This is a genomic window from Stenotrophomonas sp. YJH_SMC_106-19, assembly GCF_059368375.1.
Genome location: NZ_JCAFRQ010000007.1, coordinates 1 through 57,671, shown reverse-complemented (window position 1 = coordinate 57,671; position 57,671 = coordinate 1). Strand labels below are relative to the sequence as shown.

Annotated in this window: 49 protein-coding genes and 1 riboswitch (1 of these 50 running past the window's edge); of the genes, 10 read left to right on the top strand and 39 right to left on the bottom strand. The window is 68.2% G+C overall.

The features are described 5' to 3' along the window. From AC5P5M_RS16920 to AC5P5M_RS16910, 3 genes are all read left to right on the top strand, one after another. Nucleotides 1-991: the 3' portion of a penicillin-binding protein activator gene (locus tag AC5P5M_RS16920; protein WP_128989130.1), read on the top strand. It extends 731 nt beyond the left edge of the window; 991 of the gene's 1,722 nt are visible here — the last part of the coding sequence; its start codon lies beyond the left edge, outside the window; it ends in the stop codon at nt 989-991. Beyond that, entirely contained in the window at nt 981-1,349 is a 369-nt protein-coding gene (locus AC5P5M_RS16915; protein WP_065182806.1) for a YraN family protein, read from the top strand. Before AC5P5M_RS16920 ends, AC5P5M_RS16915 begins: the two co-directional genes overlap by 11 nt. A 97-nt stretch (nt 1,350-1,446) precedes the next feature. Continuing rightward, nucleotides 1,447-2,832 (top strand): FAD-binding oxidoreductase, encoded by a 1,386-nt coding sequence (locus AC5P5M_RS16910; protein ID WP_263177332.1) that lies wholly within the window; start codon nt 1,447-1,449, stop codon nt 2,830-2,832. 72 nt (nt 2,833-2,904) lie between these two features. On the opposite strand, the gene thiL is transcribed toward AC5P5M_RS16910, so the two are convergent. The 5 genes from thiL to AC5P5M_RS16885 all read right to left on the bottom strand — a co-directional run bounded on the left by thiL (nt 2,905) and on the right by AC5P5M_RS16885 (nt 6,792). After that, entirely contained in the window at nt 2,905-3,867 is a 963-nt protein-coding gene (thiL, locus tag AC5P5M_RS16905; protein ID WP_053516470.1) for a thiamine-phosphate kinase, read from the bottom strand. 126 nt (nt 3,868-3,993) lie between these two features. Continuing rightward, entirely contained in the window at nt 3,994-4,473 is a 480-nt protein-coding gene (nusB, locus tag AC5P5M_RS16900) for a transcription antitermination factor NusB (protein WP_128989124.1), read from the bottom strand. Beyond that, nucleotides 4,470-4,937, bottom strand: a complete 468-nt coding sequence (gene ribH, locus AC5P5M_RS16895; RefSeq protein ID WP_010481977.1) for a 6,7-dimethyl-8-ribityllumazine synthase — start codon at nt 4,935-4,937, stop codon at nt 4,470-4,472. The genes nusB and ribH overlap by 4 nt, the downstream gene beginning before the upstream one ends. Nucleotides 4,938-5,083: 146 nt before the next feature. Then, a complete protein-coding gene (gene ribB / locus AC5P5M_RS16890; RefSeq protein WP_053516472.1) occupies nt 5,084-6,184 on the bottom strand; it encodes a 3,4-dihydroxy-2-butanone-4-phosphate synthase in 1,101 nt (366 codons plus the stop codon). Next, a complete protein-coding gene (locus tag AC5P5M_RS16885; protein WP_495206175.1) occupies nt 6,181-6,792 on the bottom strand; it encodes a riboflavin synthase in 612 nt (203 codons plus the stop codon). The genes ribB and AC5P5M_RS16885 overlap by 4 nt, the downstream gene beginning before the upstream one ends. 74 nt (nt 6,793-6,866) lie before the next feature. After that, nucleotides 6,867-7,012: riboswitch (FMN riboswitch) on the bottom strand. Between the two features lie 237 nt (nt 7,013-7,249). Between AC5P5M_RS16885 and AC5P5M_RS16880 the strand changes: the two genes are divergently transcribed. The 4 genes from AC5P5M_RS16880 (at nt 7,250) to AC5P5M_RS16865 (ending at nt 10,713) form a co-directional block, all read left to right on the top strand. Next, entirely contained in the window at nt 7,250-7,873 is a 624-nt protein-coding gene (locus AC5P5M_RS16880; RefSeq protein WP_053518907.1) for a hypothetical protein, read from the top strand. A gap of 127 nt (nt 7,874-8,000) precedes the next feature. After that, nucleotides 8,001-8,870 carry a hypothetical protein gene (locus AC5P5M_RS16875; RefSeq protein ID WP_495206174.1) on the top strand — a complete coding sequence of 290 codons (870 nt, stop codon included), beginning with the start codon at nt 8,001-8,003 and terminating at the stop codon, nt 8,868-8,870. A 140-nt stretch (nt 8,871-9,010) separates the two neighbouring features. Continuing rightward, nucleotides 9,011-9,895 (top strand): hypothetical protein, encoded by an 885-nt coding sequence (locus tag AC5P5M_RS16870; protein WP_263177322.1) that lies wholly within the window; start codon nt 9,011-9,013, stop codon nt 9,893-9,895. A 167-nt stretch (nt 9,896-10,062) separates the two neighbouring features. Then, a complete protein-coding gene (locus tag AC5P5M_RS16865) occupies nt 10,063-10,713 on the top strand; it encodes a hypothetical protein (protein WP_476342547.1) in 651 nt (216 codons plus the stop codon). A gap of 45 nt (nt 10,714-10,758) precedes the next feature. On the opposite strand, the gene ribD is transcribed toward AC5P5M_RS16865, so the two are convergent. From ribD to AC5P5M_RS16840, 5 genes are all read right to left on the bottom strand, one after another. After that, nucleotides 10,759-11,844 (bottom strand): bifunctional diaminohydroxyphosphoribosylaminopyrimidine deaminase/5-amino-6-(5-phosphoribosylamino)uracil reductase RibD, encoded by a 1,086-nt coding sequence (gene ribD, locus AC5P5M_RS16860; RefSeq protein ID WP_065182811.1) that lies wholly within the window; start codon nt 11,842-11,844, stop codon nt 10,759-10,761. A 161-nt stretch (nt 11,845-12,005) separates the two neighbouring features. Next, the gene (nrdR, locus tag AC5P5M_RS16855) at nt 12,006-12,527 is read right to left on the bottom strand and encodes a transcriptional regulator NrdR (RefSeq protein WP_053518899.1); all 522 of its coding nucleotides are present in this window, start codon (nt 12,525-12,527) and stop codon (nt 12,006-12,008) included. Nucleotides 12,528-12,564: 37 nt separating this feature from the next. Further along, complete coding sequence (locus AC5P5M_RS16850) at nt 12,565-13,191, bottom strand: hypothetical protein (protein ID WP_495206173.1); 627 nt, start codon at nt 13,189-13,191, stop codon at nt 12,565-12,567. Between the two features lie 70 nt (nt 13,192-13,261). Beyond that, complete coding sequence (gene glyA / locus AC5P5M_RS16845; RefSeq protein WP_065175825.1) at nt 13,262-14,515, bottom strand: serine hydroxymethyltransferase; 1,254 nt, start codon at nt 14,513-14,515, stop codon at nt 13,262-13,264. 146 nt (nt 14,516-14,661) lie between these two features. Then, nucleotides 14,662-15,141 carry an RcnB family protein gene (locus AC5P5M_RS16840; RefSeq protein WP_065175826.1) on the bottom strand — a complete coding sequence of 160 codons (480 nt, stop codon included), beginning with the start codon at nt 15,139-15,141 and terminating at the stop codon, nt 14,662-14,664. Nucleotides 15,142-15,392: 251 nt separating this feature from the next. Here AC5P5M_RS16840 and ettA point away from each other — a divergent pair, with 251 nt between their 5' ends. Beyond that, complete coding sequence (gene ettA / locus AC5P5M_RS16835) at nt 15,393-17,057, top strand: energy-dependent translational throttle protein EttA (protein WP_005415249.1); 1,665 nt, start codon at nt 15,393-15,395, stop codon at nt 17,055-17,057. A gap of 84 nt (nt 17,058-17,141) precedes the next feature. Continuing rightward, nucleotides 17,142-18,458 (top strand): NCS2 family permease, encoded by a 1,317-nt coding sequence (locus tag AC5P5M_RS16830; RefSeq protein ID WP_053518892.1) that lies wholly within the window; start codon nt 17,142-17,144, stop codon nt 18,456-18,458. Nucleotides 18,459-18,499: 41 nt separating this feature from the next. On the opposite strand, the gene bcsZ is transcribed toward AC5P5M_RS16830, so the two are convergent. The 13 genes from bcsZ to AC5P5M_RS16765 all read right to left on the bottom strand — a co-directional run bounded on the left by bcsZ (nt 18,500) and on the right by AC5P5M_RS16765 (nt 37,720). Next, the gene (gene bcsZ, locus AC5P5M_RS16825; RefSeq protein ID WP_111186320.1) at nt 18,500-19,636 is read right to left on the bottom strand and encodes a cellulose synthase complex periplasmic endoglucanase BcsZ; all 1,137 of its coding nucleotides are present in this window, start codon (nt 19,634-19,636) and stop codon (nt 18,500-18,502) included. After that, on the bottom strand, nt 19,620-23,201 hold the full coding sequence (bcsC, locus tag AC5P5M_RS16820) for a cellulose synthase complex outer membrane protein BcsC (protein ID WP_495206172.1): 3,582 nt from the start codon (nt 23,199-23,201) through the stop codon (nt 19,620-19,622). The genes bcsZ and bcsC overlap by 17 nt, the downstream gene beginning before the upstream one ends. Continuing rightward, a complete protein-coding gene (gene bcsB, locus AC5P5M_RS16815; protein ID WP_081279777.1) occupies nt 23,198-25,573 on the bottom strand; it encodes a cellulose biosynthesis cyclic di-GMP-binding regulatory protein BcsB in 2,376 nt (791 codons plus the stop codon). The genes bcsC and bcsB overlap by 4 nt, the downstream gene beginning before the upstream one ends. Beyond that, entirely contained in the window at nt 25,570-28,197 is a 2,628-nt protein-coding gene (gene bcsA, locus AC5P5M_RS16810; protein WP_262217913.1) for a UDP-forming cellulose synthase catalytic subunit, read from the bottom strand. Before bcsA ends, bcsB begins: the two co-directional genes overlap by 4 nt. Next, nucleotides 28,194-28,949, bottom strand: coding sequence for a cellulose biosynthesis protein BcsQ (gene bcsQ, locus AC5P5M_RS16805; protein ID WP_053518884.1), 756 nt, complete (start codon nt 28,947-28,949; stop codon nt 28,194-28,196). Before bcsQ ends, bcsA begins: the two co-directional genes overlap by 4 nt. After that, nucleotides 28,946-29,122, bottom strand: coding sequence for a cellulose biosynthesis protein BcsR (gene bcsR, locus AC5P5M_RS16800; protein WP_080375313.1), 177 nt, complete (start codon nt 29,120-29,122; stop codon nt 28,946-28,948). The genes bcsQ and bcsR overlap by 4 nt, the downstream gene beginning before the upstream one ends. Continuing rightward, nucleotides 29,122-30,759, bottom strand: a complete 1,638-nt coding sequence (bcsG, locus tag AC5P5M_RS16795; protein ID WP_053518883.1) for a cellulose biosynthesis protein BcsG — start codon at nt 30,757-30,759, stop codon at nt 29,122-29,124. The genes bcsR and bcsG overlap by 1 nt, the downstream gene beginning before the upstream one ends. After that, nucleotides 30,756-30,935 carry a cellulose biosynthesis protein BcsF gene (gene bcsF / locus AC5P5M_RS16790; protein WP_053518880.1) on the bottom strand — a complete coding sequence of 60 codons (180 nt, stop codon included), beginning with the start codon at nt 30,933-30,935 and terminating at the stop codon, nt 30,756-30,758. Before bcsF ends, bcsG begins: the two co-directional genes overlap by 4 nt. Beyond that, entirely contained in the window at nt 30,932-32,470 is a 1,539-nt protein-coding gene (locus AC5P5M_RS16785; protein ID WP_164151704.1) for a BcsE family c-di-GMP-binding protein, read from the bottom strand. The genes bcsF and AC5P5M_RS16785 overlap by 4 nt, the downstream gene beginning before the upstream one ends. Nucleotides 32,471-32,685: 215 nt before the next feature. Further along, nucleotides 32,686-33,720: a fimbrial protein gene (locus AC5P5M_RS16780; RefSeq protein WP_053518876.1), complete on the bottom strand. Its 1,035-nt coding sequence runs from the start codon at nt 33,718-33,720 to the stop codon at nt 32,686-32,688. Next, nucleotides 33,711-36,275 (bottom strand): fimbria/pilus outer membrane usher protein, encoded by a 2,565-nt coding sequence (locus AC5P5M_RS16775; protein ID WP_111186327.1) that lies wholly within the window; start codon nt 36,273-36,275, stop codon nt 33,711-33,713. The genes AC5P5M_RS16780 and AC5P5M_RS16775 overlap by 10 nt, the downstream gene beginning before the upstream one ends. Before the next feature lie 91 nt (nt 36,276-36,366). Further along, nucleotides 36,367-37,095 carry a fimbrial biogenesis chaperone gene (locus tag AC5P5M_RS16770; protein WP_053518872.1) on the bottom strand — a complete coding sequence of 243 codons (729 nt, stop codon included), beginning with the start codon at nt 37,093-37,095 and terminating at the stop codon, nt 36,367-36,369. Between the two features lie 85 nt (nt 37,096-37,180). Continuing rightward, nucleotides 37,181-37,720, bottom strand: coding sequence for a fimbrial protein (locus AC5P5M_RS16765; RefSeq protein WP_053518870.1), 540 nt, complete (start codon nt 37,718-37,720; stop codon nt 37,181-37,183). Nucleotides 37,721-38,175: 455 nt separating this feature from the next. Between AC5P5M_RS16765 and AC5P5M_RS16760 the strand changes: the two genes are divergently transcribed. Further along, the gene (locus AC5P5M_RS16760) at nt 38,176-38,541 is read left to right on the top strand and encodes a hypothetical protein (RefSeq protein WP_053518868.1); all 366 of its coding nucleotides are present in this window, start codon (nt 38,176-38,178) and stop codon (nt 38,539-38,541) included. Here AC5P5M_RS16760 and pncB read toward each other — a convergent pair. From pncB to AC5P5M_RS16680, 16 genes are all read right to left on the bottom strand, one after another. After that, nucleotides 38,538-39,719 carry a nicotinate phosphoribosyltransferase gene (gene pncB, locus AC5P5M_RS16755; RefSeq protein ID WP_495206171.1) on the bottom strand — a complete coding sequence of 394 codons (1,182 nt, stop codon included), beginning with the start codon at nt 39,717-39,719 and terminating at the stop codon, nt 38,538-38,540. The genes AC5P5M_RS16760 and pncB overlap by 4 nt on opposite strands. A 73-nt stretch (nt 39,720-39,792) precedes the next feature. Next, on the bottom strand, nt 39,793-40,632 hold the full coding sequence (locus AC5P5M_RS16750) for a glycosyltransferase family 2 protein (RefSeq protein ID WP_111186328.1): 840 nt from the start codon (nt 40,630-40,632) through the stop codon (nt 39,793-39,795). Continuing rightward, complete coding sequence (locus AC5P5M_RS16745; RefSeq protein WP_495206170.1) at nt 40,629-41,480, bottom strand: glycosyltransferase family 2 protein; 852 nt, start codon at nt 41,478-41,480, stop codon at nt 40,629-40,631. The genes AC5P5M_RS16750 and AC5P5M_RS16745 overlap by 4 nt, the downstream gene beginning before the upstream one ends. Before the next feature lie 132 nt (nt 41,481-41,612). After that, nucleotides 41,613-43,817, bottom strand: a complete 2,205-nt coding sequence (gspD, locus tag AC5P5M_RS16740; RefSeq protein ID WP_495206169.1) for a type II secretion system secretin GspD — start codon at nt 43,815-43,817, stop codon at nt 41,613-41,615. Nucleotides 43,818-43,826: 9 nt separating this feature from the next. After that, nucleotides 43,827-44,621 carry a type II secretion system protein, XpsN-like gene (locus AC5P5M_RS16735; RefSeq protein ID WP_263177281.1) on the bottom strand — a complete coding sequence of 265 codons (795 nt, stop codon included), beginning with the start codon at nt 44,619-44,621 and terminating at the stop codon, nt 43,827-43,829. Next, nucleotides 44,611-45,309 carry a type II secretion system protein GspM gene (gene gspM, locus AC5P5M_RS16730; protein WP_164151713.1) on the bottom strand — a complete coding sequence of 233 codons (699 nt, stop codon included), beginning with the start codon at nt 45,307-45,309 and terminating at the stop codon, nt 44,611-44,613. Before gspM ends, AC5P5M_RS16735 begins: the two co-directional genes overlap by 11 nt. Beyond that, on the bottom strand, nt 45,290-46,447 hold the full coding sequence (locus AC5P5M_RS16725) for a PilN domain-containing protein (protein WP_164151715.1): 1,158 nt from the start codon (nt 46,445-46,447) through the stop codon (nt 45,290-45,292). Before AC5P5M_RS16725 ends, gspM begins: the two co-directional genes overlap by 20 nt. After that, complete coding sequence (locus AC5P5M_RS16720; protein ID WP_164151717.1) at nt 46,444-47,307, bottom strand: type II secretion system minor pseudopilin; 864 nt, start codon at nt 47,305-47,307, stop codon at nt 46,444-46,446. The genes AC5P5M_RS16725 and AC5P5M_RS16720 overlap by 4 nt, the downstream gene beginning before the upstream one ends. Then, a complete protein-coding gene (locus AC5P5M_RS16715) occupies nt 47,304-47,936 on the bottom strand; it encodes a type II secretion system protein J (protein WP_128989080.1) in 633 nt (210 codons plus the stop codon). Before AC5P5M_RS16715 ends, AC5P5M_RS16720 begins: the two co-directional genes overlap by 4 nt. Continuing rightward, a complete protein-coding gene (gene xpsI / locus AC5P5M_RS16710) occupies nt 47,933-48,349 on the bottom strand; it encodes a type II secretion system protein XpsI (protein ID WP_495206205.1) in 417 nt (138 codons plus the stop codon). Before xpsI ends, AC5P5M_RS16715 begins: the two co-directional genes overlap by 4 nt. Continuing rightward, nucleotides 48,349-48,843: a type II secretion system protein XpsH gene (gene xpsH / locus AC5P5M_RS16705; RefSeq protein WP_053520018.1), complete on the bottom strand. Its 495-nt coding sequence runs from the start codon at nt 48,841-48,843 to the stop codon at nt 48,349-48,351. Before xpsH ends, xpsI begins: the two co-directional genes overlap by 1 nt. Before the next feature lie 6 nt (nt 48,844-48,849). Beyond that, nucleotides 48,850-49,293 carry a type II secretion system major pseudopilin GspG gene (gene gspG / locus AC5P5M_RS16700; protein ID WP_053520019.1) on the bottom strand — a complete coding sequence of 148 codons (444 nt, stop codon included), beginning with the start codon at nt 49,291-49,293 and terminating at the stop codon, nt 48,850-48,852. Nucleotides 49,294-49,341: 48 nt separating this feature from the next. After that, nucleotides 49,342-50,562 carry a type II secretion system protein XpsF gene (gene xpsF / locus AC5P5M_RS16695; protein WP_065175845.1) on the bottom strand — a complete coding sequence of 407 codons (1,221 nt, stop codon included), beginning with the start codon at nt 50,560-50,562 and terminating at the stop codon, nt 49,342-49,344. Between the two features lie 24 nt (nt 50,563-50,586). Next, nucleotides 50,587-52,308 carry a type II secretion system ATPase GspE gene (gspE, locus tag AC5P5M_RS16690; protein WP_053520021.1) on the bottom strand — a complete coding sequence of 574 codons (1,722 nt, stop codon included), beginning with the start codon at nt 52,306-52,308 and terminating at the stop codon, nt 50,587-50,589. Between the two features lie 140 nt (nt 52,309-52,448). Continuing rightward, a complete protein-coding gene (locus AC5P5M_RS16685) occupies nt 52,449-54,302 on the bottom strand; it encodes a S8 family peptidase (protein WP_495206204.1) in 1,854 nt (617 codons plus the stop codon). A gap of 158 nt (nt 54,303-54,460) precedes the next feature. Then, nucleotides 54,461-57,671: YadA-like family protein (locus AC5P5M_RS16680; protein WP_495206168.1), on the bottom strand; the 3,211-nt coding region annotated here is incomplete at its 5' end.

The window sequence follows — 57,671 nt, the reverse complement described above, 5'->3', positions numbered from 1 at the left end:
CGATGGCTACCGCCCGCCGGCGAAGCTGGCCGTGCTGCTGCCACTCAGTGGCCGCCTTGCCACCGCGGCACAGCCGGTGCGCGATGGCCTGCTCGCCGCCTATTACGGCGAATCGCGCCGCCGCCCGGACATCAATTTCTTCGATACCGCCGGCACGCCGGCCGGTGCATTGGCTGCTTACGACAAGGCAGTGGCCTCCGGTGCCGACTTCGTCGTCGGCCCGCTGGGCCGCGATGAAGTGGATGCGGTATACGGCCGCCAGCCGCTGCAGGTGCCGGTGCTGGCGCTGAACCGTGGCAAGGATTCACCGCCGGCCGGCAGCGCCGGCTTCTCGCTCGCCCCGGAAGACGACGGCATCGTCGCCGCCGAATACCTGCGCGGCCGTGAGCGCAATCGCGCCCTGGTCATCAGCAGCAGCGACGATACCGGCCGCCGCGCCGCCGCGGCCTTCTCCCAGCGTTTCACCCAGCGCGGTGGCCAGGTGGCCGCCACGGTATCGGTCCCTGAAGCGGTGGGCGATGTCGGCGCCCAGGTGCGCAATGCCGGCCAGGTCGACGCTGTGTTTCTCGCCGTGCGCGCTCCGCAGGCGCGGCTGCTCGCGCCGCAGCTGGCGCTGGCCGGTGTCGGCGGCGCCACCCGCGTCGGCACGTCCCAGCTGACCATCGGCAGCGGCAAGGTGGAGGAAGACGTGGCACTGGACGGCATCGTCTACCCGAATGAAGCCTGGAACGTGCGCAGTGTCTCCGGCCTGCCGTCGGCCAGCCAGGTCGCTAGCACGCTGCCCAGCGCGCGCGGTGCCGCCGGCCGCCTGTTCGCCTTCGGCGCCGACGCGTGGAAGATCAGCAGCTATCTGGACAAGCTGGCCAACGAAGGCGGCCTGGAAGGCGCCACCGGCACCCTGTTCCTCGATGGCAATGGCAACATCCTGCGCCAGCCGGCGTGGTCGACCTTCAGCGGCGGCCGGCCGATGCCGATCGTCGGTGGTCGCTGAGCGCACGCAGCGGGGCTCGGCGGTGGAAACCGCCGCCGAGCTGCACCTGCAACAGGCCGGGCTGCAGCCACGCGCGCGCAATGTCCGTTATCGAAGCGGTGAACTGGACCTGGTGATGGACGACGCCGGTACCGTGGTTTTCGTGGAGGTGCGGTACCGCGCGCGCAGCGACTTCGGCGGCGCTGCCGCCTCGGTCGACCCCCGCAAATGCCGGCGCCTGGTACAGGCCGCACAGTTGTACCTGCAGGCGCATCCTGCACTGGCCGATGCGCCCTGCCGCTTCGACGTGGTCGAGGCCAGCGGCGAACCGCCACAACTGCACTGGCTGCGCGACGCATTCCGGCTGGACGACTGCTGATGCCCTCGATCATCACCCACGCTGCCGTGCCGATGCCCGGCGCAGAGGCCGCCTGTAAGGCCATCCACTCCGTACCGGTTGTTCCACGAGATCCAACATGAGCCCTGCCCTGCCCGCTGCCCTGGTTGCCGAACTGTCCGCCCTGCTGGGTACGGAGGGCTGGCGCATGGATGACACCGCGCTGGAGGCGAATGCGCAGGACAACTCATGGCGCCGGCAACGCCCCGCCGCCGTCGCGCTGCCGGCCGACACCGAACAGGTGCAGGCGCTGGTCCGCGCCTGCCGTGTGCACGGCGTGGCCCTGGTCGCGCGTGGCGCGGGCACCGGTACCACCGGGGCGGCGGTGCCCCTGCCGGGCAGCATCGTGCTGTCGTTCACCCGCATGGATCGCATCGTCGAGATCCGTGCCGGTGATCGCTGCGCGGTGGTGCAGCCTGGCGTGCTCAACGGCGCCCTGCAGCAGGCGCTGACACCGCATGGGCTGTTCTGGGCGCCGGACCCGTCCAGCGCGGAGATCTGCAGCGTCGGCGGCAATCTCGCCTGCAATGCCGGTGGCCCACGCGCGGTGAAGTACGGCACCAGCCGAGACAACGTACTGGGGCTGGTCGCGGTCACCGGCACCGGCGAGGTGATCCGCTGCGGTGGTGCCTATACCAAGGATGCCACCGGCTACGACCTGACCCACCTGCTGGTGGGTAGCGAGGGCACCCTGGCGCTGATCGTGGAAGCTACCTTGAAGCTGACGCCGCTGCCGGTCGCGCAGGCCGGACTGCGCGTGCTGTACCGCGATGCCGATGCCGCCGCCGCCGCGGTATCGCGGCTGATGTCGCAGCCAGTGGTACCGACCCGCCTGGAGTTCATGGACGCGCGCAGCCTGGAGCTGCTGCGCCTCAATGGCGCCGACGTACCGGAGGCCGGCGCGATGCTGCTGGTCGAGGCCGATGGCGACCACGACACCCTGCCCTACCTGCTGCAGGCGCTGGCCAGCGCTGCCGAAGGCGACGGCATGATGGAACTGGACGTAGCGATGGAGGGCCGCGCACGCGACCAGCTGTGGGCGGCGCGCAAGGCACTGTCGCCCGCGCTGCGCAGCGTTGCACCCGGCAAGATCAACGAAGACGTGGTGGTGCCGGTATCGCGCATTCCCGACCTGGTTGCCGGGGTACAGGCGCTGGCAGGCGAGTACAGCCTGACCATCGTCACCTTCGGCCATGCCGGCAACGGCAACCTGCATGTCAACATCCTGTACCACCCGGACGATGCCGATGAGAGCGCGCGAGCGCATGCGGCGCTGCCGAAGATCTTCGCGCTGACGCTGGCGCTGGGCGGCACACTGTCCGGTGAACATGGCATTGGCCTGGCCAAGCGCGATTTCATGGCGCAGGCGTTCACTCCCGCCACGCTGGCGACCATGCGCGCGATCAAGGCCACGCTGGACCCGGATGGCATCCTCAACCCGGGCAAGGTGCTGCCTCCTGCATGAGGCGCCGCCCTGTGCATGAACGCCGTCCGTGTCAGGACGGTAGCGCCGGGCCATGCCCGGCGTTCTCATTCGTCAGGCGAAGTGCTGATAACCACCGTCGGCCACTTCGCCATCCACGTGCACGCCCTGCCCTTCGGCGATGCGGCCAATGCGGGTGAGCGGCAGGTCCAGCGATTCGGCGAGGTAATGCAGTGCGTCGCGCTGATCGGCGGCCGCGGTGAAGCACAACTCGTAGTCGTCTCCGCCACGCAATGCACAGTCGCGCGCGCCATCGCGGCCGAGCAGCTCACGCAGCGCGTGCGAGATCGGCAACGCATCGGTATCGACATGCGCTGCCACGTCACTGCGGCGGGCGATGTGGCCCAGATCGGCCAGCAGTCCGTCGGACACATCCACTGCCGCATGCGCGAAGGCACGCAGGCGCAGGCCGAGGGTCACGCGTGGCGTCGGCCGCAGCAGGCGCAGGCGGAGGCTTTCGTAATCGGCCAGCAACGTGGCCGTGGCCACGTTCAGCGCCCCCTGTTGCCACAGGCGCAGCGCACCTGCCGCATCCCCCAGCGTGCCACTGACCCAGATGTCATCGCCGGCCTGTGCACGGTCGCGGCGCAGGGCCTGACCACGGCCCACCTGGCCCATCGCGGTGACAGACAACGACAGCGGTCCGCGCGTGGTGTCACCCCCGATCAGCGCGACGTCATGCTGGTCGGCCAATGCGAAGAAGCCATCGGCGAATGCCTCGATCCAGTCTTCGGACGTTTCCGGCAATGACAGCGCCAGGGTGCACCAGGCCGGTCGCGCGCCCATCGACGCAAGATCGGACAGATTGACCGCCAGCGTCTTCCAGCCGATATCGAAGGCCGGCGTCTCCACCGGGAAGTGCACGCCACTGTTGAGTGTATCGGCGGTCACCACCAGCTGTTCATTCGCGCGCGGCTGCAGCAGCGCGGCATCGTCACCGATGCCGAGCAGCACGTCATCGCGCTCGGCGGTGCGGGCGCGGATACGGTCGATGAGGGCGAATTCGGCCAGGGACATGGGGCGTTCTGCTCTTATGTAGCAGCCGGGCCATGCGCGGCTGCAGTTCGATCACGCGCCACACTACCGGACGCAACCCTGCCCTGCGCGGCAAGCCAGGCAGGGCACGGCTCTACAGCGATCGGGTCAGTGGCCCGATTCGACCTTGCGCCATTCCACGGCGGCGCGGTCCAGCACACCGTTGACGTAGGTGTGGCCGTGTTCGGAGCCGAAGCGCTTGGCCGATTCGATGGCCTCGTTGATCACCACGCGGTACGGCACGTCCAGGCGGTAGCGCAGCTCGTACGCCGCCAGGCGCAGCACAGCGCGTTCGATGGCATCGACTTCCTCGATGCCACGGTCCAGATACGGGGCCAGCGCTTCGTCGATGTCGGTGCGGTTGTCGAGCACGCCGTGCATCAGCGCCTCGAAGTACGCCAGATCGGCGATCTCGCGGGCCTGCTCATGCGCGAACTGGGCGATCAGCGACTGTGCGTTGCCGCCGGAGATCTGCCACGCATAGACGGCCTGCACGGCACGACGGCGCGCGCGCGAGCGCAGCACCGGATCAATGCCATCGCGGCGGACGGGTTTACCGGAGGGCTTGCCCTGGGTGTTCTTGTTCATGGCAGCTGCTCCAGAAGATTGACCATTTCCAATGCGGCGAGTGCGACTTCCTCGCCCTTGTTGCCATGGCTGCCGCCGGCGCGGGCCTCGGCATCTTCCACGCGTTCCACCGCCAGCACGCCGTTCAGTACCGGCACGCCGAAATCCAGCTGCACGCGCATCAGGCCTTCGGCGCAGCGGTCGGCCACGTGTTCGTAATGACGGGTGTCGCCGCGGATCACACAGCCGAGGGTGAGGATGGCGGCGTGTTCATGGGCGGCGGCCAGGCGTGCGGCGACCAGCGGCAGTTCCCAGGCGCCCGGCACCCGGATCACGTCGATGTTGGCTTCGGTGATGCCGTTGCCGGCCAGGCTCTGGCGTGCGCCGGCCACCAGCGTATCGGTGATGCGGGCGTTCCAGCGGCTGGCCAGGATGGCAAAGCGCGCCGACTCGGGAGTGCGAAGATCGCCTTCGTAGTGGCTCATATGCGGCTTGGGGGACTCGATAAGGGGTAATTCTAGCGTGGATGGGCCCCGGCCGTGGTTGGCGGGGGCCTGGCATCCGCCGGGCATGGCCCGGCGCTACCGGGGTCGGATCCCGCACCGCGGCCTCCGACCCCACGGGGCGACCGTTACAGGGCCACCGTCTCCACCACTTCCAGGCCATAGCCGGCCAGGCCGATCTGCCGGCGCGGCGTGCCCAGCACGCGCAGCTTGCCCAGACCCAGATCGGACAGGATCTGCGCACCGGCGCCATTGCGGCGCCACTGGCCCACATCCTTGTCCTTGCCCGGCACCACCGGTGCGGGCTGCTGGCGCAGGCGCGCGAGCAGCGCCTCGCCATCGCGCGGCGCCGACAGCACCACCATCACGCCGGCACCTTCGGCGGCGATCGCACGCAGCGCGTCGGTGGCGGCCACGCCGAAATCGTCACGACGCCAGTGCAGCAGGTCGGCCAGCGGATTCTCCACCTGCACGCGCACCAGCGTAGGCGTGCCAGCGTCGGGAGTGCCGCGGACCAGGGCGAAGTGCAGGTCGTGGGCGATGCGGTCGCGGTAGGTCACCAGCCTGAACGGGCCGAACTCGGTATCGATGTCGCGCTCATCAACGCGCTCGACCGTCTTCTCGGTGGCCAGGCGGTAGGCGATCAGGTCGGCGATGGAGCCCATCTTCAGGCCGTGCTCGCGGGCGAACACTTCCAGCTCCGGGCGACGCGCCATGCTGCCGTCCGGGTTGAGGATCTCCACCAGCACGCCGGCCGGTTCCAGCCCAGCCAGCATGGCCAGGTCCACGCCCGCCTCGGTGTGGCCGGCGCGGGTCAGCACGCCGCCCGGCTGGGCGATCAGCGGGAAGATGTGGCCGGGCTGGTGCAGGTCCGACGGCCGCGCGTTGGGCTTCACCGCGGTGCGGATGGTATGCGCGCGGTCATGGGCGGAGATGCCGGTGGTCACGCCCTCGGCCGCTTCGATGCTGACGGTGAAATTGGTCTGGAACTGCGCGGTGTTGGCCTGCACCATCGGCGCCAGGCCCAGGTCGGCGGCGCGGGTGCGGGTCAACGGCAGGCACACCAGGCCACGGCCGTGGGTGACCATGAAGTTGATGTCGCTGGCCTTGACCAGCTCGGCAGCCATGATCAGGTCGCCTTCGTTCTCGCGGTCCTCGTCATCGACGATGACGACCATGCGGCCCTGGCGGATGTCTTCCAGGATCTCAGGGATCGGCGCGAAGTTCATGCTGCGCCTCCCTGCAGGTGCCCGCCAACAAGACGTTCGACATAACGGGCGACCAGGTCGATTTCCAGGTTCACCGCACTGCCCACGCCGGAGGCGGAGAAGGCGGTGTTGGCCACGGTATGCGGGATCAGCGCGACCTCGAAGCCTTCCTCGTCCACTTCGTTGACGGTGAGGCTGACGCCGTCCACGCAGATCGAGCCTTTCTTGGCGATGTAGCGCAGCAGCGAGGCCGGCGCGGCGAAGCGCCAGCGCTGGGCGCGCGCGTCATCGTGGATGGACAGCACCTGGCCCAGGCCATCAACGTGGCCGCTGACCAGATGCCCACCCAGACGATCGGTCGGGCGCATGGCACGCTCGAGGTTGATGACCGCGCCCTGCTCGAGTTGGCCCAGCGTGGTCAGGCCCAGCGTCTCGGTGGAGGCATCGGCCTGGAAGCTGTTGGGGTCGAATGCGATGACCGTCAGGCAGACACCGTTGATGGCGATGCTTTCGCCCATCTGCACGTGATCGAACGGCAGGTTGCCGACATTGAAGGTGAAGCGGACATCGCCGCCGATGGACTCGCGTGCGGCCAGACGGCCGACGCCTTCGATGATTCCAGTAAACAAGTAACGTTCTCCGCAGGATGTGAGCGAAAAACGCCGCAAGGCAAACAGGCACGCGCAGGGCATGAGCCCTGTGGCACCGTCTTCTTTCATCCGGACTATGACCGTCGGCTCCGGCCTTGAACCGGATCTGCTGACCCCCGGCCGTGGGCCGGGGCGCTCGCGGGCTCGTGCTTGCGCACCTACCGCCGGTGGGGAGTTGCACCCCGCCCTGAAGACGTTTGTATACCGGCGAACCGGCGTGGCCAGTGTACCAGCCCGGGCTGAACGGGGTGGGATGCCCGGGGCCGCAGCCGTTTCCCGGCGGGAAACGGATCTGACCCCAAGCCTGCCCAGCCTGTGACGGCTGTCTCTCGCATTTTGTAAAACTTTCATTAAAATTCGCCGCGGACGACATGAGGTCGCCACGGGCTGCGTCTCCGGCGCGCCCGCCAATGGACTGCAATTCACAGGAATTCCCATGCGCAAGCTCCTGATCATCGCCAGCCTGCTGGCCGTCGCTCCGCTGGCCTCGGCCGCCGAAGGGCTGAGCTACACCTACGTCGAAGGTGGCTGGACCCAGGTCAAGACCGACGACAGCGATTTCAACGACCCGAAGCTTGACGGCGGCTACGTGCGCGGTTCGTTCGCGCTGGCCGAGCAGGTGCACGTGTTCGGCAGCTGGTCGCGTACCAGCAAGAGCTACCACTTCACCGGTGCGTCGGCCAAGTTCGAACTGGACCAGCCTGAGCTGGGCATCGGCTACCACATGCCGTGGACGGACCGCCTGGACTACACCGCCGACATCGCCTGGGTGCGCCAGAACGCCGAGCTGACCGTGAAATCGGATCTGTTCGGCCGCGAACACCTGAAGGATCACACCAACCTGGCCCGCGCCACCATGGGCGTGCGTGGCAAGCCTTCGCCGAAGACCGAAGCGTGGGCCAAGGCCGGCTACATGGATGGCGGCAACGACTTCAAGGGCACCTGGGTCGGCACCGTCGGTGGCCAGATCAATTTCACCCCGACCTGGGGCCTGGTGGGAGAAGTCTCCGGCCAGCGCGATGTCACCCAGTTCTCGGCCGGCGTCCGCGCCAGCTTCTGATTGCCCGATCCTCGTCGTGCGATCGAACGGGCCCCGCAAGGGGCCCGTTTTTTTTCGGACAGGTTGCATGGATTGCCGGGCCGGCACGCCCGATCCTCTGGACCCCTCACGCGTTCCTGTCCATGCCGTGCTGAAACCTGTCCTTGCCCTGTTGCTGTCCGTACCGTTTGCCACGCGCGCAGCAGAACCCGCCGCGCTTTCACTGGAAGCAACGTTTGATGCGTATATCCAGGTCATTGCCCACAATGATGGTCGAGCCCGGGACATCCTCAGGCGCAGCCTGGAGACGGCGGACGCTGACCACCACCATCACATCGCATCCAGCACGTACCGGCTGTATGCCTTTGGAGGTCTGGACAAAGTGTTCAGTGCGGCGGCAACCGAGGCAATACATGCACGCATCCAGCGCATCCGTTGCGAGATCACTGGGATCGAGGCCGTGAAACGCGACACATCAGATCATCACGAGGTACGCTATCAATGCCTGCTCCCGGACGTATCGGCGGCCTTTGACGTTTACCGCGAGAACCGCAGGTATTTCCATCCGGACAAGGATGAAGAGCGATTCGCGGCCTTCCTCGATCAATACGCTGCGATTGTCAGCGACGCACCCGACCGCATCCACCAGGCGGAAGCCGCGTTCTACCGTCTCGGCAGTCCTGGACCATGGATGGGCGGCACCTTGGACGATCTTGCCCCCGCGCTGTTTGAGCGATTGCTCCCCTTCAAGGAGTGGGACGAACGGATCGATGCTGAGTCCGTCGTTGTATTCTCCGGCATTCCAGCGTGTGATCTCATGCTGGACGCACAGATGAAATTCGCAGCACGCCACTATCCGGACGACCCACGCCAGCGGGGCGCAGCGCTTCATCAAAGCATGGCGGAGCTTCTGAACATGCTGGGTCGGGAATCTTCAATGAGATACTGCAGGGCGATCCATGACGCCTACCGTGATCAGTGGTCAGCCACGTTCGACAACACGCTGCCACGACGATGACCACGTGGTCACCCGCCTGAAGCGCGTTCCCCGATCCTCGTCGTACGGTCGAACGCCCCGGCAAGTGGCCCGTTTTTCTGCCTGCGGCAACGGCGGAAAATGCGCTAGGCTTGCCCGCCTCTGGACCCGGAATCACTGTCATGAAGACCCCCCTGCGCTCCCTGCTGGCCACTGCACTGTTGTGCGCTCCCCTGTTCGCCAGCGCCGCCTCGACGCAGCTGAGCCCCGAACAGACGTTCGATCTCTATTCCCGGGTACTGCTGGAAGACGACGCGACCGCCACGCGCACGCTCAACGACGCGCTGAAGCCGGCGTTCGAGGGCCAGGACGCCGTGACTCCGAACCCGGGCGCGCTGGCCAAGGCATTGGCCGAACCCTGGCAGACGGTACTGGCCAGCACCGGCGCTTCGATCGACGCTGCGGCCACCGAAGCGCTGTACGCCAAGGCGCTGCGTGATTCGAAGTGCCGCGCAACCCAGAGCGTGATCGAAGACAACGAATACGTTGAAGACCAGAAGCTGGCGCGGATCACCTACACCTGCCAGGTGCCCGACCTGGGCAAGGTCCGCCCGCTGTTCGCCGCCAGCCTGGCCGACCATGCCAGCCCGGCCTCGCGCAAGCAGTTCACCGACGCCTACACCCAGGCGCTTCAGAGTGGTGCACGCGTGCCGGTCAGCGGCACCTTCACCCTCTACCCGGCCAAGGACAACGGCTACTGGTACAGCGGCAACTTCGATGATCTGGTGGGCACCGTGGCCGGTGCGCTGGCTCCGTTCGAGGACTGGATGCAGGACGCGCAGGCAGCCAACGCGCCGAAAGTGACCGGCATACCCGGCTGCGACCTGCTGCTGCAGCAGCACCGCAGCTGCGTGGCGAAGATCGCGCCCGACCAGATCAGCGGCGTGGACGCGATGGCCGAAGAGCTGAAGGCCAAAGCGCAGGTGCAGTCGGTCGAGGAGATGACGCAGGAGTGCAAGGCACTGCGCCCGCTGGCCGAGATGATGTGGACCGACGAATGCACCTGAGCCGCTAAGTGGTAGCGCCGGGCCACGCCCGACGACACTCGAATGCACCTGATCGCGTGATGATGGCATCGCAGCGGGGACATGCGCTGCATGACCCCGTTTGCAACTTGTTGCATTGCTTCACAGGATGCCGGGGCCGATCCTGCAGCACCTTCCCGGCCCCATACATGCGCCTGCTCGCCGCTCTGTCCTGTCTGTTCACCGGCGTGTGCATTGCCGCGCCACACACGCCGGAACAGGAGTACACGCTGCGGGCGCGTGTTGTCCTCCAGCACGATCCGGCTGCGCGCGACCAGCTGGCCCTGTGGGACGCTGCCGCTGTTCCTCGCAACGGAATCGATTGGCAGCGCAGCCTCGATGATCTGCCCACCTGGCTGCGGCAGCAGCAGATCGTGCCGCCCTCGGCGTCGGTGATGCAGGATGTCACCGATGCACTGCTGGCGCGACTGTCGACGGCCACCTGCGCCGAGGCGTTCCTGCCGCTGGGCAGTCCCGAGATTGGTCGATTCATGCTCGCCTGCGCGTTGCCCGACCCGGCGCCCACGTTCGCGCTTTACCGGGCATTGCGCCAGGCCGGGCCCGGCGGGCAGGCGCAGCACAGCGATGTGTTCTTCAGCGCCTACGCCGTCCACCTTCGCAGTGCGCCGGCGGCATTGCATCGCACCCATGTGGTGGGGTGGTCCTCCTATCGCCATGGCGACCTGCATGAGGCACGTTCAGACCAGCTGCACCAGGCCATTCTGCTGACATTGCTGCCGTTCGAGGCATGGGACATGCGTATCGCGGGGGATGTTCCCCCAATCCTGCTCCACGACTGACCACCCCGGCTACCGCGCGTCCGTCTCGTCCGCCGCCTGCCAATGCTACGGCCGCAGCAGCAGGCGCAGGTCCTCACCCACCTGGCATTGCTCGACCACGCGCAGCCGGCGTTGCTGCTGCATCGCTTCGATGCCCAGCCCGGCCAGCAGCGGGCGGGCCCGGTCACCCAGCAGGGTGGGCGCCTGGTACAGCAGCAGCTCATCCACCCAGCCGCCGCGCAGCAGCGCACCGGCCAGCGTAGCGCCGGCTTCGGTATGCACTTCGTTGATGCCGCGCCCGGCCAGCAGGGTCAGCATCGCGCCAAGATCGAGACGGCCGTCGGCACTGGGCACGCAGGCGAACTCGGCATCGGCGGCATCCGGTGCGCTGACCGCCGCATCGTGCAGGTACAACGTGGGTGCCCCACCCTCGCGCACGCGGCTGCATTCCAGCGAACGCAGGCGCGAATCGAGCACGACGCGCAGTGGCGGCATCACCTCGGCATCGGCCAGGCGCACGGTCAGCATCGGATCGTCGGCCAGCACGGTATCGGCACCGGTCAGGATCGCGCCGGCGCGTGCACGCCAGTGCTGCACGTCTTCGCGCGCCGCTGCTCCGGTGATCCATTTGGACGTGCCGTCGGCCATCGCCGTACGCCCGTCCAGGCTGGCGGCCAGCTTCACCCGCAGCCACGGGCGATTGCGCTCCACGCGTGACAGAAAGCCCTTGTTGAGCTCGCGTGCCTGCGCCGCCATCAGCCCTTCGGCGACCTCGATGCCGGCGCCGCGCAGCAGGTCGAATCCGCCGCCATCGACCTGCGGGAAGGGATCACGCAGCGCAGCGACCACACGCGATACACCGGCCTCGATCAGTGCCAGCGCGCACGGTGGTGTGCGCCCGTAATGCGCGCAGGGCTCAAGGGTGACGTAGGCAGTGGCACCGCGCGCCTCACCACCGGCCTCGCGCAACGCGAACACTTCGGCATGCGGGCCACCGGCACGCTGGTGCCAGCCCTGCCCGACCACACGTTCACCATGGGCGATCACGCAGCCGACCATCGGATTGGGGCGGGTGGTGTAGGCGGCGCGCTCGGCCAGACGCAGCGCGCTGGCCATGTGCAGATGGTCGAGTACGGAGAATGGGGTGGTCATCTGGCCATGGTAACGCTGCCGGTGTTGATCCATGCCATCGATGCCAACCAAGGTTGGCACCCACCAGTGAATGCAGCTATCGGTGCCAACCAAGGTTGGCACCCACCCGTGGATGCGCCATCAGTGCCAACCGAGGTTGGCACAGGCCACCGCAGAGGCGGTCAGCCCTTCTTCTTCTTGGCCAGGGCGATCACATCGCCCAACAGCTGCAGCTGTTCGGTGCTGGCCGGCAGCTCGCGTTCGAGTTTTTCGATTTCCTCGCGGAAATCGGCCACATCCTCGAAGCTGCGGTAGACCGAAGCGAATCGCACGTACCCCACGTGATCGAGCTTGCGCAGCTCGTTCATCACGAACTCGCCCACCTTGATCGAAGGCACTTCACGCTCGCCACTGAGGCGCAACTGATGGACCACCGCACGCACCGCCGCTTCAATCTTGTCTTCCGGCACGGCACGCTTCTGCAGCGCGCGATCAAAGCCGGCGCGTACCTTGCGCTGGTCGAAGGCCTCGCGGGTGCCATCGCTCTTGACGATGGCCGGCAGCTTCAGTTCGACGGTTTCCAGGGTGCTGAAGCGCTCGTTGCAGGCCTCGCACTCACGCCGACGGCGGATCGTCGCGCCGTCTTCAGAGACGCGCGAGTCGATGACCCGGGTATCGGCATGTTGGCAGAAGGGGCAATACATTGAACGCCTGGCTCAGGGGACAACCTACATGCCACGGTCATGGCAGCGTCGCAAAGGTACCTGAGAAGGGGCTTTCCGGCAAATTCCATGTGCTGTACGGCCCCTCGTCAAGGGCAACCCTGCAGCCGTCCCAGATGCACCCCAATACTCGGAAACACCCTGATGCGTGAGGCTGGACAGGCGATCCCTGCACCACCATGCGACCTGCCTGAAAAGTCAGGCGCCCGGGAGGTGAGCAGGCCGCCAGCGCAGCCAGGCCAGATGCGCCGCGGGCAGCAACAGCGGCGGGCCGAACAGCAACAGGCTGAAGCCCTCCATGCGTTCGGTCAGGCCGACCCACCAGCCCGAGCACGACGGCGGGCACTGCTGCCAGCGCGCCCAGCGCCAGCAACGCCCACCACACCCGGCCCACTGCCTGCAGGCCAGACCGGCCCTGCAGCAGGAAACCGGCGCCGATGTACAACCAGGCAACAATGCCCAGCGCCCCGGCGGTGCCCCAGCACACCAGCAGCAGCCGGCTCGGCAGGCGGGTTTCCTGCGTCAGGCCGGAGTACACGCCCACCAAGGCCACGGTGCCTCCCAGCAGCACGCCTGGCAGCCCGAACAGCAGGGCCTGCACGAGGTGCAGGCGCTTGTGCAGACGTTCATCCATACGCTCATCCATGTGCGTTGCTCTCCCTGGGCCGGGGTCGGAGCCCTTCCCCTGCGGGACGGGATCCGACCCCATCAGCCGATCAACCGTAGACCGGGTACTTGCGGCACTGCGCGCTGACGGCATCGCGCACGCGGGCGATCACGGCGTCATCGTTCGGCGCATCGAGGACATCGGCGATCCAGTTGGCCAGATCCACGCAGTCCTGCTCGGTGTAGCCACGGGTGGTCACCGCCGGCGTACCCAGGCGCAGGCCCGAGGTCACGAACGGCGAACGCGGGTCGTTCGGCACCGAGTTCTTGTTGACGGTGATGTGCGCCTTGCCCAGTGCCGCTTCCGCGTCCTTGCCGGACACGTCCTTGCCGATCATGTCCACCAGCATCAGGTGGTTCTGGGTGCCGCCGGAGACGATCTTGTAGCCGCGCGCGATGAGCGTGCTGGCCATCGCCTGGGCGTTCTTCACCACTTGCTGCTGATAGGTCTTGAAGGCCGGTTCCAGCGCTTCCTTGAAGGCCACCGCCTTGCCAGCGATGACGTGCATCAGCGGACCGCCCTGGATACCCGGGAACACGATCGACTGCAGCTTCTTGACCAGGTCCTCATCGGCACCCTTGGCGACGATGATGCCGCCGCGCGGGCCGCGCAGGGTCTTGTGGGTGGTGGAGGTGACGACGTGGGCATGGTCCAGCGGGCTCGGATAGACGCCGGCGGCGACCAGACCGGCGACATGGGCCATGTCGACGAACAGGTAGGCGCCGACCTTGTCGGCGATGGCGCGGAAGCGTGCCCAGTCGATCACCTGCGAGTAGGCCGAGAAGCCGGCCACGACCATCTTCGGCTTGTGCTCCAGGGCCAGGCGCTCGACTTCGTCGTAGTCGATCAGGCCCTGGTCGTTCACGCCGTACTGCACGGCGTTGAACAGCTTGCCCGAGGCGTTCACCTTGGCGCCATGGGTGAGGTGGCCGCCGTGGGCCAGGCTCATGCCGAGGATGGTGTCGCCCGGCTGCAGCAGCGCGAAGTACACGGCCTGGTTGGCCTGCGAGCCGCTGTGTGGCTGCACGTTCGCATAGTCGGCGCCGAACAGCTGCTTGAGGCGGTCGATCGCCAGCTGCTCGGCGATGTCCACGTACTCGCAACCACCGTAGTAGCGCTTGCCCGGATAGCCTTCGGCGTACTTGTTGGTCAGCTGGCTGCCCTGCGCTTCCATCACTGCCGGGCTGGTGTAGTTCTCGCTGGCGATCAGCTCGACATGGTCTTCCTGGCGCTGGGTCTCAGCGGCGATGGCCTTGGCCAGTTCGGGATCGTAGGATTCGATGCGGACGTCACGCGGGAACATCGGGTACTCCAGCAGGCAGGGAAAGGGGGTGTACGGCTCAGCCCCTGATTGTAGCCCCGCACCGGCCGGCTGGGGCCGAAACGGACGGGGCCGGATCCCTCGAAGGAATCCGGCCCCGTATGGTTCCGAGTGATGTTGCGGGGTCCTCAGCGGCTGCTGAGCACGTACTGGGCGATCACGCCGGTGGCGATGGCCACCAGCAGCATGTTGCCGCGGTCATCGCGGATCCAGTGGTGGCCATGCGGCGGACGGCGCAGGTGGTAGCGCGGATAGTCGTTCACCACGTAGATCGGGCCGCGATAGTAGTCGCGGTAGCGGTGCCCCACCTTCCAGCCATAGCCGGGGCCGTAGGCAGGGCGGTAGACCACACGCGGCGGCGGTGCCGGGCGGTAGTAGCGGTCATGGTCACGGTGCCACTCGCGGCGGTCCTGCCGGTAATCGCGCCGGGCCTCACGGCGGTCGCGCTCCCAGTCACGACGGTCCTGTCGCCACTCGCGACGATCCTCCCGCCACTCGCGGCGGTCGTGACCGCGGCCGCGATGGTCGTCGTCGGCAAATGCCGGGGCAACCGCGCCGAGCGCCAGCACAGAGGCCACGGCTCCGGCCATTACTCGATTGATGCGCATGTCAGACCTCTGCTTGGGTGGTGGTGACCCCATATTGCGCACCGGATCTGAACCGTTTCCGGCTGGAAACGCTTCCCGCTTCAGGACTGTGACGGCGATTCAGGCCGCGGCCAGCCCGGCCGGCTACCCGTGGCGCGGCGGGTAACCGGTTCCGGCTATAATTGGCGGTATTCCATTCAAGTCTGTGCCCGCTGCCGCACCGGGAAACCTCCCGTGACGGTCGGGCGCAGGGTCGCGCCTACGGAGACCTCATGTCCTCGCAATACATCTACACCATGAACCGCGTGTCCAAGGTGGTCCCGCCCAAGCGGCAGATCATCAAGGACATCTCGCTGTCCTTCTTCCCGGGCGCGAAGATCGGCCTGCTGGGCCTGAACGGCGCCGGCAAGTCGACCGTGCTGAAGATCATGGCCGGCGTGGATACCGATTTCGAGGGCGAGGCACGCCCGCAGCCGGGCATCAAGGTCGGCTACCTGGCGCAGGAACCGGAACTGGACCCGAACAAGACCGTGCGCGAGTCGGTCGAGGAAGGCGTGGGCGAAGTGCTGCAGGCTCAGGCTGCGCTGGAGGCGGTGTACGCCGCCTACGCCGAGGAAGGCGCCGACTTCGACGCGCTGGCCAAGGAACAGGAGCGTCTGGAGGCGATCCTGGCCGCCGGCGACGCGCACACCCTGGAAAACCAGCTGGACGTGGCTGCCGATGCGCTGCGCCTGCCGCCGTGGGATGCCAAGATCGCCAACCTGTCCGGCGGTGAAAAGCGCCGCGTCGCGCTGTGCCGCCTGCTGCTGCAGAAGCCGGACATGCTGCTGCTGGACGAACCGACCAACCACCTCGACGCCGAGTCGGTGGAATGGCTGGAACAGTTCCTGGCGCGCTACACCGGCACCGTGGTGGCCGTTACCCACGATCGCTACTTCCTGGACAACGCCGCCGAGTGGATCCTGGAACTGGACCGCGGCCGCGGCATTCCGTGGAAGGGCAACTACACCGAATGGCTGGTGCAGAAGGATGAGCGCCTGAAGCAGGAAGAAAACCAGGAAAAGGCCCGCCAGAAGGCGATCCAGAAGGAACTGGAGTGGTCGCGCCAGAACGCCAAGGGCGGCCGTTCCAAGGGCAAGGCCCGTCTGGCCCGCCTGGAAGAGCTGCAGTCGCAGGATTACCAGAAGCGCAACGAGACCAACGAAATCTTCATCCCGCCGGGCGAGCGCCTGGGCAACATGGTGATGGAGTTCAAGAATGTGTCCAAGAAGTTCGGCGACCGCCTGCTGATCGACAACCTGTCGATGCTGATTCCGCCGGGCGCGATCGTCGGCATCATCGGCCCGAACGGCGCCGGCAAGTCGACGCTGTTCAAGATGATCACCGGCCAGGAGAAGCCGGATTCGGGCGAGATCGTGATCGGCCCGACCGTGCAGCTGTCCTACGTGGACCAGAGCCGCGACAAGCTGGAAGGCAACCACAACGTCTTCCAGGAAATCGCCGGTGGCCTGGACATCCTCAACATCAACGGCATCGAGATCCAGTCGCGCGCCTACATCGGCCGCTTCAACTTCAAGGGCCAGGACCAGCAGAAGATGGTCGGCTCGCTGTCCGGTGGTGAGCGTGGCCGCCTGCACATGGCCAAGACCCTGCTGCAGGGTGGCAACGTGCTGCTGCTCGACGAACCGTCCAACGACCTGGACATCGAAACGCTGCGTGCGCTGGAAGACGCGCTGCTGGAGTTCCCGGGCAACACCTTCGTGATCTCGCACGACCGCTGGTTCCTGGACCGCATCGCCACGCACATCATCGCTTTCGAAGGCGACTCGCACGTGGAGTTCTTCCAGGGCAACTACCGCGAGTACGAGGAAGACAAGAAGCGCCGCATGGGCGATGACGCTGCGCCGAAGCGCCTGCGCTTCAAGGCACTGAAGTAACGCAACAGGAAAGGCCGCGCTCGCGCGGCCTTTCTCCTTCTGTGGGTCGCCCGCTTGCCGGGAGACACCTTCACGAGAAGCCCCATGTCCCTGTTCGAACGCCTGTTCCAGCTGCAGCAGCACGGCACCACCGTGCGCACCGAGCTGCTGGCCGGTGTCACCACCTTCCTGACGATGTCCTACATCGTCTTCGTCAACCCCGAAATCCTCGGCACCACCGGCATGGATGCGGGCGCGGTATTTGTCGCCACCTGCCTGGCGGCCGCGCTGGGCTCCACGGTGATGGCGCTGGCAGCCAATTTCCCGGTCGGCATGGCTCCGGGCATGGGCCTGAACGCGTTCTTTGCCTTCACCGTGGTCGGCGCCGCCGGCCTGCCCTGGCAGCAGGCGCTGGCGGCAGTGTTCATCTCCGGCCTGGTGTTCCTGGTGCTGTCGCTGACCGGCGTGCGTGCCTGGCTGGTATCCGGCATTCCTTCGTCACTGCGCTCGGCCATCGTCGCCGGCATCGGCCTGTTCCTGGCCATCATCGCCCTGCAGAAGTCCGGGGTGATCATCGGCAACGAGGACACGCTGGTGGCGCTGGGCCCGCTCAACACCGCCCCACCGCTGCTGGCACTGGCCGGCTTCCTGCTGATCGCCGTGCTGGAGGCGCGCCGCATCCGTGGTGCGATCCTGATCGGCATCCTGGCGGTCACTGGGGCCGGCTGGGCGCTGGGCGACGTGCAGTACCAGGGACTGGTGTCCCTGCCGCCAAGCCTGGCGCCGACCTTCCTGCAGCTGGACCTGCCGGGCCTGCTGCACCACGACGGCGGTGCCCCCATCGCGGTACTGCTGCAGGTGGTGCTGGTGTTCGTGCTGGTGGAGGTGTTCGATGCCACCGGCACGCTGTACGGGGTGGTCGGCCGCGCCGGCCTGCTGAAGCTGCCGGGTGCGCAGAAGCGTTTCGGCCGTGCACTGCTGGCCGACAGCACGGCAATCGTCGCCGGCTCCATGCTGGGCACCAGCAGCACCACGGCATTCGCCGAAAGCGCCTCGGGCGTGCAGGTGGGCGGCCGTACCGGCCTCACCGCCCTGGTGGTCGCCGCGCTGTTCCTGGCCGCCCTGCTGTTCTCGCCGCTGGCCTCGATGGTGCCAAGCTACGCCACCGCACCGGCCCTGCTGTTCGTTGCCGGGTTGATGCTGCGCGAGCTGGTGGAAGTGGACTGGAGCGACCTCACCGAATCGGTGCCGGCGGCCCTGTGCGCGCTGGCGATGCCGTTCACCTACTCCATCGCCAATGGACTGGCTTTCGGCTTCATCGCCTACGCCGCGCTGAAGGCCGGCACTGGCCGCTGGCGCGAGGTGCATCCGGCGGTGTGGCTGGTGGCCGTGCTGTTCGTGCTGCGCTTCGCGCTGGAGTAATCAGGGCAGGGGCCCGCTGTCACGGCGGGCTGGTGGTGTACTCATCGCCAGGCCGGTCGCAGCTGGCCATCCACGCCGAAACGCCAGCGGCCCTCGGCCCAGCCCCGGCCGAACAGGGCCAGCATCTGCGAATAGTAGGCCGGTGCCTCGGCACGCTGCTGTTCCGGGCTGGGCAGGCTGGCCAGCAGCGACTTCGCCAGCCCCTGCTCGCGCTGTGCCAGCACACAGGGCAGTACAGCCGCGCGGAAACCATAGTTGCCTTCGCCCTGCCCCTGCCCGCTGCGGGTATCGACCTTTTCCCAGAGTGCCGCACCGCTGCGCAGGCGCTGCAGCGGACCGGACAACGCCGCCAGCTGCCGCCGGAACAACGGATCGCGCGGGGCCGTCATGCCTGCCCACGTGTAGCAGCGGATCGCATCGTAGCCGCCCACCGCTCCGTTCACCGGATCGACCACGAAGCGCCCCTGCTGCCACGCCGCCCAGTCCGGTGCATAGCCATGCGGGCTGGTCTGCTCCAGCAGCGTGGTCGCGTTGTCCGCCAGTTCCGCCCAGGGCCCACTGCGATCGGCCGCGGCAAAGCGCCGCAGCAGCGGCAGCGGCAGATAGCTGGGATTGACCCGGGTCGCATCGCCTTCGACGAATCCCTGCGGTCCCGGCAGCAGCATCGGGCCGAGACCGGGCAGCTGCACGACTTCCCTTTCCCGCACCTGCCCCAGCATGCCCCCGGCGATGGCCTGCAACGCAGGACGGTGCCAGAGCCGCCCCGCTTCGAGCAGGGCGTAGGCCAGCCACAGATCGGAATCGGACGCCGGATTGTCGTCCAGTACGCGCCAGCCGCCCTTGTCATCGCGGCCCCACAGCCAGGCCGGCAACCGCTGCCGCATATCGCCCCCGGCCAGGTTGTCCTGGGTCCAGCCCAGAACGCGATCAAACAGCGCCTGATCGTTGTCGACCAGCGCGAAGAACAACGCATACGACTGCCCTTCCGACGTACTGCGCTGGTCGTCCTGGCTGCGATCGATCATGCGTCCGTCGTTGCTGAGGCTGCTGTCCAGCAGCACCTGCCAGGCCGGCCAGCGCGGCGCTGCGAGCGCACGCCCTGCGCCCATGGCCAGCAACGGCAAGGCGGCCGTCGCCTGCAGCAGTCGGCGGCGTTGCGGGTCAGCGGAACTCGCCATAGGGCACCAGTGGCGACACGGGCAGCGGCAGGTTGCCCTGCCAGGGCTTGAAGGTATAGCGCAGATAGAGCTGGAATGTGTTCGGCGAGAAGTCACGGCTGCGCTGCAGGGTTCCCGCCGCACCCAGGACGATGTGATCGCCCAGCCGCCGCTCCACGGCCGCGTAGAGCCGATAGCCGGTGCCGGTGCTGCGGCTGTCGCCGGTGTACAGGCCAGCCTCGTCCAGCGCGAGAGCACCGTACTGCGGCTCCAGCTGTGCCACCACGCGCTCGATCAGCGCCTGGTCCGGGAAGCGGCTGATCGACGCCGTACGCGCGCTGGAAACACTGACCGACCCATCCACCCGCAGCGACCACAGATCATTGCGCCAGGCAAAGCTGGCCGGCAGGCTCAACGAGGCATAGCGCTGCGGGCTGTAGTAGCCGCCCTGGCCCAGCGAGTAGCCGCCCAGATCCTTCTGGTAACGCCAGTACATGGCCGTGGTGCCGACGTCCAGGCGCATGTCCGTACGCTGGATCAGCTTGTGGTACCAGCCGACCATCGCACGCGCACGCGTGTTGTCCGCGACGTTGTGACCGGTCAACCGGTGCCAGCTCCAGTTCGACCAGACACCATTGCGTCCGCCCTCATCGAAGCCCAGGCTGAAGGTGATGCCATTGGCGGTCACCCCACCCCAGGCAATGCCGCTGCGAGGATCACGGGCACCGGCCTGTGACAGCAGGGAGTTGGTCATCGGCCGCCGCGACAGCGTCGCCCCCCAGCCGAGACGGCCCAGATCGCCATTGGCGGTGATGCCTCCCAGCCAGTTGCCGATCACATAGTGGGACGGCGTATGGCCAAGGTCGACATTCCAGCGATCGTCCAGCGTGCGCCAGCCGGCCGCGAACCCTGCGCCGGAACTGCGCCGCTGATGCACGAAGCGGGTACATCCCGGGGCCTGCAGACGGGAGCCGTCGGCACGCAGCAGCGACAGGTCGCAGCTGCCGAAATCCTCGTCGTAAGTGCCGTCGGCGCCGGTGCGGAACCGCCCTGCGTCGAAGTGCACCTGTTCGATGCGCGCCCAGCCGAGCCCGCCTGCAAACGGCGCATCCAGATGCGCGATGCGGGTGTCGCGCCCGAGGCGGGAAATGCCGGGCGTTCCGTCGCTGCGACGACCGGTATCCTGCATCACCGTCAGCGTGGGATTTTCCTGCTGGTACAGCGTTTCCACGTCGCTGCGCAGGCTGCGCCGCAGCCAGTCGTCCCCCGCGGTCTCGCGGCTGGCCAGGGTCAGCGCGCGGTTGTCGCGCGGCTGTGCCTGCGTTGCGGCCAGCAGGCCGTTGTCGGCCATCGCCTGCGCGTACATGTCCAGCGCCTGCTGCGGATCCTCGCGGCGCACCAGTCGCGCCGCGTCGCGCCAGGACTGTGGATCCGGACCGTCCCTGCGGGCCAGCAGCGCGCGCAGGATCGCCAATGCCTTGGCGTCCTCGTGCAGGTCGGTCCAGATGCCGGCCAGCTGGCGCTGCTGGCCGAGCGCATCTTCGGCGACCACCGGGGGCGACTGCCGCATCTGCCGCCGCGCGTTGTCCAGATCGCCGGCACCGATCCAGGCCTGCACCTGGCCAAGCTGTGCATCGACGTTATCCGGCTGCTCCGCAAGTACCCGCTGGTAATACTGCAGGGCCTGCGGGTGGTCGCCGCGCAGGCGCGCCCAGTCGGCCAGCAGCAGGTTGTTCTCGGCACTGGCCGGTTGCTGTTGCAGCAGGGCGATGGCTTCCGGCTCGCGTCCCTGCGCACGCAGCGACCAGAGATGATCGATGAGCTGCTGCCGGCGCAGCCGTGCGGACAGTGCGCGGATATCGTCATCCCATTCCGCCAGCGGCACCGCGTCCAGCACTGCCAGTGCCTGCGGCAGGCGATCGGTGCCGGACAGATACAACGCCTGCGCGTAGCGTGCTTCAGCGCTGTCATTGCGCGCCACCATGTCCGCGACCACCGCATCGGCCTCGGCAGGCCGACCCGCGGCCTGCAGCTCAACGGCCAGGGCACGGGCGAGCCACGCATCGGCGGGCAGCTCCACGCGCAGCTCATGCCCGAGCGCAAGGGCGGCCTCCGCATTGCCGGCCGCCAGGGCCTGCTCACGTCGTTCGCGCAGGCGACTGATCCGCAGCTGACGCAGATCCTCGGCGTACAACCGGCGCTGCGCGGCCGGCAACGCATCGATGAAGGTCTCCAGACGCTGCGGATCGGTCCTCCCATACAGCTGCACCAACCTGCGGATCACGTTGGCATCGTTCGGCGCCATCCGCCTCGCGGCCTGCAGCTGGCGTTCGGCCGAGGCGTCGTCGCCACGGGCCACGGCAACATCCACCTGCCCCAGCCGTGCGTTGACCTCGCGTGGCTGCTGCCGCCGCGCCTGCGCGTACAACGCATCCGCCTCGTCCAACCGACCGGCACCGAGTGCGGCATCGGCCTGGTCCAGCAGCAGCCAGTAGCGCGTACTGGCAATGAGGTCGCGCCATTTGTCGCTGCTCTCGCCGACGGGCGTGGCCTGGATCGCGCGTTCGAACAGGCTGATCGCCGACGCGCGACGGCCCTGTCGCATCTGCGCCATGCCCAATCCGCCCAGGAAGGCGGCTTCGCGCGGATAGGCCCGCAACGCCTGCTGGAAGGCACGTTCGGCCTCGGCATCGCGCCCGCGTTCAAGCAGTTGCTGGCCACGCAGACCCGCCCGCCAGGCCGGATCACTGACCTGCCTGTGCTGCTCGGCATAGCGCTCACGCACCAGGGCGATGTCATTGAAGGTGGGATTGCGGGTGATGAACTCCTGCAGGCGACGCACGCCGCGCTCATCGGCGGGCTGGTCCTGCAGGTACGCCCACTCGGCATCGGCAGCCAGCCCGCGGGCGTCGGGGTTGCGGCCCATGCGCCGCAGCGCGTCGAGCGCTTCATCGTCGCGACCGGCCGCGAACAGCAGCTGCGACAGCGTCTGCAGCAGCCCGGTGTTGCCTGGATACGCCTGGTCCAATGCAGTCAGCTCCCGGATCGCCAGCGCGCGGCCATCCGCCTGCGCGCCACGCAGACGCCAGTACTCCAGCCCCAGCTGCAACCCCGGAGGCGCGTCATTGAACAGGCGGCGGTAGATCGCCAGCGCATCGGCACTGCGGCCACCGGCTGCGAACAGGCGTGCCTGCTGCAGCTCCTGCTGCAGATCGCCCTGGTAGGCCTGCCAGAGGCGATCACCCGCAGCGAGTTCGCGACTGCCCGCACCGACCTGCCGCAATCGTTGCAGCGTCGCGGTCGCATCCTCCACCTTCTGCTGCGACAACTGCACCTCCAGGATCGCCAGCAGGGTGCCACGATCATCCGGTGCCAGCATGCGCAGCCGGGCCAACGCATCTTCGATCAGGCTCTGGCGCCCGGTCGCCTCGCCGATGCGTACCTGCTGCAACAACCACTGCCGCTGCTCGGCCGCAGTGCCGCCGGGCATTTGCGGCAGCGCCTGTGCCGCGCATGCGCCGGTCCCGGCCAGACCCAGCAGCACCAGCCGGGACGCCATCAGCAGCGGCGGCGAGGTCCGGCTCATTCCTTGCCCGCATCCAGGCGCCGCGCGGCGACCCAGCGCAGTGCACGCCAGAGCAGGAAGGCGACCATCAGCACCACCAGCGTGGCCAGCACGGCCAGCAATGCCGGATGATCGGCCAGGTGGTACCACAGCAGCAGCCACCACGGCAGCGCGCCCACGTAGTAGTGTTCGCCCACGAACTGGCTGTTGATGCCGGAACTGCGCAGGATCGCCACCGATCCCGCAATGGCTTCGCGCTTGCCGGTGTCGCTGAGTGCATCATCGAGCAGCTGATAGTCGGCCGGATGGCTGGCCGCCAGCGAGACGATGCTGCGTTGTGCATGGCGGGGCGACTGCAGGCCGACGATGGCCGCGAAGGGCGCCTGTGCGGTGACCGCCACGCGGGTGACCGCAGGATCGCCCGCGCGGCTGCCGCGACGGGCCTGCTGCACCGCCAGCTCCGGCGATGACCACTGGCCATTGAGCAGGCGCGTGCGTTGGTCGTCGATCAGCAGTGACAGCTGCTGGCTGCCGCGCAGCTCATCCGGCAATGCGCCCAGGACCAGCAGGTCCGCATCCAGCGCACTGGCCTGTTTCCAGTCCGCGGACAGGCGCAACCCGTAGGCCGGGTACCCACTCTGCACGCCCAGGCCTCCGATCAGGTTGAGCAGCAGGCTGACCTGGGCCTCGCTGGCGGACGGCGGCACCAGCACCACGGTTTCAGACAGGTCCGCCATGCGTGTGAACGGGAAGCCGCTGAGCGCGAACGCGGACAGGTCCGGCAACCCCATGTAGTGATGGAAACCGGAGAAGTCGATGGTCGAATCCTCCTCGATGGCCGCCTGCAGGTTGGGCGGCAGCACGGTCTGGCAGTGGTCGCGCTGGGCACTGCCCATCACGCTGGCAAAGTTGAAGTCGAACCGCAGCTGGTTGCGGTCACCCAGCTTCAGCGCCGGAATCAACAGGCGGCCATCGTCGGCGCCGGCATCGCCAGCGAGCACAGGCAGGCGGATTTCCGCCACACCCTGCTTGCCGGTGCGGCGCACCAGCGGGAAGCTTGAAATGAACTGGTCGTTGATCGCCACGCCCAGCCGCGACTCATCACTGCCAAACGGCGGCGTGTAGCGGTAACGCAGGTTCAGTGGAATGCCCTGGTTGCGCCAGATGAACAGGTCCGGTGGCAGGTTGAGATTGACCGTGATCGGCTGCGGCGATACCCCGTTGGCATGCAGCTGCTGCGGATAGTCCAGCAGCTCGGCCAGGCGCACCGCGCGATCGGTACGCACCCAGTTCGGCGCGTCGTACGGCCTGCGTGGCGCCAACGGCTTCATTTCGTCGATCGCGACCTGGCGGCCGCGGAACAGGACATTGCCGGCCGCCATCGCCGAAACGGCCTTCTGCAGGTCATCGTCGTTGCGGCCCAGCACCAGCAGCAGCTTGCGCTGCGGATCCTCGGGCAGGGCCATCAGCTCGATCACCGGCCCCTGCACAGGCGCATGGTTGGCGATCACCGGTGGGAAGCGGCCGTTCACCGCCAGCACCACCGCGTGGCCCTGCTCGGGCAGGGTGCCGAAGCTCACCGGGAAACGGGCCTGCCGCCACCATCCCGCCAGGCTGCCGAAATAGGACGCCATGACCGCCGCAGCCCGCTGCTGCGCCAGCGTGGGCGCCGCTGCAAACACCACCGGCAGTTCCAGCCGCGCGGTGTCGCGCGGATCGAAGAAGGGCAGCGGGAAATTGGCCAGATCATCCTGCATGTCCAGCGGCTGGCCGCCCAGCCTCAGCGTGCTGTTGCTGGAGAGGTTGACCCACAGCGAGCTGTGCGTGGGTTCTTCGCAGATGTCGGTGTAATGGCCGACGAATTCCAGGCGGACCTGGTTGAAATCAGCGATCAGGCGCGCATCCAGCGGCAGCTTGGCCTGCACGGGGCGTCCCAGCTGGTCGTTGCTGATCGGTACCACGCCCATCATCGCGTCGTTCAGATAGACCCGCAGGTGCGACAGCGTCGGCAACAGCGACGGCGAGGGTGTGAAGCTCAGATCCAGTTCCGCTTCGCGCGCGAGGCGATCGCGGCGCACCTGGAATTCGAACGTGGTGCTGTTGCGGACGCCGGACAGCAGCGTGTCCTGGCGGCGGCCAAGCTGTGCGAAGGTGCTGTGCCGTTGCCAGGGCCAAGCGCTGCCGGCCCAGGTATCGGGCAAGGCCGGTTCGCCGCGCGGCGCGGGCACCGATGCTGCTGTGGTCGGGGTCGGTACCGCAACCTGCGCGGCCGGGGCATCCGGCGTGGAACCGGTGGCAGGCGCCGGCACGGGTGCTGGAGCGCCATTGCCGGACACCACTGGCAGTACCAGCAACGGCAGCAGCAGCCAGCGCAGAGAGGTCGGGATGCTCATGGACGAAGCCCTGGGTCAGCGGCTGGGTCAGCCGGGTGGGAGGGAAGCGGACGTTGTGGTGCGAAACTGGCCAGCCAGCGCAGCAGGCGACCGCTCCAGTGCACGGGGCGGTCGAGATCGAACGGCGTGAAGTCGCCCATCCGCCGATAGCCTTTCCAGCCCAGCACCAGCACGCTCCACAGGCTGCGTGGCAGGCTCTTGGGCTGGTAACCGGCATGCCAGTCCAGCCACGCATCGGCGCGGGCGAATGTGCATTGGGCGAACTCCACGCGCTGGCGCTCGTTGTCGAACTGCAGCAGCAGGCCAAGGCGATGGCCGACGCTGCGCTGTACCCGAGCCGGGAAGGCGAACTCGCGCCGGCCACGCCCGAGCAGCAGGTGTACGCGCGTGCCTTCGGCCAGTTGCGGATCCAGTCCCAACTCCAGGCCGACGCCATCGTTGGAATAGTCCTGCAGCACGCCCCGCAGTCGACGCCCATCGGGTATCTGCAGCGCCATCGGCAGGCGCGTGGTGACCCGGTGGGTGCGCCGCACCTGCTGTACCTCCGCCGCCACCGCCAGCGCGCCGCCGATGATCAGCAGGTTGTACAGCACCCACAACGAACTCACGACCACCGTGCCGCGCTCATCGGCAGGCCCCTCGATGAAACGCCACACGGCGAAGCACAGCCCCAGCACGTTCAGCAGCGCCAGTACCAGGTAGGGGCGCGCCACCCGCCAGTCGAAGCGGTCACCCGCCTGCGTGCCGCCCTTGTCGGTGACATTGAACTTGCCACGGCCGGGACTGAACAGGGCCACGGTGGTCGGCCGCGCGATGTACCAGGCCAGCACGGTTTCATAGACCTCACCCCAGAACGGGCGGCGGTACCGGCCCTGGATGCGCGCGTTGGTCAGGCTGGCGTGGGCCATGTGTGGAACGACAAACAGCAGGATCGCCAGCGCGGGGGCGTAGATGATGTAGACATGCAGCAGGAGGAAGGCCAGCGGCGCGGTGAGGAACACCAGCCGCGGGATGCCCGCGAGGAAGTGCAGCATCGCGTTGGCGTAGCAGAAGCGCTGGAACAGGCTCAGGCCCTTGCCAAGCAGCGGATTGTCGATGCGGAAGATCTGCACCATGCCGCGCGCCCAGCGGATGCGCTGGTTGACATGCGCGCCCAGGCTGTCGGTGGCCAGGCCGGCCGCCTGCGGAATGCGAAGGTAGGCCGAGTTCCAGCCCTGGCGATGCAGGCGCAGGGCGGTATGCGCATCCTCGGTGACGGTCTCGGTGGCGAAGCCGCCGATGGCATCGATGGCCTCACGCCGCAGCACCGCGCAGGAACCACAGAAGAATGCGGCATTCCACAGGTCGTTGCCGTCCTGCACCAGCCCGTAGAACAGCTCGCCCTCGTTGGGATCACTGCGGAACACCTGCAGGTTGCGCTCGAAGGGATCGGCCGAGAAGAAATGGTGCGGCGTCTGCACCAGCGCCAGCTTCGGATCGCGCAGGAACCAACCACAGGTGATCTGCAGGAACGAGCGCACCGGCAAGTGATCGCTGTCGAAGATCGCCACCAGCTCACCGTCGATCAAGGTCAGGGCGTGGTTGAGGTTGCCGGCCTTGGCGTGTCGGTTGTCGCTGCGGGTGATGTAGTTGACGCCGGTCTGCTCGGCGAAGGCACGGAACGCCTCGCGCTTGCCGTCATCGAGAAGGTGGATGCGCAGTCTGTCGGCCGGCCAGTCCAGCCCCATGGCGGCATGGACGGTATGCCGCACCAGTGACAGGTCTTCGTTGTAGGTGGGAATCAGCACATCCACCGTGGGCCACTGCCGGATATCGGCCGGCAAGGGCGCCGGACGCCGTCGCAGCGGCCAGGCAACCTGTACGTAGCCCAGCATCAGCACCAGCCAGGAATACGTCTCGGCCACCAGCAGCACCAGGCCGCAGACCAGGTCGAAGGTGCTGCTCCAGTTCAGGGTGGCGGTATAGCGCCACCAGAGGTAGCGGCAGGACACGGTGATCGACAGCACCACCAGTACCAGCGTCGCATAGCGGCCGGGCATGCGCCGTACCAGCAGCGCGATGACCCATAGCAGCAGCACGAACACGAACTGCGCCAGGTAGCTGAAGGGCTGGGTAATGCACAGCGCGGCCAGAGCCAGCGTAGCCAGGCCGGTGATGGCGGTCAGCGCGTGCCGCGCGCGCGGTGGCAGGTGCTCCAGGCGCTGTGCGAGCCACGCCGCGAGGCGACTGTTGCCGACATCGGCAGGTGCATCACGCATCGCCCGCAGGTAGCGCAGGCGACCGCGTCCTGCCGCTCCGCGCAGCTCGGCGATGCGCTGGCGCCGGGCCTGGGCCAGGCGCTGGCGGCGCAGCGAGGTATGCGGAACCAGGCGCACCAGCGACAGCCATGCGGCCTGGATCAGCAGCCGCAGTGGATCTCCGGGGCGCCAGCGGCGATCACCCTGCAACTGCGGGAACGCACGCCGCAGCCGCGGCGCCAGCGCCTGCCACGCAGGTCCTTCCAGCCTCAACAGCGCCCAGCCCAGGGCCTGCAGCGACCACAGCAGCGCGCACAGTGGCCATGCGGCGTACACGCGCTCACGCAGCCGGTTCCAGTGCAGATAGTGGATGCGTGCGCCCTTCATCGCCCGCTCTCCCGATCCTGCCGCCGCGCCGCCTCGGCCAGGCACCACAATGCCAGGCCGGCGACGTCGGCAGCCGCCAGCGCATCGGCCGCATGCTGGCCCAGCGGCTGCTTGCTGGCCAACGCGGCCGGCACCCGCGCATCTTCGTGCAGAGGCTGAGGCACCAGCATCGACGCGTGCGCATGCAGCCAAAGCTGCATCAGATCACGCTGCACCGGAACCGCCGGGTCATACCGGTTGGCCAGCAGACGGCGCGGATCGTCGTGCTGCCGCTGCAGGAAGACGTGGCTTGCCGGATCGACGCACGCCAGGCGCAACGGCAGCGTACAGCGCGCATATCGGTTGACCGCCGCCGCGTGTGCCGGCAGCCGCTGCGGCAGGTCGAACAGCAGCCAGTCGAACTGCGCCGACAGCACTGGCACGCGATCATTCCAGGTGTCGGGTGCCAGACTCAGCGCCTGCTCGATCTGCAGGGCTTCGGCCGCGCTGACACGGCCGTACGGCAGCACTGCCAGGCCCGGTGCGCAGGCGAAGGCCGCATCACGCCAATCGCGGCCGTCCAGCATCGCCCGCGCCCAGCCATCGGCCTCCCGCGCGGCCAACCCGACATGCAGGCCCAGCATCTGATCCGGACTGCACTCGACCAGCAGCACGCGCTGGCCCTGCGCATGCAGCGCCTGTCCCAACGCGGCCAGCACCGTGGTGACGCCTGTGCCGCCGTGCACGCCCTGCAGGGACAGCAGTACGCTCATGGCTGCCGCTCCAGCTCGGCCAGCAACGGCCAGCGTGCCAGTGCCCGGGCACGTTCGTTCTGCGCCGAGAAGTCCACGTAGGGCAACCCGGGCATGCCCAGGCTGCGACGCAGCAGATCGATGTCGTCCTCCTCCACCGAAAGCGTACTGGCAACGGCCAGGATGTCGGCCATCAGCGTTTGTCCTCCGGGTACGGGTTCCAGGCCTGGCTGCCCTGCAGCTGCAGCCAGGGCTTGCCACCGTAATCGATGACCTTGGCGCCTTCGTTCTCCGACACCGAGGGCGTACGTGGCAGCCCCTGCAGCAGGCTGTCCCAGTCGCGCGCTCCCGACGGCGACTGCGCGTTCAGCGCATACACCCGCGACACCAGTTCGGAGAGGGCCAGATAGCTGCTGGGCTCGGGCACATGACGCGGCCCTCCGCTGGCCGGCGTGCCCATCCCGACCAGCTTGACGCCGACCGGCACATGGGTGATCGAAGGGCTCGGAATCTCCCGCATGCCGGGAATCTGCATGCGGTCGCCATGCAGCGCCGCGCCATGCTCGGGCACCACGACGATCATGGCGCGACGCCCACTGCGCTCCACCGCTTCGACGAAGCCTGCCATGTCACCCAGCACCATCTGCGCGCGGGCCTTGTAGTCAGCCGCGTTGGCACGACCGTCGGCGCCGACGATGCGGTTGCCGTCGTGCAGGGAGATCGTGTTGTAGAACAGCGCGACCTGCTGCGCCTGTTCGGCCTGGCGCTGCTTCCACCAGGCGTTCAGCACGTCACCATCGCGGCGCAGCGGCGACTTGTCGAACGCGACCAGCGCCCGGGGAAACGCGCTGATGTCCATCGGCCGAGCCTGCAACCCACCGTACTGGCTCAGTTCGCCGATGAAGTTGTCGAAGTGCCCATCGTGGTTCATCGCCAGCTCGCTCTGGAAACCCAGGCGCTGCAGGTTGGAGAACAACTGGCATTCGGCTGGCACCGGGTCGAACAATGCGGTGTGCGAGGTCTGTCCGCAGCTGGCGCGCAGCAGGCGGATCGCCGCCGGTCCGCTGTAGGCGGTGGCCGAGTTGAAATCGTCGAAGATCAGGTCCATGTGGTCCAGCAGCGTGTTCTGGCGCATGCCGACTTCGTCCAGATCACTCCATGCCAGCGAACAGATGTTGAGGATGATGACGTCGAACGGCGCAGCGCTGGCCGGCGCCGGGAACACCGTCTTCAGGCCCGACTGCTGCTGGTAGAAGGCCGCCAGCCAGGCATTGAGTGTCTCGTTGCTGGCCGGCGCAAGTGCACCGGCAGCGCCGGCAGCGGCGTCAGCACCGCCGGTCGCTGCGGTGGCCTGCGACGTTCCCCAGTTCAGGCCCGCCGGCAATGGCAGTGCCACCACCGCCATGCCCAGCATGCCCAGCACGCTCAGCGTCGTGATGCGCAGCCACGGTTTCAGCAGCAGGTAGGCAACCACCAGCAGCACCAGCACCGCGACCATCTGCCAGTTGATGAAGCGCTGCGCCAGCTCCAGCCAGTAGTCGGCGGAGAAATCGAGCACGCCCGGCTGTGCGAGAAGACGCTGGAAGGGCGGCCACCAGGTGTCCTGGTAGTAGAGCACCACGGCCACCGGCACGGCGACGACCGTGCGTGTGATGCGTGCCCATCGCCACGGCAGTGGCACCAGCAGGGCGGCCAGGAACAACAGGTTGGGCAGGACCTTGAGGTCCAGCGCGCCCATCCAGGCCAACACCACTTTGGACAGGAAGTACAGGTTCCAGCCGCGCAGGTCCGACCAGACGAACGGCGATGCGGGCGTCGGCTCTGCGCTCATTGCGGCCTCCGCGCATCGCGCACCCGCACGCCCGTCCGCCGCAGGTGCCGTGGGGGCAGCCATGACGCTGCGCGGCGACGCACCGCGCGCCACAGCGCGCCCAGCATCACGCCGAACGGAATCATCACCAGCGCACAGGCCGCGATCAGCGTCCACAGCTGCTGATCGGTGGTCATGCGGAATCTCCCAACCGGAACGGGATGGGGGCGTTGAATGCGACCTCGTTGACCGGGGCCGCGGGTTGCGGCAACGGAACGGCAGGGGCGGGCAGCGTCTCGGATTCGGAGTCGCTGCCGCGGGCATTCATCGCTGCGATGTCGTACTCGGCCAGGCGCTGGTAGCCATCGAACAGCTCGCGCCAGGGCAGCCGGTACAGGTTGGAGAGCGCCTGTTCGACCGCATCGCGGCGGCAGCCGAACAGGAACAGGCGGACCTGGCCGCGGTACACGCAGGCCACATCCCCCTGCCTGCGGATGTTCAACTGCTGCAGGGTCTGTTCCGCGCGCAGCCCGGCCACCGGCTGCAGCGCCAGCACGGCGCTTTCCACCGCGCTGCCGTCCTGATCGATGCGTTCGCCGACGATCTGCCGGAAGCGGTCGGCCGCCACGATTCCATTCACTTCCGGTGGCCGGTGGGCACGGATCAACGGTTCGGGGTCGGCCGCCAGCTGCCCCTGCCAACGCTGCCGCTGCACCGTCTCCAGCAGCGTCAGCAGCCGCGGCAGCGGAGTCGCCGCCGGCACCACCATGTTGCCGCCGCACTGCAGCAGCAGGCGCTCGTCGGCGTAGCGCAGGCACGGTTGCACCTCGCGCACCACCAGCTTCAGCAGGTCGCCGCGCTCGCGGCGCAGCCGATGCAGCAGGCGTGCCAGTGTGTCCACCTGGTCGTTGCTGCGGATCGCCAGCACCACGGTGGCCTCGCGCGCCTGCAGCGCCGAAGGCAGCAGGTCCGCCCAGCCATCGTGGAGCCGCCAGGCGGGCGACAGCGGCGGAGCGCCTTCCAGCACGTCGGCCTCGGCCAGGTACAGATCACGATCGCCGCCGCTGGCCTCGACCGCAGAGAGCACGCTGTCCGCCTCTTCTGGCACGCGGCGCAACCCGCCTTCTGCCGCTTCGATCGCGAAGGCACGGCGGGCCACCACGCCATGGGCGTTGGCCCAGTAATGCAGCAGCAGCTGCAGCGCACCGCGGTGCGGATGCAGCTGGGCGACGCCGGAACAGGTCCGGTTCAAGGCCAGCAGGCGCGGCGCCAGGGTGGCCACTTCACCGTGGCAAAGCAGCAGCAGCACCGTACCGGCCTGCTCCGCCCAGGCTTGCAGCTGCCGGTTCCATGCCGCCAGCCGGGCATCGCTCCAGCCTTCCAGCGCCGCCAGCGGAAACTGCACCATGCACAGGCGGGTCGCGGCGGTGGCCGCGCGGGGAAGATCAACCGCCAGACCGCGCAGGGTCCGCTGCATGGCAGCGGCCGAGGAACGGAACAGACGCAACCGCGCCGGCCCCTCCCCCGGCGGCAGCTCGGCCAGCATCGCATCGGCGCCGCGCCCCAGCGTCGCCAGCACGGCGTCTCGCACGTCGCTGGCCGAACCCAGCACACCTGCGCCAACCAGGTCGGCCGGCGCGCTTCCGGCCGCGACGACCCAGTACAGCCCACCGCCGTGCATCTCGACGAACTCGGGCGGCAATCCGGCGATGGCAAGATGGGGCGCTGTCATGCCGGGTCCTTTCAGCGGACCTCAGCCGAGCCGACGCTGCGGCAGCGGAGGTGCTGTGTTGGGTGACTCGAATTTCATGACGCGCATCACACTCGTGCTGCGATACGTTCATGGCAGCTCCGATCTTGGTATTTCCGGGATCAAGACGCAGTCAACGTCGCCTGCGGAACAGGCAACGTTGGGGTGCAGCGCAGCGGTGGAACGGCCGTTGGCCGCTACTCGTACTGGATGGTGAAAGTCGCCTGTCCGTTCGCGACACCGGCACCGACGGTACCGGCCTGGGTCTGTACATAGCGGGCGCGCAGCGGCAGGGTCATGGTGCTGGTGCCCGGTATGGTGGTGCCGACATTGATCGCCTGGCCGAAGCGCACTTCGCGCTCGGTGGTGCCATCGCGCTGGACCATCTGGATGCCGATGCGGGTCGCGCTGTTGGCAGCCGCGCTGAGCTTCAGCACGCCCGGCATGTTGGAGCTGTCCTGGTCGGCATCCAGGCGGATGCCGATCTTGCTCTGGTAGGCAGCAACATTGCTGCCCTGGCAGTTCAGGCGGATGTCGAAGTCACGGTTGACCGCGCGCGAACCGACGCCGGTGAACGAGGTGTTGGGGACACTGCCGAAGTCCACCGCGATGTTGCGGCTGCCGGCGTCCACCTCGCAGGTCGGGCTGACCACGGTCGTGCCCGATCCCTTGAAGGTGGAGGTCAGCACCGGCCGGCTGGCACCATCGCCATCGTAGTAATAGGTGGTGAAACGTCCATTCGGCGCGATAACGCCCGATCCTGTCTGAGCTGCTGTCTTGATCAGTTCGACACGGAAGCGGCCTCCGCTCAACGAGAGGTTGGTATTGCTTCGCAGGATCAGCGTGTGAGGATAGTAGGTCTGGATATCACCGGAATCGCGATAGACGCGAATGCCAACACCTGCCACGTCGGTTGCGTATACGTTGCTGAATCCTGGTACCGGCGTCTGCTGTGCCGCATTGACGAAGCGACCGCTGGCGTTGCCGCCCCGGCTATCGCAGTAAGCGACGCTGTTGCGTTGATTGATGTTGACAATGAGTTCCTTGATCACGCCGCCGACCGGGGTGCTGGGAAGAATCACGATCTGGCCCATGTCCATGGTCACGTCTTGGGGTTGGAACCCGGACTGGGTGATGTAGCAACTGGCAAACGCAGGCGCCGCCACGAGGGCACCCGTGAGCACGGCCAGTGCGGCCAGCGCCTTGCGGCCACGGGAAAGAATCATCGGCATGCTGCCTCCAGCGGGATGAAGCCGGTCTTGGACGCATCGGCGCCCGCCGGAACCTGGTAATCGACGGTGCAGCGCTGGTCGGCGCCGGCGCCCCACTCCACCTGCAGGCGGCCGTGATCCTGCTCGCTGCGCACATACAGGCGGCCACCCTGGCTGACCATGCCCACCGGCTGGCCCTGCTCGTCCTTGACCTGTGCGCCAAACGGCAGGGTGCGGCCATCGGGATTGCGCACCTGGATCAGCAGCGCGTTGCCCTTGCGGGTATCGAAGCGCAGGTAGCTGATGGCACCGGCAAACGGTGCAACCGACTGGCTGCTGCTTTCCAGCTCGACGTCATGCGCCATGCCCTGCGGATCCAGGGTCACGGTGTTCAGGCGGTACGGCGATACGTACGGCACCACGGCGTAGCCGCGACCATCGATGCGCAGGCCCGGTGCGTTGGTCACCTGCGCGTCGCGCGCGCCTGGGGCCTCGACCAGCACCATGGTATCGCCACGCTGCGGAGTGAAGGTGACGCCACCCGGATGCATGACCACGCTGCCGTTGGCGCCCACCGATGCCTGGCGGAAATCGTTGGAATGGCTGTAGGTCGCGTTCAACGCGGTGTAGCGGCTGCGGTACTCGGCGTTGCCGACCGCGGTGGTGTTGCCCTCGCGGGAATCGGACAGGGCCACGCCGTAGCTGAAGTTGTTGTCGACGCCGGCCGAACCGGTGATGCCCACGCGGCTGTTGTCGTAGCCACCACGGTCACGCGCGCCCAGGTCGGCGCTGAACGACACCGGATGGGTCCCGCGGCCCAGCGGAACGCTCATCGAGAACAGGTACTGGGTGTCGGCCCGGCCGAGGATGCCTTCTTCGGTGCGCAGTGCCGAGAAACCGTAGTTCACCGAGCGCCAGGCGTTGTTGTAGCCCACCTGGTACTGCTTGGAGGTGCCGGAACGGTCGTAGAAGTCACGCACCGAACCGGTGACGTACAGCGCACCGGCACGGCGGCCCAGCGGCTGGTTCAGGGTCAGCTGGAACTGGCTGCGCTGGCGGCCACGGGTGGTCGGGTCGATGCCGCGATCATCCGCGTCGCGTCCGTACAGGGCGTCCTGCAGGCTGTAGTAGCCTTCGGTCGAATAACGATAGGCGGCCAGGGTCAGGTTGGTCCCGGTTTCGCCGATCATGTTGCTGTAGCTCAGGCGCACGCTGGCGCCGGTGTGGTCGCCGTAGTGGTTGAACGACGTGCGGGCGTGGGTGACATCGGCCGCGAACGCACCGATCCGGGTGGACAGGCCAATGCCGTACAGCAGTGAAACGTAGCCTTCGCTCAGCGCGCTGCCGCCGTACAGGGTCAGCTGGTTGCCGATGCCGCGCTGGTAGGTACCCTGCGCCAGCCAGGGTTCATCGCGCAGCAGCTCGTTGCGGACCTGGCCGGCGGTCACCGAGTAGCGGGAGACGCCTTCGCGCAGCATCTGCGGCACCGAACCGAACGGCACCTTGAACTCGCGGCGGCGGCCATCGGCCTCGATCACGCTCACTTCCAGGTCACCGCCGTAACCGGTCGGGTACAGATCGTCGATGACGAAGCTGCCCGGCGATACGGTGGAGGAATAGATCAGCTGCTGGTTCTGCCGGACTTCCACCCGCGCATTGGTCTCGGCGATGCCGCGCACCACCGGCGCGTAGCCGCGCAGCGAATCGGGCAGCATGCGGTCGTCACTGGCCAGGCTGGCACCCCGGTATCCGATCGACTCGAACAGTTCGCCGGTGGTGTAGGCCTCGCCTACAGTGAGCATGCCGCGGATCTTCGGGATGCCGCGCTGGGCGTAGGTGGCGATGCTCTGCCAGTGGCGGCCGTCGCCCTCGGTCCAGGTCAGGTTGGAATCGTGGCGGAACTGCCAGCCACCCAGGTTCAGGCCGGCATTCAGGCCCAGATAGGCGCTGCGGTTGCGCTGTCCGCCTTCGACGCGGCTGTCGCTGTCGATGGCATTGAAGCTGTAGCCGACGAAGCCGGCGTTGATGCCACGGTCCCACAGCGCGGGGTTGACGTAGCCACGCGCTTCGCGGCGCAGGAACACCTGCGGGATGCTCAGGTCGTAACGCAGGTTGCCGCTGTCATAGACGCCATAGGCATTGGCCATGCGCTGCTGCACCGGCACGCACGTGGAGGTATCGGTCGGCACCGACGGATCCTGCTGCAGCAGCACCGCCTCGCTGTCCACGCCCATTTCCTCGAGCATCGGCAGCGCCAGGCAGGCATCGACGCGCCCCTGTGCATCCGCCTTGAACTGCACGTCGCGGCGGCCCTGCCAGGCGCCATTGACGTAGACGTCCACGCGATAGGTGCCGGCGACCATCGGATTGCCGTTGCTGAAGGCCGCCAGATCGACCTGCTTGGCCTGGCCGGAGAGGAAGCTGGAGTTGAACTGCGCCGACTCCGGCGCACGCGCGGTCGCCGCCCCAGTCTGCGCCATCAGCGCCTGTTCGCCGAGATTGGCCGGGGCAGCCAGCGCCCATCCTGGGCAGGCCACGCCGGCAGCCAACAGGCAAAGCGCCTGATGGATCGACAATGTCAATCTGTTTCCGATCACACTGACATTCCTTCAATTCGCCGCACGGCGGCGGTGGCGGGATGCGCAGGCCCTGGCCAGCGCGGCGCGTTCAGCCCCCGGTGCTGTCGAGGCGGACCTTGTGCTCCACCCGACCGCCGTAATCGTTGATGGTGATGAAGCGCACCTCGGTGGTGCCCGCCGGTGCGGCGAACTCCAGGTTCTGCTTCGGTGCGACCATCGTTCCCTTGTCCTCGACCGCCTTTTCGCTGCTGCCGGTCACGGCATGCACTTCGGCCAGGGTCACGTGGAAGGGGCTCGGGTTCTCCACCCGCAGGCGGTCACCGCTGCGGGTCCAGCGCAGGGCTGCCGGTGCGTCGTTGGCGACGCCCTTCAGGCCCTGCGGCCGATAGAAAAGCTTCAGGCGCGAACGGAACGCGACCTGCAGGTAGTTCTGCTCACCGTTCTCGGCGTTGTCCGGCGACGGCGGCACGTCCAGCACGTTCAGCCAGAACACCGACTCGCGATCGGTCGGCAGCTGCGCGCCGGAGAAGATCAGGCGCAGCGCCTGGCTGCGGCCCGGCTCGACGCGGCTGATCGGCGGCGTCAGCACGAACGGGGCATCACTGGTGTCGGCCGTCTGGTTGGCGTCGCCACTGTCGATCCAGGCCTGCACCAGCGCGGGCGAGTCGCCCACGTTGTCGACCTGCACGGTGACTTCGCGCGACTGCGCCGGATAGATCACACGCGTGCCATTGACCACCACGCCTGCCATGGCTTCTTGGCAGAAGAGCAGCGTCGACGCTGCCAGCAGCAGCGCCCGGGGAAAGAGAGCTTTCATCGGAAGTACTACGCTCGAGGTGTGTGGCCAGGGGCCGCGGAGCGCTGGCCGGCGCGTACGCCGGCCAGTGCGGGTACGGCGATGATCAGTTGTAGATGATCGTGTACTTGACGCTGCTGGTGACGTCGCCCGGGGTGGCGGCGGCAGTGGCGTAGTACTCGGCGTAGTAGTTCAGGTTGGCGGTGCCGTCGGTGGCAACGGTCACCCACTGCGAGTTGTCCTGGGCCAGACCGGTGCCTGCGGCCTTCACCGGCAGGAACTGGTTGTTCGAGCCCAGCAGCTGCAGCTGCACGTTGCCGGCAGCGTTGGCCGAAGCCTGGTTGATCAGGCGGCCGCTGTTGAAGTCAACGGTCGAACCCGGCTCGAAGTAGGTGGCGACGTTGCCGGCGCTGCACTTGGTCAGGTTGATGGCGAACGGGGTGCGGCCCGCGACGGCACCGGCGGTGGCCAGGGTGTTCTTGGACACGGTCGGCAGGGTAACGGCGAAGTCCTTGCCGCCCGGGGTCGAGATGGTGCAGGTCTTGTCGGTCACCTTGCCATTGAAGGTGATGGTGCCGTCGGCAGCGTTGGCGGCCAGCGGAGCAGCGGCCAGCATGAGAGCCGCGATGATGTTGATCTTGTGCATTGCTTTTACCTAACCCTACTGAAGAGATGGAAGTAGAGGAGGAAGCAAGGAGCACTGCCGGGCTTCAAGACCCATCCTTGCGTCTCACCTGTGGCCGGATTCGGACATACCTACCCCTGAATCCGTGACGCAAGTATATGCAGAAATGTGATGAAAGTCCCATTATTTTTCTGAACGATGGTTTATTGACGCCCCAAATGTGACGTGATAGGCGCTTTTGGCTTGGCGGCCGTTGGGGAATTGGCGCGGGCCGGCAAAGGTGGGGGGACGACAGCAGATGACGTCTTCGACCCCGGTGGCGGGCGCGCCTGAAAGAGGCTGTTTTCAGGCGGCCAGCGCCTTATTTGATGCGCATCACTCTTTGTTGGTGATGGCCCTAGCAGATTCGGATTTTGCCTATTAAAGGCCGTCCGGAGCTGTCGCTAACTAGGACACACCGAACCAGAGAACGTGTCATGAGGACTTCCCTTCTGCTGTGCGTGGCCCTGATGTCCGTCAGTGCGCTGGCCCAGGCCAGCAGTGGCAGCATCCGGTTCAGCGGCCGCATCGCCGAGCCGGGTTGCACGACGGCCCTGTCCCAGGGCGAGCTGAGCCTGGCGGCCTGCCCGCCGTCGGCCAAGGGCTCGACGGTGGCGGTGACCGCGGTGGGCGACAGCCAGGCCGCGACGCTGCGCGATGGCAAGCGCCATGGCCAGCAGCTGGCCGTGTCGGCCAGCGCCATGCGCGTCGGCGACATCGCCTTCTCCGAGCGCTACCGCGTGGAAGCGCCGCAGCAGCAACCGCTGCGGGGCGCCTACCTGGTGGTGGTCGACTACCTTTAAGCCGGGTCCGGCAGTTCAAAGACCTGACGCAGGTAGGCCAGGTAGCCGGGGTCGTCGCACATGCTCTTGCCCGGCGAATCGCTGAGCTTGGCCACCGGCTGGCCGTTGCAGCGGACCATCTTGATGACGATGTTCAATGGCGTCGGGCCCAGATCGCTGGTCAGGTGGGTGCCGACGCCGAAGGCCACCTGGCAGCGACCGCGGAAATAGTCGTACAGGCGCATCACCTTGGCGATGTCGAGCCCATCGCTGAACACCAGCACCTTGCTGCGCGGATCGACCCGGCGCTGCTGGAAATGCGCCAGCATGCGGTCGCCCCAGTCGAACGGATCGCCCGAGTCATGGCGCACGCCGTCGAACAGCTTGCAGAAATACATGTCGAAGTCGCGCAGGAAGGCGTCCAGGCCGACCACGTCGGACAGCGCGATGCCCAGGTCACCGCGGTACTCGCGTGCCCATGACTCCAATGCCGCCACCTGCGAATCACGCAGCCGCGGCCCCAGCGCCTGGAATGCCTGCAGGTACTCGTGCGCCATCGTGCCGTGCGGGGTCATGCCGTACAGCCGGGCGAAATGCACGTTGCTGGTGCCGACCAGCTGCGGGCCGAGCGCATCGCGCAGCAGCGGCAGCAGGCGCGCATGCCAGTCGCGCGAGTAGCGACGGCGGCTGCCATAGTCGGCGATGCGGCATTGCTCGAAGCCGGGGGTGTCGCGCAGCAGCGCGGCCTTGGCCTGCAGGCGGCGCTCGCCCTCGGCGAAGTCGGGCGTGGTGGTGTTGCGGAACCAGACTTCGTTGATGATGGCCAGCAGCGGCACTTCAAACAGGATCGTATGCAGCCAGGGCCCGGTGATGTCCAGTTCGATCTCGCCGGGCACCCGGGTCGAGGCACGCAGCTGGATGTACTTGCGGTCCAGGTGGAACAGGCCGAGGAAATCGGCGAAATCGGGCTTCACGAAGCGCAGGCCACGCATGTAATCCAGCTCGGCGTCGCTGAAGCGCAGGCTGCACAGGTGGTCGATCTCTTCATCGATCTGGTCGATGAAGCGGGCCAGGTCGATGCCGGGCGTGCGGCATTTGAACCGGTACTGCACCTGGGCGCCGGGGTGCTGGTGCAGCACCGCCTGCATCATGGTGAACTTGTACAGATCGGTGTCGAGCAGGGACTGGATGATAGGCATGAGGCGGATTATGCGCCCGGCGGGGTGAACCGGGGGGCCCGCCCATGCGCGCCGCCGCCGGACACGCTCGACACTACAGGGATCTGCGCAGCAGTCTCGGCACCAGCAGCAGCGCGTGCGCCCAGATCGCCCCCCAGACCGCCACCTGCACCAGCAACGAGCGCTGTGGCGCCTCGAACCTGCGGAAGTAACGCCACAATCCGCGGTGCTTGTGCCACTCGACGAAGAAGGGCCGCGAACGGCTGGACACGCCGCGGACATGGGTGACCTGCAGGTCGTTGGCGATCGCCACCACCGCGCCCGCCTCACGCGCGCGCCGGCACAGGTCCAGGTCCTCGGCGTGCAACCGGTAACCGGCGTCCCAGCCACCGAGACGATCAAACAGCGTCCGCGGCATCAGCAGCAGCGCGCCGGACAGCGCCGGCACCGGCTGCAGCGTCTGTGCCGGATCGCGCGGAATCGCCAGTTTCGAGCCGCTGCCCGGCGAGCGCAGCATGGCCAGGAAATCCGGATCACGGCGGCGCACCGCCTCATCGGCATGGCCGTGCTCATCCACCTGCTCGACCCCGAGCAGACAGTCACCGAGCACGTGCGCGCGGTCGCGCAGCCTGGCCAGGGTTTCCGGCTCGACCATCAGGTCCGGGTTGATGAACGCCAGCCACGGGCTGTGCGAATCGGCCGCGCCCTGGTTGTTGGCGGCGGCGAAGCCCGGATTGTCCGGGTTGCCGATGAAGCGCACGCGCGGGTCGTGGCTGGCGTGCCGCTGCACGATATCCAGCGTGCCATCCACCGAACCGTTGTCGATCACCCGGATTTCCGCCACATCCTGCGACTGGCGCAGCCGCGACAGGCAGGCATCGATGGTGCTGCCGCTCTGGTAGGTAACGACGATGGCGGCAATGGCGGCATTCAAGCGGTTGGCTCCGACGCGGAAGGGACGAACAGATCGCCCTGCTCGCGCGGCATTATCGCCTGCTGCATCCGCTGCTGCAGGTCCGCGCGCAGTTCGCGCAGCGGATCGTGCATCAGGAAGTCGGCCAGGCGTGGCACCCAGCCAGGCCACCGCGCGGCCAACGCCTCCAGATCGCCATCGCGGCTGACCGCTTCGCCGGTGCGGCTGACGAACGCGTTCTCGCACAGCACGTTGCGCCAGCCCAGCCCCGCCATGCGCAGGCTCAGATCGACCAGCGCAGCGTTCCAGCCGGCGTAGCTTTCCACGTCCAGTCCGCCGGCACGGCGACGTGCATTGCCGCGCACCAGTACCGCATGCGTGACCGCCGATGGCAGCTCCGGGTGCAGGGTCGGCAGTGCGGCGCAGGTCTGCGCCAGCAGCGCAGTATCGGTGGGCTCGGCATTGATCTCGCCCAGCCGGGGCCAGGCCGCGGTCTCGCCTGCATTGCACCAGGGCGTGGCGGTGGCAATGGCCGCATCGCGGGCGAAGGCGTCCTGCAGCTGCTGCAGCCATCCCGGCGCCGGTACGCTGTCCGGTGCCAGCACGGCCACATCGAGCCCCTCGCAGGCACGCAGCATTTCATCCAGATGGGCCACCTCGCCCAGCGGCCGGGCGCGGCGGGTGTACTCGGCCTGCAGTGGCGTGTTCGCCAGCCAGTGCTCGACGACCGCCTGAGCGCGTGGTCCGGTCTGGGCATCGTCGGCCAACCAGACCGCGGTACCCGGTGCCGTACCGGCATCAAGTGCGGCCAGACACCGGTCCAGCGCCGCATCGTCCACGCACAGCGGCAACAACACGATCGCCCCCATCCCGCCTCCGTGGTTGTCGGTGGCCACAGCGTAGCACCGGGAGGGTGTTGGCCGGGTTGCACCCGGCACGTGCAAAAGCCGGAGCCGAAGCGGGGTTCATGGAAACGGCGGGCGTCGCCCCGCCGTAACCCCCTACTTCTTTGCGCGCGGCTGGTTCAGCGGCTCCATCGCCCGGAAACGCTCGCTGTACTCGTCGGTCAACGTGCGCGCTTCCTGCGCATTGCGAACGATGCTGGGCGTCAGCAGCACGATCACCTCCGAACGACGGCTGGTGCGGCTCTTCTGCCCGAACAGTGCGCCGATCACCGGAATCCGGCTCAGGCCGGGAATGCCGCTGCTGCCGTCGGTGGCCGAGTCGGTGATGAGACCGGCCAGCATGATGGTGTCGCCGCTCTGTACGGCGGCCTCGGTAGCCAGCTTCTTGGTGGAAATGCGCGGGTTGCAGTTGCGCTCCTGCGGATTGCAGTTCTCCGGCACATCCGACGCGCTACTGACTTCCTGCACGATGTCCAGGAACACCGTGCCGTCGCGGGTCACGCGCGGGCGCACCTTCAGGATCACGCCGGTATCGATGTACTGCACCGAGCTGTAGCTGCTGGTGCCGACGCCGGTGTTCACCGTGGTGGTGCTGATCGGCACCTTGTCACCCACGTTGAGCGTGGCCTCGGCGTTGTTGCGCACGAACACCGACGGGGTCTGCAGCAGTCGCACATCGGTGACCTTGTCCAGCGCGCTCACCACCGCTGCACCATTGTGGCCGGTGAACGCCCAACCCAGGCCTTCGCCGCCGGTCGCAGCACCGGCGAAGCTGCTCCAGGAGCCACCCGCCGCGGCCGGCAAGGTCACACCGCTCAAGGCTCCGGTCAGTGCACGCCCGGCCACGGCGTTGTCGAAGAACCAGTTCACGCCGTACTTCAGGTCACCATCCAGAGCGACCTCGGCCACCTGGGCTTCGATGTGTACCTGCAGTGGCATCACGTCCAGCTTCTCGATCACTTCGCGGATCGAGCGCCAGGCCTGCGGCGTCGCGCGCACCAGCAGCGTATTGGTTTCCTCCACTGCCGACACGCCGACCCGGTCGCCTTCCACTTCCAGGCTGACGCTGACGTTGCCGGACTGGCGCTGCGGCAGGTTCAAGCTGCCATTGCCGCCACTGGAACTGCTGCCCAGGGTCGAGCCGAAGCTGCTGCTGTTGTTGTTGTTGTCCATGCCACGGTCGCTGTCGCTGTCCAGCTGCGACGGAATGGCACCCGGGGCCAGCGATGCAGGGCTTGAGCCGCCCCGCTTGCCGCTGCTGGCGAACGCCTCGCTGAGCCGCTCGGCAAGATCGCGCGCCTTGATGTAGCGCAGCTCATGGGAGAACAGGCGAGCACTGCCACCGGCCGTATCGATGCGGTCCAGCCATTGCTGGATCTGGTCCAGGTAGCGCACCTGCGGGGTGATCACCAGGACCGCGTTGGCGTTTTCCAGCGGCAGGAAGCGGAACATGCCGGCGCTGGGCGTCTTGCTTTCCTCGCCGAACACCTTCTCCAGGTCGCTGGCAACCTGCTCGGCCTTGCCGGACGTGATCGGGAACACGCCCACCGACATGCCCGACAGCCAGTCCACATCGAAGATCTCGACCGTGCGCAGGTAGTTCTCCAGCTCGGCACGGGTGCCGCCGAGGGTGATCACGTTGCGGCCGCTGTCGACGTTGACGATGGCGTTGGGCCGCGCGTACGGCTCCAGCACCTTCTTCATCTCGGTGGCGGAGATGAACTGCAGCGGCACCACCCGGACCTCGAAGCCGCGCGCGCTGGAGGCCGGTGCGGTGCTCGGCGCGACAGTGCCGGCCAGCGCCTGGTCGGCGGCAACGATGTTGTAGCGCCCGCCGCTGTACACCATGCGCGCGTTGTTCCAGCCCAGCACCATCTCCAGCAGGTTCAGCGCCTGTGCCGGCGAGACCGGCTTGGGCGTGGCCAACGTGACCGTGCCCTGCACCCCCGGCGCGATCACATAGTTCTGGCCCAGCATGTCACCGAGGATCGCCTTGACCACGGCATGCAGCGATTCGCCCTCGAAGTTGAACGTGGCGCTGCCGGTGCCGGCCGCATGCAATGCCGGCGACGGTGCGCGCGCGGCCTCGCGGTTGATCATCGTGCCGGTGCCACGGCGGATGACCGCCTGCGGTGCCCCCTGGCTGTCGGCCGCCGCATCGGCCTGGACGTCCGCTGCGTCCTGGCCGGCGCTGGCCGCAGGTTGCAGGGCGCCCTTGCGCTGCACATGGGGGCTGGAGACGGTACCGCAGCCCACCAGCAGCGCGAGCACGAAGGACCAAGGAAGAAAACGCAGGCTCATGCTCTCACTCTACCGGTTGGCGCCATTGCCCGAAGGCGGCGGCGACTGTTGTTGCTGTTGTTGTTGCAGCTGGCGGCGGCGGGCCTGGATGCGCTCGCGGATGGCCTGCATCTGCGCTTCGCTGGGCCCGTTGCTGTTGGCCGGCGGCGGGGGTGCGGCAGCAGACGCCGGCGCGGGTGTGGCGTCGGCTGCACGTTGCGGTGCGGTCGCCGCCTGTGCCGGCGCGGCCTGCGCCGGCAGCGGCACTACCGGCGGTGGCACCGGCACGCCCGGTGCGGGTGCACCGGTACTGCCGCGCAGAACCGTCGGTGGCTCCCCGCCCTGCCCGTTGAATACGGCAAGTTCCAGCACCTGGCTGCCGCCCGGGCCGATCACCGTCGCCTGGCGGGGCTGCAGCGCGACCAGCTGCCAACCGTCGACCGCGTCACCGTTGAGGCGCAGGCGCAGCGAGCGGTTCTGCTCCGTACTGAACGTGGCCAGGCCGAAGTCGTCCGTGAGCAGCACACCGGTCAGGCGCAATGCGGCACTGGCGCTGGGTTCACTGCCGCCCAGCAGGTAAGGGCGCGGCCTGCGGTCTTCGGCGAACAGCGGACGCGCGGCGATGGCGCTGTAGCTGTCCGCACTGGCCATCCGTTCCGGAGCGAACGCCGGCAGCACCGGCAGTGCTGCTGCGGGGTCGGCGTCGGCCCCGCCGGCCGGCAGGCGACTGCCCAGTCCGAAACCGGTGGCCAGCCATACCGCCGCGGACCAGCCGGCCAGAGCCAGCAGGAAAGCGGTGCGCAGGCTGAGGGGCTCACGTTTCATCGGCGACCTCCTCTCCCTCGGCGGCCGCCGGTGGCGGCGGCTCGACCGGGGCCGGGGCGGCCGCGGCAGGCTCCGCTGCGGGAGGTACTGCCGCAGCGCCACTGGCGGCACCGGGCAACAGGTAGCCGGCCAGTTCGAAGGAGACGTCCAGGCCCAGCCCGGATTCGTTCGGCGACTGCTGGAAGCGCTGCGCGATGAGATTGAGGTTGTCCACGAACAACCGCGGGCTGCCGGTTTCCAGGCTGTGCAGCACGGTCGCCAGTTCCGCCACGCCGCAGCGCAGGCGTACCTGCATGGCGACACGGACGAACTCGGCATCACGGCGATTGTCGGTCAGCGGCGTGCGGTTGCTGATGGTGCAGCTGCGGTTGCCGGGGCTTGCAGTGGCCACCGCATCCTGCAGGCGCGCGCCGAGCGCGGCGGCCGCGGCTTCGGCAGTGGCCTCCTGCAGGAAGCCGGGTTGCCGTTGCAAGGCTTCACGGGTGGCGCGCAGCCGCTGTTCGATCTGGGGCTGCTGCTGCAGCTGCGCCTGCACGCGCTGCTGGCGCTCGCGCAGGGCCGCGACATCGGCATCGATCTCGCGCAGCGGCTGGGTGAACCAAGGGTGCACCAGCAACAGGTAAGCCAGGCCCAGCACCGCCAGCAGCAGCGCCAGCGCCAGCCAGCGGTCACGGCGTGCGCTTGGCATCGGCCGCCTCCGGAGTCGCTGCTGTCGGCGTTGCCGGTGCCGCCGCGGGCAACGGCTGAAGTTCGGCAGTCATGGTGAAGCGGTCCCGGCCGCTGCCGGCGCCGTCCGCCTGCAGCACACCGGTCAGGTTGACCTTGCGCCATTGCGGAGCATCCTGCAGCAGCTGCACCAGCTGCGAGGCTTCGCGGCTGAGCCCGATCAGCTGCAGGCCGTTGTTCTCGATGGCCAGCTTCTCCAGATAGGTGCCTTCGGGCAGACGGCGGGTCAGCTCGTTCCAGATTTCCACCGTGCCGGCATGCTGGCGGCGCTGCGACTCCAGGAAGGCCGCGCCGTCGATCAGTGCCTGCAGCTGGGCGCGTTCACTGGCGACACCCCGGGCGCTGCGCGCGCTGCGTTCGACGTCCGCACGTAGTGTGTCGGCGGCGGCGCGGCGGTTGTCCAGCAGCTGCAGTCCAGCCAGTACCAGCATCACCAGCGCGGCCAGGGCCAGCAGCAGGTTCCAGCGCCGCATCGGATCGGGCCGCGACTGGCGCTGGGCGCTCGGCAACAGGTTGACCTGCAGCGTGCCAGCCTGCGCATCGATCGCGTCGACGCCGGCCAGGGCGTCGCCCCACTCGCCCACGCTGGCACGCCAGGCCTCCATCTGGCGCAGCGGCCAGGCCACCAGTTCGACCTGCAGCTGGCCTTCCCCTGCCGCGCCCAGTTCACGCACGTCATAGCTGACCTGGCTGGCCTCGAACGGGGTCTGCCGGTCGATCTCATAACCGACCACCGCGTGCAGCCGGTCGCCGGCCGCCGCCGGCAGCCGCAGGGTGCGACGCAGGACCCGTTCCACCGGCAGCAGCCAGAATCGCGGCAGGCTGCGCAGGCGCGGCTCCAGCACGCGATCCAGTGCGGCCGGAGACGAGGGCCACGGCAGGGTGACCACCGCCTCGCGGCGCTCGCCCGCTTCGCGCCAGACCTGCAGCTGGTCACCCTCGCGCTGCAGCAGCAACCGTGCCTGGGCCCAGCCCAGCGCCCATTGCCAGCGCGCCGGCACCCACGCCAGCAACGAGTGCCGCCACCAGCGCAGGAAACGGCCGGCGCCAGGACCGATCTGGCCCTGCACCTGCCGCAGACTGTCCTGCCAAGCCGTCATCTTGCCGTCATTCCCTGCTCCCAGCGAAGCACTGTGTAGGACCGCCCGGGAATCCCCCCGGAGCCATTGCGAACCACTGCCTGCAACACCGACCTGCGTCCACTGCCGTCGATGACACGGGACTCGATACTATAGGTGCCGCTGCTGCTGGCAAGCGCTGAAGATCCATCCGCCGGATCGCCGTCACGCTCCGGCTGGTTCCGCTGCGCCAGCACGAGGTCGGCATCCAGGCCCAGCGCGGTCAGCACGGGAGCGCTGGCGAATCGCGGATCCGGTCGTGCCTGGCGGCTGTAGAGGGTCAGGTGCGGCAGCATCTTCCGGTACAGCGGCCCGTTCATGCCCAGCACCCGCTGCAGCTCGCCGAGCGTCTCGAAGCGCTTGTTGCGGGGCCCATACGGCAGCCCGGCCGCAGCGTAATCCTGTGCCTCGGCACCGCCGCCGGGCTGCAGCAGGCTGTCCTCGTCACGCCAGTCGACGATCGCGCCTGCCAGCTGGCGCGCGTTGTCCACCGGTTCGCCAAGTGCCTGCAGAAATGCGGTCAGCAGCGCCACGTCGGCCAGGTTCAGGTTGATCTTGCCGTTCTCGTCCAGCACCTGGATCTCGATGCGGGCACCGTCGAACTGCCAGCGATAGGTGCGACCATCGGCCTGCCACGGCGCGCGCAGCGGATCCGGTGACAGCCGCATCAGTGCGTACTCAAGTCCCGCACGGGCACGCTCCTGGCCACGTGCATCGTCGTCGAGCACGCGCTCCTGCAGATGCTCGACGCGGGCGCTGAGCGCGAACGCGCCGACCAGTGCGGTCATCAGCGCGATCAACCACAGCACCAGCACCAGTGCGGCCCCGCGCGACCGCATCAACGCCCCCCTCCACCGCCGCCCAGGCGGGGGGCCACCACCAGGGGCGGCCATGCGGCACCGCGGACCGGCACGATCCGCAGTTCCACCAGCAGAGGCAGGCGACGGGTGTCTTCCCAGCGCGGCAGCCACTCGGTCATCTGCCCGCTGCCGGCATCGATGCCGCGATAGCGCATCTCCACCGCTTGCAGGCCATCCACCAGCACCTCGGGCGGGCGTGGTGGCGTTTCGGCGATGCGCTCGCCCTCCTGCAGCAGGACCAGGTCCAGCAGCAGACGCTGCTGCCCGGCCTTGCCGTCCACCTGCAGCGCATGCAGATAGGGCCCGCCGCGTCCGAGGTAGCCTGGCAGATCGGCGACGAACAGCATCCGTTGCTCTTCGCCCTGGAAGAACACCGGCTCGCGGGTCGGGTCTGGCACTTCCAGCGGGCTGCGCATCGCCCCGGCCAGCTGTCGCCGCAGCAGGGCCTGCACCGCGCGCATCCGCTCGCTTTCGGCGGCGATCTGTTCACCCCGCTGGCTGACCGCCATCGCCGAGCGCACGCTGGCGAACGCCAGCGCCAGGCCACCGGCAAGCAGCACGGTCGCCAGCATCACCTCAACCAGAGTGAATCCCGCAGCGCTCCGCTTCATCGCGCGCGCTCCAGGTCCGGCGGCAGCAGGCGCAGGCTGCGCCAGCGCAGCTGTTCGCGCTCGCCATCGCCCCACCGCACCTGCAACTGCAGTTCGGCCAGCCACGGTGCACCCGGCGACTGCGTGGCCGCGGCGTTGCCGGCGCGTGGCTCGGTCCAGGGCTGCACCTGCAGCTCCCAGCGATAGCGCCCGTTTTCCCAGTCGCCCTGCTGCTGCCCCACCTGCAGCGGCGCATCCACGCCCGCCGCAGCCAGCAGCGATTGCGCATGCAGGACAGCGCGCGCGCGCAGTTCGGCCTCGCGCACCTGCCTGGCACCGCCGGACAGGCTGCCCAACAGCAGGGTCAGCGCCAGCCCGAGCAGAGCGAAGGCCACGATCACCTCCAGCAGCGTGAAACCGCGCGCCCGCCGCATCACTGCGCCTGCCATGGGCCGGAGCGGACTTCACCGGTCAACCAGCCGACATCGATGCGCCATTCAGCGGCATCACGCTGCAGGCGGATGCGGCCGCCACTGGAACCGCCATCGGGATGGAACTCGATCACGCCCTGCCCCGGTGCAGTGGCCAGCTGCGCCGCACCTTCGAAACGCACCGTCAGCTGTGCCGGCACTTCACCCTGGCGCTGGTTCGCCCCCTGCCAGCGATGCCGTGCCGGCTCGATCACGAACCGCTGCGGTTCGCCGCGCGCGATCGCCTGTGCACGCACCATGCGCAGCTGGTTGGCGATGTCCTTGCCGGCGCTGCGCAGCTGCATGCCGGCGAAGCCACGCGACAGTCCCGCCGCGGTGATCAGGCCGATGGCCGCGATCAGCGCGATCACCAGCAGCATCTCCAGCAGCGACAGCCCCGCCGGGCGCCTGCCGTGCAGGCGCGGTCGGGGCAACCGGCGCGGCAGGAAATACGTCATGCGGGATTACGGCTGGTAGCGGATGTCGGCATCGACGCTGCTGCCACCGGCCTTGCCGTCCTTGCCCAGGCTGATCAGCTCGTACGGCTGGCCTTCGCCGGGTGCGCGGTACTCCAGCGCGTGCCCCCACGGATCGTTGAGGTCGGCCGGCTTGGCGTACGGGCCGAGCCAACCGCCAACGCCGGCCGGTGCGGTCACCAGATCGGTGAGCGCGCCCGGCAGCTTGCCGGTATCGATCTGGTAGTTGTCGATCTTGGATGCCACGGTCTGCACCTGCGCCTTGGCGATGTTGGCCTTGCCCCGGTCGGCACCGCCCAGCACGCGGCTGGCCACCAGGGTCAGCACCGCGCCGATCAACACGATGACGATGATGATCTCCAGCAGGCTCATGCCCGACTGGTGCCGCGCGGCGGTGAAGGACAGGCGGATGGGTCGACGGTTAGCGATCATGATCGGTCCTTTCGGTTGCGTTGGGTCGAAGTGCGGAAGAGTCCATCGTCAACCGATGGCATTGGTCAGGTCGTACAGCGGGACCAGCACGGCGACGATGACCGCACCGACCACCGAAGCCAGCACCAGGGTGATCGCCGGGACCATCGCCGCCAGCAGGCGATCGATGCGCCGGGCGCTGTCCTGCTCGAAGGTATCCGCGGCCTTCAGCAGCATGGTATCCAGCGCGCCGGATTCCTCGCCGACCTGGATCATCTGCAGGGCAAGCCGCGGAAAGCGCTTGCCGCGCGACAGTGCCAGCGACAGGCCCGCACCGTTCTTGACCTCGTCGGCGGCGGTATCCACGTCGGCTGCCAGCGCGCGGTTGCCCAGTACGTTGCGGGCGATGCCCAGCGCACCCAGCAGCGGCACACCGTTACGCAGCAGCGTCCCCAGCGTGCGCGCCAGCCGTGCGGTTTCCAGCTCGCCGAGCAGGCGGCCGATGCTGCGCCGTTGCAGCAGCCAGCCGTCGAGGGCCAGGCGGAAGGCCGGCTGCCGCAGCTTGCGCTCGAACAGCAGGGCCAGCACGCCCGGTACCACCAGCAGCAGGATCCACCAGTCGCGCACGAACAGGCCCAGCTGCAGCACGGCATTGGTGAACCACGGCAGCGCCACGTCCAGGCTCTCGTACATCTGCGCGAACTGCGGCACGACGTAACCCAGCAGGAACAGCAGCGCGCCGCCCACCACCACCAGCAGGATGGCCGGGTAGACCAGCGCATTGATCACCTTGCCCTGCAGCGCACGCGCGCGTTCAAGGTAATCGGCCAGCCGCTGCAGGGTCTCATGCAGGCTGCCGCCGGCCTCGCCGGCACGCACCATGTTCACGTACAGGCGCGAGAACAGGCCATGCTGGCGCTCCAGCGCGGTCGACAGCGGCGCACCACCGCGCACCACGTCGCGGATGTCGGTGATCGCACGACGCGAGCGCTCGTCCTCGGGCAGGCCCAGCAGGATCGACAGCGCGCGATCCAGCGGTTGGCCGGCGCCGAGCAGGGTCGCCAGCTGCTGGGTGAACTGCAGCAGCGCCGGGCCCTGCAGCGGGCGCTGGTGGAACAGGTTGCGCCAGCTGCCCCCGCCGATGGACCCCGCATCGGCCAGCTGGGTTTCCATCGGCAGATGCCCCTGGTCCTGCAGGCGCGCGATCAGGTCGGCCTCGCTGGCCGCTTCCATCTGCCCGTCGAAGATCTCGCCATGCGGATTGAGGGCCTTGTAGCGGTAGTTAGGCATGTCAGCCCCGGGCTCCGGCGCGCATCAGCTCTCCTCCGTCACACGCAGGACTTCCTCGATGGTCGTCTGCCCGGCAAGGGCCTTGGCCAGGCCATCCTCGTACATGGTGCGCATGCCGCCTTCGCGCGCGATGCGCTCCAGCTCGCCCATGCCATCGCGGCGCATCACCGCGCGCCGCAGCGCGTCGTTCATCACCAGGAATTCCATGATGGTGGTGCGGCCCAGGTAGCCGGTCGGTGCCAGTGCCGAGGGACGCGGCCGGTACAGGTGAATCGTCCCCTCCGGCTGCAGGCGGCGCAGCTCGAAACGATCGATCTCTTCCGGTGACGCCGGGTAGCGCTCGGCGTGGGTCGGTTCCAGACGGCGCACCAGACGCTGCGCGAGGATGCCGTTGATGGTGGAGGTCAGGAGATAGTCCTCCACACCCATGTCGAGCAGCCGGGTGATGCCACCGGCGGCATTGTTGGTGTGCAGGGTGGACAGCACCAGATGGCCGGTCAGCGCCGACTGGATCGCGATGCGCGCGGTCTCCAGATCGCGCATTTCGCCGATCATGATGATGTCCGGATCCTGGCGCACGATGCTGCGCAGCGCATTGGCGAAGTCCAGGCCGATCTGCGGCTTGGCCTGGATCTGGTTGATGCCTTCGATCTGGTACTCGACCGGGTCTTCGACCGTGATGATCTTGACGTCGGCGGTATTGAGCTGGCTCAACGCGGTGTACAGCGTCGTGGTCTTGCCCGAACCGGTCGGGCCGGTCACCAGCAGGATGCCGTGCGGCTGCTCCAGGACCTTGCGGAACTGCGGCAGGAATGCATCGGTGAAGCCAAGCCGATGGAAATCGAACACCACGGTTTCGCGGTCAAGCAGGCGCATCACCACGCTCTCGCCGTGTGCGGTCGGTACCGTGCTGACGCGAAGGTCCAGCTCCTTGCCCTGCACGCGCAGCATGATGCGGCCGTCCTGCGGCAGGCGGCGCTCGGCGATGTTGAGCCGGGCCATGATCTTGATGCGGCTGATGACCGCGGCGGTCAGGTTGGCGGGCGGGCTCTCGCCCTCCACCAGCACGCCGTCGACGCGGTAACGGACCTTCAGCCGGCTTTCGAAGGGCTCGACATGGATGTCCGAGGCACGCAGTTCCACCGCGCGCTGGATCACCAGGTTGACCAGGCGGATCACCGGCGCTTCCGAGGCCAGGTCACGCAGATGCTCGATGTCGTCCACCGCGCCGCCTTCACCATCGGCGGTTTCCACGATCGCCCCCATGGCGCTGCGGCCCTGGCCGAACCAGCGCTCGACCAGATCGTCGATCTCCGCCCGCATGCCCAGCACCGGCGTGACCGGCACGCCCAGGGCCAGCTGCACGGCCTGCTGCGGGTAGACATCGTGGGCATCGGCCAACCACAGCCGTACGCCGTGTTCATCCAGCGCCAGCGGGCAGACGTGGAACTGCTTGAGGAAGCGCAGCGACAGCGGCAGGCCTTCGGCGAGGGACTGCGGCGGCGTCTCGGGCACCTGCTTGCCTTCCAGCAGTGGCAGGCCCAGCACATCCGCGCTGGCCTGCGCTTGGTCCCGCTCGGACACCAGTCCCAGGCGCACCAGCAGGCCGAGCAGGCTGCCGCCGGCCTCGGCATGCAGCGGCCGCGCCCGGGCCAGGTCTCCTTCCTTGAGCCGCCCACGCGCCAGCAGCGCATCCAGGATGCGGCTCTCGGCGTCGTCGGCAGTGGTTGCAGCGAGCGCGTTCACGTGACTCTCCTGTCGATCGGCCCGACTTTAGCAGTTAAGCCGTGGTTTCCGCCGCCATCGCGCCGCCTTTCGAAAAATGACAACGCCCGCCACCACGGGGTGACGGGCGTCGCCAGTTCATCTACGACAGTGTGATGGCATTACTGCGTGGCGAGGATGGTCACCCCGCTGTAGGCGGCTTCACCCACCACCTTGACGTAGTACGTGCCGGCCACCGGCTTGTTGACGCGCACGGTTTCGGCGTTGCCCGCACGCGTGGACTTGGCGTCGTTGTCGCTCGCGCTGGGCTCGCGGCCCTGGGCCAGGTACACCGACACGTTGCCACTACCACCGTAGGTGATCACGCTCAGCGATTTGCCCGCCACCGCTTCGAAGCTGTACAGGGCACTGCCGCCGGTCGCACCGGACAGGCCGCCGACAGCGACCTTGTTGGTCAGCGGCGTGGCTACCGGGCCACAGTCCTCGGTGCACGGCTCCTCCAGCGCCTTGGCCAGTGCGGCCTTGGCGTCGACGATGCCGGTACCGATCGGGGTCGCCGACGGGATGGCCACCGGGAACGGGCGTGCGGTTTCCTTGAGCAGGGTACGCATGGCTGCCGGAGCCAGCGGCTCCTTGCCATCGGCGATCAACGCGCTCTGCACCAGTGCCGCCACCGCCGCGACGTGCGGCGAGGCCATCGAGGTTCCGCCCTTGCCCATGTAGGTATAGCTGCCCGAGTCCGGCGTAGTGGCCGCGTCGGAACCGGCCTGCCAGACATAGCCACCCGGATTGCCGTCCACGCTGCCGCCACCACCAGGGCCGGAAAGATCGACGCGGGTGCCGTAGTTGGAGTAGTAGGTGATGCCGCCAGTGATACGGGTGGCTCCCACCGTCACCACGCCATCGCAGCTGGCAGGGCGGTAATTGGACGCGTTGTCCGTCTCGTTGCCGGCGGCCACCACGACCGTGGTGCCGCGCGAGATCGCGCCATTGATCGCATCCTGGTAGGTGCCGTCGCAGCTGCCGCTGCCGCCCAGGCTCATGTTGATGATCTCGGCCGGGTTGGCATTGGCCGGAATGCCGGCCACGGTGCCGCCGGAGGCCCAGGTAATGGCATCGGCGATATCGGAAAGGTAGCCACCGCACTTGCCGAGCACGCGGACCGGCAGCACCTTGGCCTTGTGCGCGACACCGGCCATGCCGACGCCGTTGTTGGTCTGCTCGGCCACGGTGCCGGCAACGTGCGTGCCGTGCCAGGAGCTGTCATCGGCCAGCGAGCCGGTGTAGCACTCGTTGTCGTTCTCGACCCAGTCGCCATAGTCCAGCGCACCCGGTACCCGGTCATTGGTGGGGCGGCGCGAGGTCTCGGCATCGCTGATGAAGTCGTAGCCTTCCAGCAGGTTGCCGACCAGATCCGGGTGCTGCGGCAGGATGCCGGTGTCGAGCACCGCCACCACCACGCCCTCGCCCTGCGAAACATCCCAGGCTGCCGGCGCGTTGATGCCGCCGGTCGCGTTGTGCAGGTGCCACTGGTACTGCTGGTAGTACTGGTCGTTCGGCACCAGCGCCGGCTGCACGTCGCCCGCACGCAGTTCGCTGCGGCGCAGCTTCACGTCGGCCTCGGCGTACTGCACCGCCGGATCGGCCTTCAGCTCCTTCAGCACGCGCTGCAGTTCAGCCGGGGCCAGACGGCCCTGCAGGCGGATTACATCGGCGCCGACGCCGAGCTTGCGCACGACCTGCGGGCCCAGGGTACTGGCGCGCGCAGTGCCGCCGGACAGGCTGGCGCGGGTCAGCGCCGACTGCACCGTGGACAGCTTGGCCGAACGATCCAGCGCAGCGGCCGTGCCGGCGCGGTACTTGACGATGATGCGGTCGGTGCCCGGCTGTGCGGTGCCCGCCTGGCGTGCCGGTTCCTGCGTCGGCAACCCGGCGGCATGGACGGCACCGACCGCGGTCATCGACAGCACGGCGGCGGCAAGCACGTTGATGCGAAGGTTCTGCTTCTTGATCACGTCGAAATTCCTCTTCTGGGTCATGGATCGAACCAACACTGCGGCCATCATTCCTTGACGACTCCCGGCCGGCCCAGCCGGGATTGCCGTGACCTCCCCCCAGGCCCTCGTTGCGGGTGTGGCGCCGGCGTGGGTGGCCGCCGGCGCGATGGAGTGGCTTACCAGCCGAAGCCGGCACCAACGCCGACCGAGCTGTCGTCGCTGCTGAAGGCTCCGCCGAAGGTGACCGTGGCGCGGTCGCTGATTGCACGCTGGTAACCCAGCGACAACGCCGACTCGCCGCCCTGGAAGCCGACACCGACGCCGACCCGGTTCTGGGTACGGATGCCGGCGGCGCTGGTGGCCATGTTGAGCATCGCCGCGCTCATCGCGCCCTGACGATCGATGCGACGGTCCATATGACGCAGGCGGCCATCGACTTCGCCCTTGAACACATCGAAGCTGTCGGTCACGGCCTTCACCTGGCCATCGGTGTAGCTGTTGGCCGTGGCAACACCACGGTCCAGCTGACCCTTGTTGACCGCGTCGGTGGCAGCGCTGCCGGCCGCGACATTGGTGACCTGGCGCTCGTTGCCTTCGCTGCCGACAGAGACGGTGTTGGCACGATCGGCAACCGAGCCCTGGCCCAGCGCCACGGCGTTGGCGGCCGTCGCACTGGCCCCCTGGCCGATGGCCGTGGACGACGCGCCGCTGGCAACGGCGCCCTCTCCCACGGTGACCGCGTTGAAACCCGCTGCCGGTGTGGCGACCGGGATGCCCGAGCCCGCTGCGGCGGCGGTCGGCGCGCCCTGCACCCGGGCAGTGCTGGCAGTGGCCACGGTGGGGACAGCATCGGCGCTGACCGTCTCCGCGGCCAGGCTGCCGGCGCCCCCCTCCAGCGGCGTGCTGGTCGAACGCAGGCTGGCGGTGCGGGAGCGGTTCGCCCCCCCGGTGCGCTGGTCGATCTCGCTGACCTTGCGGTCCAGTGCGCCGAGCGCATCGCCGACATTGCTGTAGCTGGCGCCCTGGATCACGTAGTTCGGCGCGACGAACACACCCTGCATGCCGACACTGGCGCCACCGCCGAGGAAGCTGGCGGCATCGCTGAGCGACTGGAACAGCTGGCCGCCATTGATCGCCTGGCGACTGCCTGCGGCGATGCTGCCGGCGCCGACATTGTCGATCGTGGTGCCCTCGATGCCGGCCAGGGTCAGCCGGTCGCGGCTGGCGTCGTCATAACCGACCGCATTGGCAGTGGACGTTTCCACGGTCGCGATACGCGAATCGAAATCGCCGACCCGGGTTTCCACCGCACCGACGCGCTGGTTGGTGACGTTGAGCTGAGAACCGGTGACCGCGTCGCTGCTGCCTGCGGCGATGCGACCGTCGGCGACGTTGACGATGCGGCGCGTCGCCGGACCATCGGTACCGTTGCCACCGCCAACGGACACCACATTGGCGTCCAGCGCACGCGCGCCGCTGCCCAGCGCCACCGAGTTCGCACCGGTCGCGCCGGCGTTGGCGCCGACGGCCAGCGCCGCATTGCCGATGGCGCTGGCACTGCTGCCCAGCGCATTGCTGCGGTTGCCGCTGGCACTGGCACCGGAACCGACGGCGACCGCGTTGCTGCCCGTGGCGCTGGCGGTCCCGGTACCGGTCGCACGGAAGTGGCGGCCGGTGGCATCGGCGGTGGCCGCCACCACATCCAGCTGGCCCTTGTTCACCGCATCGGTCGCCTGGGTACCGGCCGCGACATTGGTGACCTGGCGGTTGATCGCGCTGTGGGTAACACCCGCCGCATCAACCCAGTCCTGCGCCGCACCGACCGATACCGCGTTGGCACGATCCGCCAGCGATCCGGCACCCAGCGCGACGCTGTTGTCGGCGGCCTTGGTCGTCCAGGTGTTGCTGCCCAGCACCGTGGCATTGGTTGCCTGCGCGTAACTGTTGTAGCCGACCACGGTGGCCCCGTCCTCGGTCGCCCACGCCTCGCTGCCGATGGCGGTAGTGTGCTGACCGCTGCCGACGCTGTTGGCATCCTGCCCGGCCAGTGCGTTGAAGCCCACCGCCACGCCATTGAGGCCGGTGGCCGCGTTGTTGCCGAGCGCGGTACCGTACTCGCCGGCGCGTGCCTGTACGCCGAAACCCGCACCGGCGATCTGCGCGGTGGTGCCCTGGCCGACCGCCGTGGCGACGTCGGCCGCCTGCGCGCCACTGCCCAGGGCCGTGCCGAAGAAGCTGGACGTGGCACCCGCACCGTAGGCTGTGGACTGCCAGCCATTGGCATAGGCGAAGTTGCCGACCGCAGTCGCTTCGCGACCGTCGGCCGTGGCCCCGTAGCCGACGGCGGTAGCGGCCAGGCCAGTGGCCTGGGCGATGCCACCTACCGCAACGGCACCGATGCCCTCCGCTTCCGACTGCGCGCCCAGGGCGACGCTGGCCGGCCCGGCGCTGCTGCTCTGCGCACCGAGGGCGATCGCGCCGCCAGCGGTACTGCTGGCGCTGTGGCCGATGGCCACGCCATCCTCACCCGTCGCCACCGCGTTGAAGCCCACGGCAGCGGCATTGGCGGCGACCGCCGTCGCGCCACTGCCCAGTGCGGTGGCACCGTTGCCGATCGCGTTGGCCGCTTCGCCGGCGGCCAGCGCGTTGTCACCTTCCACATAGGCGCCGGCATCGCTGTCGGCACTGCCACTGGCCTGGAAGTAGCGGCTGGTGTTCTCGGCCACCGACGCCACGGCGTCCAGCTGGTTCTTGTTGACCGCATCGGTGCCTTCGGTACCCGCGGCGACATGGGTGACCTGGCGTTCGCTGTCCGTGCTGCCAACCGCCACCGTGTTGTCGCGGTCTGCCTTCGATGCAGCACCGAGGGCGACGCTGTTGCTGCCGTTGGCGGTGGCATTGGCGCCCAGTGCGGTGGAATCAGCTGCGTCGGCCCACGAGTTCCAGCCGATGGCGGTCGCGTAGTCGTCGGTGGCCCATGCGCCCGCACCGAACGCCGCAGCGCCGTAGCCGCTGGCGCGGGCCGGGATCAGACCAAAGAAGGTGCTGCCACCGATGGCGACGCTCTCCTCGCCACTGGCTTCGCTGGACTGGCCCACCGCCACGGCTCCGGTACCGGCCGCGGCCGCACCGAAGCCGACGGCCGTGGTGTTGGCGCCGGTCGCGGCGGTGCCATAGCCGAGCGCGGTGCCGAGGCGACCCGTTGCCTCGCTGTAGCCACCGACCGCCGTGGTGCCATCGGCCGATGCCGCGCTGCGGAAGCCGCTGGCCAGCGACTGCGCACCGCTGGCCAGCGCCTCCGAGCCGTTGGCGGTGCTGTACACCGCCGTGGCCTGTGCCCCCGCGCCGGTCGCCGTGCTGCCGATCTCGCTGGCAACCGCACCGCTG

Bases quoted from the DNA above. Each gene is read 5' to 3' on its own strand.
- AC5P5M_RS16865 (WP_476342547.1), top strand. From the start codon at position 10,063: ATGCGCCTGCTCGCCGCTCTGTCCTGTCTGTTCACCGGCGTGTGCATT.
- AC5P5M_RS16735 (WP_263177281.1), bottom strand. From the start codon at position 44,621: ATGAAACGTGAGCCCCTCAGCCTGCGCACCGCTTTCCTGCTGGCTCTG.
- bcsF (WP_053518880.1), bottom strand. From the start codon at position 30,935: ATGACCACCGATCAGCAGCTGTGGACGCTGATCGCGGCCTGTGCGCTG.
- ribB (WP_053516472.1), bottom strand. From the start codon at position 6,184: ATGAACTTCGCGCCGATCCCTGAGATCCTGGAAGACATCCGCCAGGGC.
- bcsQ (WP_053518884.1), bottom strand. From the start codon at position 28,949: ATGAGCGTACTGCTGTCCCTGCAGGGCGTGCACGGCGGCACAGGCGTC.
- AC5P5M_RS16910 (WP_263177332.1), top strand. From the start codon at position 1,447: ATGAGCCCTGCCCTGCCCGCTGCCCTGGTTGCCGAACTGTCCGCCCTG.
- AC5P5M_RS16760 (WP_053518868.1), top strand. From the start codon at position 38,176: ATGAGGACTTCCCTTCTGCTGTGCGTGGCCCTGATGTCCGTCAGTGCG.
- AC5P5M_RS16870 (WP_263177322.1), top strand. From the start codon at position 9,011: ATGAAGACCCCCCTGCGCTCCCTGCTGGCCACTGCACTGTTGTGCGCT.
- AC5P5M_RS16880 (WP_053518907.1), top strand. From the start codon at position 7,250: ATGCGCAAGCTCCTGATCATCGCCAGCCTGCTGGCCGTCGCTCCGCTG.
- AC5P5M_RS16850 (WP_495206173.1), bottom strand. From the start codon at position 13,191: ATGGATGAGCGTATGGATGAACGTCTGCACAAGCGCCTGCACCTCGTG.
- nusB (WP_128989124.1), bottom strand. From the start codon at position 4,473: ATGAACAAGAACACCCAGGGCAAGCCCTCCGGTAAACCCGTCCGCCGC.
- bcsA (WP_262217913.1), bottom strand. From the start codon at position 28,197: ATGAAGGGCGCACGCATCCACTATCTGCACTGGAACCGGCTGCGTGAG.
- xpsI (WP_495206205.1), bottom strand. From the start codon at position 48,349: ATGCGGCGGGCGCGCGGTTTCACGCTGCTGGAGGTGATCGTGGCCTTC.
- AC5P5M_RS16715 (WP_128989080.1), bottom strand. From the start codon at position 47,936: ATGAAGCGGAGCGCTGCGGGATTCACTCTGGTTGAGGTGATGCTGGCG.
- AC5P5M_RS16780 (WP_053518876.1), bottom strand. From the start codon at position 33,720: ATGCCGATGATTCTTTCCCGTGGCCGCAAGGCGCTGGCCGCACTGGCC.
- bcsR (WP_080375313.1), bottom strand. From the start codon at position 29,122: ATGGCCGACATCCTGGCCGTTGCCAGTACGCTTTCGGTGGAGGAGGAC.
- bcsC (WP_495206172.1), bottom strand. From the start codon at position 23,201: ATGAGCCGGACCTCGCCGCCGCTGCTGATGGCGTCCCGGCTGGTGCTG.
- AC5P5M_RS16785 (WP_164151704.1), bottom strand. From the start codon at position 32,470: ATGACAGCGCCCCATCTTGCCATCGCCGGATTGCCGCCCGAGTTCGTC.
- glyA (WP_065175825.1), bottom strand. From the start codon at position 14,515: ATGTTCCCGCGTGACGTCCGCATCGAATCCTACGATCCCGAACTGGCC.
- bcsG (WP_053518883.1), bottom strand. From the start codon at position 30,759: ATGAGCGCAGAGCCGACGCCCGCATCGCCGTTCGTCTGGTCGGACCTG.
- ribH (WP_010481977.1), bottom strand. From the start codon at position 4,937: ATGAGCCACTACGAAGGCGATCTTCGCACTCCCGAGTCGGCGCGCTTT.
- AC5P5M_RS16745 (WP_495206170.1), bottom strand. From the start codon at position 41,480: ATGGGGGCGATCGTGTTGTTGCCGCTGTGCGTGGACGATGCGGCGCTG.
- AC5P5M_RS16725 (WP_164151715.1), bottom strand. From the start codon at position 46,447: ATGACGGCTTGGCAGGACAGTCTGCGGCAGGTGCAGGGCCAGATCGGT.
- bcsZ (WP_111186320.1), bottom strand. From the start codon at position 19,636: ATGGCGAGTTCCGCTGACCCGCAACGCCGCCGACTGCTGCAGGCGACG.
- AC5P5M_RS16830 (WP_053518892.1), top strand. From the start codon at position 17,142: ATGTCCCTGTTCGAACGCCTGTTCCAGCTGCAGCAGCACGGCACCACC.
- xpsH (WP_053520018.1), bottom strand. From the start codon at position 48,843: ATGACGTATTTCCTGCCGCGCCGGTTGCCCCGACCGCGCCTGCACGGC.
- ribD (WP_065182811.1), bottom strand. From the start codon at position 11,844: ATGACCACCCCATTCTCCGTACTCGACCATCTGCACATGGCCAGCGCG.
- gspD (WP_495206169.1), bottom strand. From the start codon at position 43,817: ATGAGCCTGCGTTTTCTTCCTTGGTCCTTCGTGCTCGCGCTGCTGGTG.
- nrdR (WP_053518899.1), bottom strand. From the start codon at position 12,527: ATGTATTGCCCCTTCTGCCAACATGCCGATACCCGGGTCATCGACTCG.
- gspM (WP_164151713.1), bottom strand. From the start codon at position 45,309: ATGCCAAGCGCACGCCGTGACCGCTGGCTGGCGCTGGCGCTGCTGCTG.
- AC5P5M_RS16765 (WP_053518870.1), bottom strand. From the start codon at position 37,720: ATGCACAAGATCAACATCATCGCGGCTCTCATGCTGGCCGCTGCTCCG.
- ettA (WP_005415249.1), top strand. From the start codon at position 15,393: ATGTCCTCGCAATACATCTACACCATGAACCGCGTGTCCAAGGTGGTC.
- xpsF (WP_065175845.1), bottom strand. From the start codon at position 50,562: ATGCCTAACTACCGCTACAAGGCCCTCAATCCGCATGGCGAGATCTTC.
- bcsB (WP_081279777.1), bottom strand. From the start codon at position 25,573: ATGAGCATCCCGACCTCTCTGCGCTGGCTGCTGCTGCCGTTGCTGGTA.
- thiL (WP_053516470.1), bottom strand. From the start codon at position 3,867: ATGTCCCTGGCCGAATTCGCCCTCATCGACCGTATCCGCGCCCGCACC.
- AC5P5M_RS16840 (WP_065175826.1), bottom strand. From the start codon at position 15,141: ATGCGCATCAATCGAGTAATGGCCGGAGCCGTGGCCTCTGTGCTGGCG.
- AC5P5M_RS16770 (WP_053518872.1), bottom strand. From the start codon at position 37,095: ATGAAAGCTCTCTTTCCCCGGGCGCTGCTGCTGGCAGCGTCGACGCTG.
- gspG (WP_053520019.1), bottom strand. From the start codon at position 49,293: ATGATCGCTAACCGTCGACCCATCCGCCTGTCCTTCACCGCCGCGCGG.
- pncB (WP_495206171.1), bottom strand. From the start codon at position 39,719: ATGCCTATCATCCAGTCCCTGCTCGACACCGATCTGTACAAGTTCACC.